The organism is Pannonibacter sp. CBAS1226, from assembly GCF_055685825.1.
This window is the reverse complement of the sequence record NZ_JBVOUO010000001.1, coordinates 1-56809: the sequence shown is the minus strand read 5'-3', so window position 1 is coordinate 56809 and position 56809 is coordinate 1. Positions and strand designations below refer to the sequence as shown.

General features: G+C 63.1%; 51 protein-coding genes and 1 pseudogene (1 of these 52 cut by a window edge). 24 read left to right on the top strand and 28 right to left on the bottom strand.

What is annotated here, in order from left to right:
* The 4 genes and pseudogenes from AC0CMF_RS00260 to AC0CMF_RS00245 all read right to left on the bottom strand — a co-directional run.
* On the bottom strand, positions 1-461 hold the 5' portion of the coding sequence (locus AC0CMF_RS00260) for a CDP-alcohol phosphatidyltransferase family protein (protein WP_374628966.1). Its footprint begins 460 nt before the window's first position; only the first 461 of its 921 coding nucleotides appear in the window; it begins with the start codon at positions 459-461; the stop codon falls past the left edge of the window.
* Positions 462-472: 11 nt separating this feature from the next.
* Positions 473-1186: pseudogene (locus tag AC0CMF_RS00255) on the bottom strand (phosphatidylserine decarboxylase); the annotation flags it as partial.
* A gap of 93 nt (positions 1187-1279) precedes the next feature.
* Positions 1280-2203: a LysR family transcriptional regulator gene (locus AC0CMF_RS00250; protein WP_050472628.1), complete on the bottom strand. Its 924-nt coding sequence runs from the start codon at positions 2201-2203 to the stop codon at positions 1280-1282.
* A gap of 255 nt (positions 2204-2458) precedes the next feature.
* Positions 2459-2899, bottom strand: a complete 441-nt coding sequence (locus AC0CMF_RS00245) for an Lrp/AsnC family transcriptional regulator (RefSeq protein WP_094462075.1) — start codon at positions 2897-2899, stop codon at positions 2459-2461.
* 121 nt (positions 2900-3020) lie between these two features.
* Between AC0CMF_RS00245 and AC0CMF_RS00240 the strand changes: the two genes are divergently transcribed.
* Positions 3021-4121, top strand: a complete 1101-nt coding sequence (locus AC0CMF_RS00240) for a saccharopine dehydrogenase family protein (protein WP_374628967.1) — start codon at positions 3021-3023, stop codon at positions 4119-4121.
* A 150-nt stretch (positions 4122-4271) separates the two neighbouring features.
* Here the strand turns inward: AC0CMF_RS00240 and AC0CMF_RS00235 are convergent, their stop codons facing one another.
* Both AC0CMF_RS00235 and AC0CMF_RS00230 read right to left on the bottom strand, forming a co-directional pair.
* On the bottom strand, positions 4272-6119 hold the full coding sequence (locus AC0CMF_RS00235; protein ID WP_374629050.1) for an ABCB family ABC transporter ATP-binding protein/permease: 1848 nt from the start codon (positions 6117-6119) through the stop codon (positions 4272-4274).
* Positions 6120-6205: 86 nt separating this feature from the next.
* The gene (locus tag AC0CMF_RS00230; protein WP_374628968.1) at positions 6206-6535 is read right to left on the bottom strand and encodes an ArsR/SmtB family transcription factor; all 330 of its coding nucleotides are present in this window, start codon (positions 6533-6535) and stop codon (positions 6206-6208) included.
* Positions 6536-6979: 444 nt separating this feature from the next.
* On the opposite strand from AC0CMF_RS00230, the gene AC0CMF_RS00225 reads away from it, so the two are divergent.
* On the top strand, positions 6980-9211 hold the full coding sequence (locus AC0CMF_RS00225; protein WP_374628969.1) for an NADP-dependent isocitrate dehydrogenase: 2232 nt from the start codon (positions 6980-6982) through the stop codon (positions 9209-9211).
* A gap of 224 nt (positions 9212-9435) precedes the next feature.
* On the opposite strand, the gene AC0CMF_RS00220 is transcribed toward AC0CMF_RS00225, so the two are convergent.
* The gene (locus AC0CMF_RS00220; protein WP_374628970.1) at positions 9436-10308 is read right to left on the bottom strand and encodes a bifunctional helix-turn-helix transcriptional regulator/GNAT family N-acetyltransferase; all 873 of its coding nucleotides are present in this window, start codon (positions 10306-10308) and stop codon (positions 9436-9438) included.
* A 263-nt stretch (positions 10309-10571) separates the two neighbouring features.
* On the opposite strand from AC0CMF_RS00220, the gene AC0CMF_RS00215 reads away from it, so the two are divergent.
* On the top strand, positions 10572-10808 hold the full coding sequence (locus AC0CMF_RS00215; RefSeq protein ID WP_094461986.1) for a DUF2798 domain-containing protein: 237 nt from the start codon (positions 10572-10574) through the stop codon (positions 10806-10808).
* A gap of 17 nt (positions 10809-10825) precedes the next feature.
* Here the strand turns inward: AC0CMF_RS00215 and AC0CMF_RS00210 are convergent, their stop codons facing one another.
* The 3 genes from AC0CMF_RS00210 to cutA are packed head-to-tail and all read right to left on the bottom strand — an operon-like array spanning position 10826 to position 11720.
* Positions 10826-11095: a Txe/YoeB family addiction module toxin gene (locus AC0CMF_RS00210; RefSeq protein ID WP_019964589.1), complete on the bottom strand. Its 270-nt coding sequence runs from the start codon at positions 11093-11095 to the stop codon at positions 10826-10828.
* On the bottom strand, positions 11092-11343 hold the full coding sequence (locus tag AC0CMF_RS00205) for a type II toxin-antitoxin system Phd/YefM family antitoxin (protein ID WP_050472621.1): 252 nt from the start codon (positions 11341-11343) through the stop codon (positions 11092-11094). The genes AC0CMF_RS00210 and AC0CMF_RS00205 overlap by 4 nt, the downstream gene beginning before the upstream one ends.
* Before the next feature lie 59 nt (positions 11344-11402).
* Positions 11403-11720 carry a divalent-cation tolerance protein CutA gene (cutA, locus tag AC0CMF_RS00200; RefSeq protein ID WP_050472620.1) on the bottom strand — a complete coding sequence of 106 codons (318 nt, stop codon included), beginning with the start codon at positions 11718-11720 and terminating at the stop codon, positions 11403-11405.
* Between the two features lie 133 nt (positions 11721-11853).
* Here cutA and AC0CMF_RS00195 point away from each other — a divergent pair, with 133 nt between their 5' ends.
* The 3 genes from AC0CMF_RS00195 to AC0CMF_RS00185 all read left to right on the top strand — a co-directional run bounded on the left by AC0CMF_RS00195 (position 11854) and on the right by AC0CMF_RS00185 (position 16403).
* Positions 11854-13068 carry an NADP-dependent isocitrate dehydrogenase gene (locus AC0CMF_RS00195; protein WP_058899443.1) on the top strand — a complete coding sequence of 405 codons (1215 nt, stop codon included), beginning with the start codon at positions 11854-11856 and terminating at the stop codon, positions 13066-13068.
* A 355-nt stretch (positions 13069-13423) separates the two neighbouring features.
* Entirely contained in the window at positions 13424-13924 is a 501-nt protein-coding gene (locus AC0CMF_RS00190) for a hypothetical protein (RefSeq protein ID WP_374628971.1), read from the top strand.
* A gap of 385 nt (positions 13925-14309) precedes the next feature.
* Positions 14310-16403 carry a putative bifunctional diguanylate cyclase/phosphodiesterase gene (locus tag AC0CMF_RS00185; protein WP_374628972.1) on the top strand — a complete coding sequence of 698 codons (2094 nt, stop codon included), beginning with the start codon at positions 14310-14312 and terminating at the stop codon, positions 16401-16403.
* Positions 16404-16436: 33 nt separating this feature from the next.
* On the opposite strand, the gene AC0CMF_RS00180 is transcribed toward AC0CMF_RS00185, so the two are convergent.
* From AC0CMF_RS00180 to recA, 3 genes are all read right to left on the bottom strand, one after another.
* Positions 16437-17663, bottom strand: a complete 1227-nt coding sequence (locus AC0CMF_RS00180) for a GGDEF domain-containing protein (protein ID WP_374628973.1) — start codon at positions 17661-17663, stop codon at positions 16437-16439.
* A 266-nt stretch (positions 17664-17929) separates the two neighbouring features.
* A complete protein-coding gene (gene alaS, locus AC0CMF_RS00175; RefSeq protein WP_472480707.1) occupies positions 17930-20587 on the bottom strand; it encodes an alanine--tRNA ligase in 2658 nt (885 codons plus the stop codon).
* A 286-nt stretch (positions 20588-20873) separates the two neighbouring features.
* On the bottom strand, positions 20874-21944 hold the full coding sequence (gene recA / locus AC0CMF_RS00170; RefSeq protein WP_050472614.1) for a recombinase RecA: 1071 nt from the start codon (positions 21942-21944) through the stop codon (positions 20874-20876).
* A 318-nt stretch (positions 21945-22262) separates the two neighbouring features.
* On the opposite strand from recA, the gene AC0CMF_RS00165 reads away from it, so the two are divergent.
* From AC0CMF_RS00165 to AC0CMF_RS00140, 6 genes are all read left to right on the top strand, one after another.
* Positions 22263-23201 carry a PfkB family carbohydrate kinase gene (locus AC0CMF_RS00165; protein ID WP_374628974.1) on the top strand — a complete coding sequence of 313 codons (939 nt, stop codon included), beginning with the start codon at positions 22263-22265 and terminating at the stop codon, positions 23199-23201.
* A 137-nt stretch (positions 23202-23338) separates the two neighbouring features.
* Complete coding sequence (locus AC0CMF_RS00160; protein ID WP_058899437.1) at positions 23339-24277, top strand: pseudouridine-5'-phosphate glycosidase; 939 nt, start codon at positions 23339-23341, stop codon at positions 24275-24277.
* Between the two features lie 174 nt (positions 24278-24451).
* Positions 24452-25624 carry a cell surface protein gene (locus AC0CMF_RS00155; protein WP_374628975.1) on the top strand — a complete coding sequence of 391 codons (1173 nt, stop codon included), beginning with the start codon at positions 24452-24454 and terminating at the stop codon, positions 25622-25624.
* A gap of 76 nt (positions 25625-25700) precedes the next feature.
* Positions 25701-26639: a DUF6384 family protein gene (locus AC0CMF_RS00150; protein ID WP_374628976.1), complete on the top strand. Its 939-nt coding sequence runs from the start codon at positions 25701-25703 to the stop codon at positions 26637-26639.
* A gap of 22 nt (positions 26640-26661) precedes the next feature.
* A complete protein-coding gene (locus tag AC0CMF_RS00145) occupies positions 26662-28101 on the top strand; it encodes a coiled-coil domain-containing protein (RefSeq protein WP_374628977.1) in 1440 nt (479 codons plus the stop codon).
* Positions 28102-28357: 256 nt separating this feature from the next.
* Complete coding sequence (locus AC0CMF_RS00140) at positions 28358-28888, top strand: hypothetical protein (protein WP_472480704.1); 531 nt, start codon at positions 28358-28360, stop codon at positions 28886-28888.
* A 47-nt stretch (positions 28889-28935) separates the two neighbouring features.
* Here AC0CMF_RS00140 and AC0CMF_RS00135 read toward each other — a convergent pair whose 3' ends face one another.
* The gene (locus AC0CMF_RS00135) at positions 28936-29361 is read right to left on the bottom strand and encodes a VOC family protein (protein ID WP_050472608.1); all 426 of its coding nucleotides are present in this window, start codon (positions 29359-29361) and stop codon (positions 28936-28938) included.
* A gap of 65 nt (positions 29362-29426) precedes the next feature.
* On the opposite strand from AC0CMF_RS00135, the gene AC0CMF_RS00130 reads away from it, so the two are divergent.
* A complete protein-coding gene (locus tag AC0CMF_RS00130) occupies positions 29427-30020 on the top strand; it encodes a TetR/AcrR family transcriptional regulator (protein ID WP_374628978.1) in 594 nt (197 codons plus the stop codon).
* 70 nt (positions 30021-30090) lie between these two features.
* Here the strand turns inward: AC0CMF_RS00130 and cckA are convergent, their stop codons facing one another.
* The 7 genes from cckA to flgB form a co-directional block, all read right to left on the bottom strand.
* A complete protein-coding gene (gene cckA / locus AC0CMF_RS00125) occupies positions 30091-32640 on the bottom strand; it encodes a cell cycle histidine kinase CckA (RefSeq protein WP_050472606.1) in 2550 nt (849 codons plus the stop codon).
* A gap of 85 nt (positions 32641-32725) precedes the next feature.
* Positions 32726-33805, bottom strand: coding sequence for a flagellar biosynthesis protein FlhB (gene flhB, locus AC0CMF_RS00120; protein WP_050472605.1), 1080 nt, complete (start codon positions 33803-33805; stop codon positions 32726-32728).
* Positions 33806-33915: 110 nt separating this feature from the next.
* A complete protein-coding gene (fliR, locus tag AC0CMF_RS00115; protein WP_050472604.1) occupies positions 33916-34689 on the bottom strand; it encodes a flagellar biosynthetic protein FliR in 774 nt (257 codons plus the stop codon).
* A 13-nt stretch (positions 34690-34702) separates the two neighbouring features.
* Complete coding sequence (fliQ, locus tag AC0CMF_RS00110; RefSeq protein ID WP_050472603.1) at positions 34703-34975, bottom strand: flagellar biosynthesis protein FliQ; 273 nt, start codon at positions 34973-34975, stop codon at positions 34703-34705.
* 36 nt (positions 34976-35011) lie between these two features.
* The gene (fliE, locus tag AC0CMF_RS00105; RefSeq protein WP_050472602.1) at positions 35012-35338 is read right to left on the bottom strand and encodes a flagellar hook-basal body complex protein FliE; all 327 of its coding nucleotides are present in this window, start codon (positions 35336-35338) and stop codon (positions 35012-35014) included.
* A gap of 40 nt (positions 35339-35378) precedes the next feature.
* Positions 35379-35789, bottom strand: coding sequence for a flagellar basal body rod protein FlgC (gene flgC, locus AC0CMF_RS00100; protein ID WP_050472601.1), 411 nt, complete (start codon positions 35787-35789; stop codon positions 35379-35381).
* Positions 35790-35822: 33 nt separating this feature from the next.
* Positions 35823-36227, bottom strand: coding sequence for a flagellar basal body rod protein FlgB (gene flgB, locus AC0CMF_RS00095; RefSeq protein WP_019964568.1), 405 nt, complete (start codon positions 36225-36227; stop codon positions 35823-35825).
* Between the two features lie 646 nt (positions 36228-36873).
* On the opposite strand from flgB, the gene AC0CMF_RS00090 reads away from it, so the two are divergent.
* Both AC0CMF_RS00090 and fliP read left to right on the top strand, forming a co-directional pair.
* Complete coding sequence (locus tag AC0CMF_RS00090; protein WP_374628979.1) at positions 36874-39003, top strand: hypothetical protein; 2130 nt, start codon at positions 36874-36876, stop codon at positions 39001-39003.
* Positions 39000-39776 carry a flagellar type III secretion system pore protein FliP gene (gene fliP / locus AC0CMF_RS00085; protein ID WP_050472598.1) on the top strand — a complete coding sequence of 259 codons (777 nt, stop codon included), beginning with the start codon at positions 39000-39002 and terminating at the stop codon, positions 39774-39776. Before AC0CMF_RS00090 ends, fliP begins: the two co-directional genes overlap by 4 nt.
* 274 nt (positions 39777-40050) lie before the next feature.
* Here the strand turns inward: fliP and AC0CMF_RS00080 are convergent, their stop codons facing one another.
* From AC0CMF_RS00080 to AC0CMF_RS00060, 5 genes are all read right to left on the bottom strand, one after another.
* Positions 40051-44055 (bottom strand): hypothetical protein, encoded by a 4005-nt coding sequence (locus AC0CMF_RS00080; protein WP_374628981.1) that lies wholly within the window; start codon positions 44053-44055, stop codon positions 40051-40053.
* Between the two features lie 224 nt (positions 44056-44279).
* Positions 44280-44978 (bottom strand): MotE family protein, encoded by a 699-nt coding sequence (locus tag AC0CMF_RS00075; RefSeq protein WP_374628982.1) that lies wholly within the window; start codon positions 44976-44978, stop codon positions 44280-44282.
* Positions 44975-45670: a DUF6468 domain-containing protein gene (locus tag AC0CMF_RS00070; protein ID WP_058899429.1), complete on the bottom strand. Its 696-nt coding sequence runs from the start codon at positions 45668-45670 to the stop codon at positions 44975-44977. Before AC0CMF_RS00070 ends, AC0CMF_RS00075 begins: the two co-directional genes overlap by 4 nt.
* On the bottom strand, positions 45667-46893 hold the full coding sequence (fliM, locus tag AC0CMF_RS00065; protein ID WP_472480698.1) for a flagellar motor switch protein FliM: 1227 nt from the start codon (positions 46891-46893) through the stop codon (positions 45667-45669). Before fliM ends, AC0CMF_RS00070 begins: the two co-directional genes overlap by 4 nt.
* A 9-nt stretch (positions 46894-46902) precedes the next feature.
* The gene (locus tag AC0CMF_RS00060) at positions 46903-47400 is read right to left on the bottom strand and encodes a flagellar basal body-associated FliL family protein (protein WP_374628986.1); all 498 of its coding nucleotides are present in this window, start codon (positions 47398-47400) and stop codon (positions 46903-46905) included.
* Positions 47401-47677: 277 nt separating this feature from the next.
* Here AC0CMF_RS00060 and flgF point away from each other — a divergent pair, with 277 nt between their 5' ends.
* From flgF to flgH, 4 genes are read left to right on the top strand one after another with little or no spacing between them, the layout of a single operon-like run.
* Positions 47678-48418, top strand: a complete 741-nt coding sequence (gene flgF / locus AC0CMF_RS00055; protein WP_374628987.1) for a flagellar basal-body rod protein FlgF — start codon at positions 47678-47680, stop codon at positions 48416-48418.
* A 20-nt stretch (positions 48419-48438) separates the two neighbouring features.
* A complete protein-coding gene (gene flgG / locus AC0CMF_RS00050; protein WP_050472593.1) occupies positions 48439-49218 on the top strand; it encodes a flagellar basal-body rod protein FlgG in 780 nt (259 codons plus the stop codon).
* A 13-nt stretch (positions 49219-49231) separates the two neighbouring features.
* Positions 49232-50263, top strand: coding sequence for a flagellar basal body P-ring formation chaperone FlgA (gene flgA / locus AC0CMF_RS00045; RefSeq protein WP_208991331.1), 1032 nt, complete (start codon positions 49232-49234; stop codon positions 50261-50263).
* Positions 50260-51006: a flagellar basal body L-ring protein FlgH gene (gene flgH / locus AC0CMF_RS00040; protein WP_058899427.1), complete on the top strand. Its 747-nt coding sequence runs from the start codon at positions 50260-50262 to the stop codon at positions 51004-51006. The genes flgA and flgH overlap by 4 nt, the downstream gene beginning before the upstream one ends.
* 317 nt (positions 51007-51323) lie before the next feature.
* Here the strand turns inward: flgH and dksA are convergent, their stop codons facing one another.
* Both dksA and AC0CMF_RS00030 read right to left on the bottom strand, forming a co-directional pair.
* A complete protein-coding gene (dksA, locus tag AC0CMF_RS00035; RefSeq protein WP_026355707.1) occupies positions 51324-51740 on the bottom strand; it encodes an RNA polymerase-binding protein DksA in 417 nt (138 codons plus the stop codon).
* Positions 51741-51900: 160 nt separating this feature from the next.
* A complete protein-coding gene (locus tag AC0CMF_RS00030) occupies positions 51901-52317 on the bottom strand; it encodes a flagellar assembly protein FliX (protein ID WP_050472590.1) in 417 nt (138 codons plus the stop codon).
* A 308-nt stretch (positions 52318-52625) separates the two neighbouring features.
* Between AC0CMF_RS00030 and AC0CMF_RS00025 the strand changes: the two genes are divergently transcribed.
* The 5 genes from AC0CMF_RS00025 to AC0CMF_RS00005 all read left to right on the top strand — a co-directional run bounded on the left by AC0CMF_RS00025 (position 52626) and on the right by AC0CMF_RS00005 (position 56569).
* Entirely contained in the window at positions 52626-53750 is a 1125-nt protein-coding gene (locus AC0CMF_RS00025) for a flagellar basal body P-ring protein FlgI (RefSeq protein WP_205630888.1), read from the top strand.
* A gap of 3 nt (positions 53751-53753) precedes the next feature.
* Positions 53754-54062 carry a rod-binding protein gene (locus AC0CMF_RS00020; protein ID WP_050472589.1) on the top strand — a complete coding sequence of 103 codons (309 nt, stop codon included), beginning with the start codon at positions 53754-53756 and terminating at the stop codon, positions 54060-54062.
* Complete coding sequence (locus AC0CMF_RS00015; RefSeq protein ID WP_208975477.1) at positions 54059-54550, top strand: hypothetical protein; 492 nt, start codon at positions 54059-54061, stop codon at positions 54548-54550. The genes AC0CMF_RS00020 and AC0CMF_RS00015 overlap by 4 nt, the downstream gene beginning before the upstream one ends.
* 130 nt (positions 54551-54680) lie before the next feature.
* Positions 54681-55073: a hypothetical protein gene (locus AC0CMF_RS00010; RefSeq protein ID WP_374628988.1), complete on the top strand. Its 393-nt coding sequence runs from the start codon at positions 54681-54683 to the stop codon at positions 55071-55073.
* Positions 55074-55405: 332 nt separating this feature from the next.
* The gene (locus AC0CMF_RS00005; protein WP_374628989.1) at positions 55406-56569 is read left to right on the top strand and encodes a flagellin N-terminal helical domain-containing protein; all 1164 of its coding nucleotides are present in this window, start codon (positions 55406-55408) and stop codon (positions 56567-56569) included.
* Positions 56570-56809 lie beyond the last annotated feature (240 nt).

The window sequence follows — 56809 nt, the reverse complement described above, 5'->3', positions numbered from 1 at the left end:
AAGAAATTCACCGCCCAGGCAGGCTTGTCCGGATCATCCAGCGCCGCATTGAACCGCGCCAGGCGCAGGGCCGCACAGATGGCAAAGGCGAGCGCGGCAATCCAGCCCAGAGATTTCACTTCCTGGAGCAGCCAGATGTAGAGCATCAGCGCCGGAGTGACGCCGAAATTGACGAAATCGGCCAGCGAATCCAGCTCTGCCCCGAACCGCGACGTGCCCTTGAGCATCCGCGCCACACGCCCGTCCACCGCATCCAGCACAGCCGCTATCAGCACCGCACCCACCGCAAAATCCCACCGGCCCTCGAAGGCCATGCGGATGCCGGTCAGGCCGGAGCAGAGCGCCAGAAGCGTGACGAGATTCGGCAGGATGAGGCGCAAGGGCACCTGGCGGAAACGCCCTGACCGGCGCGGCTTGCCGTCTTCGTGACCGGGTTCATAGCTGGCGAAAGGCGTCTCCAAAGGGCTTCTCCTCAGCTGACGCGGGTGATGTGCTGGACCGCCTGCGGGCCTTCGCGCAGATCCGCCAGCACGGTTTCACCGGCAATCATGATCTGGCCCATGGCAACTTTCGGCACGGTGCCCGCCGGCATGTAGATGTCGAGGCGCGAGCCGAAGCGGATCAGACCGAAACGCTCGCCTGCGCCGATGCTCTCCCCTTCGCGCACGAAACAGACGATGCGGCGGGCCACAAGACCTGCGATCTGAACGACGCCGATCTTCGTGCCGCCATTCTCGATGACGAGGCCATTGCGCTCGTTGAACTCGCTCGCCTTGTCCAGTTCCGCGTTGAGGAACTTGCCCGGCTTGTAGGCCACTCGGGCAATGCGGCCACCGACGGGAGCGCGGTTCACGTGGCAGTTGAACACGTTCATGAACACGGAAATCCGCATCATCGGCTCGGTGCCAAGGTCTGCCGCCAGTTCGGCAGGCGGCACGCAGAGGCCGAGCTGGTTGACGACGCCGTCAGCCGGCGAGATCACCAGCCCGTCGGTCACCGGCGTGACGCGGGCAGGATCGCGGAAGAAGTAGCAGACCCAGCCCGTGAGAAAGAGCCCGATATAAAACAGCGGGGTCAGGAACCAGCCAAGGATCAGCGTCGCCACCAAAGCGATGGCAATGAAAGGCCAGCCCTCCCGGTGAATGGGAACGAAGGTCTTGGTGATGGTATCGGCAAGCGACATGGGTTTTCCCGTTGATCTTGGGTCCGGAGCCGGAGATTGAAGTGGTCTGCCTCTCTCTTAGTGCCTTTGCCGCCGCAACTGAACCCCGAAAGTGCCTCAGCCCACCAATGCTCCGGCCTGCCGGTAGTCCGTTTCCCAGTAGGCAGGACTGCCATATTTTCCGGTCAGGAAGTCAGCCAGCACGCGGGCCTTTGGCATCATTGCGCGACCCGGCGGCGCGACGGCCCAGATGGCTCCGGTTCTCGTCACCGGAAAATCCGTCATGACCGCCACCAGCCGGCCATCGCGCAGATCCTCCCACACATGGGCAAGCGATTTCACCGCAAGCCCCAGCCCCAGCAGGGCGGCATCATAGGCAAAGTCCCCATTGTCGCCGCTGATCGCGGCATCGATGGGACAGGCTATCTCCCCCTGAGGCCCCTCGAAATACCAGACCGGCATGGACCGGAAGCTCAGGCAGTCATGCCGGGCAAGGTCTGAGGGCGTCTCCGGCATGCCCTTGCGCGCGAGATAAGCAGGCGAGGCACAGAGCACGCGGGGATTTCCGGCAAGGCGGCGCGCCCGCAGCGTGGAATCGGCGAGCGGCGCCCCCCGGATGGCAAGATCATAGCCCTCCGCCAGCAGATCGACGATACGGTCCGAGAAATCGAGCTGCAGCCGCAGCTCCGGATAGAGGTCGCGGAACTCGGCCAGATACGGCAGCACATGCTTGCGGCCAAAGAACATGTTGAGAGAGACACGCAGCGTGCCGCGCGGCCGGGCCGCCTCATCCTCCAGTTCGCGCAAGGTGCCGTCGAGCAGATCCAGCGCCTCGCCCGCCCGGCGCAGGAGCAGCTCCCCCGCATCGGTCAGCTGAAGACGGCGCGTTGTGCGGCTGACCAGTTGCACCCCTGCATCACGCTCCAGCGACGCCAGGCGGGAGCTGGCGGCCGAAGGCGACAGACCGGTCTCGCGCCCTGCGGCGGAGAGATTTCCGAGCGCTGCCGCCCGGACAAAAAAACGGAGATCCTCCAGCCGCATTATCCGAATCCTTGGGAAGGTTTATGCGATACTGGCCAGATTATCAGAAATCGACGGAGATGCGAAGGTGGCTGCAGATCCACTCCAACGGAGAAACAGCCATGATGCACACAGGCGGCTATTACGAGTACCGGGCCAGACAGGAACGCGCCCTGGCCTTGCGGCAAGCGTGGCACGGGTTGCGGCACTTGCTCCGCAGGCTCGTCCATCGCCCGCGTCCGGCAAACCACCGGCATGCGGAAACCGGGCGCCAGTTCAGCGCTGGATGCGCGTCGACAGGATGATGGACGAAAGCGTGCGGTCCACGCCGTCAAGTTCGCCGATCCGGTCGATCAGATGGTCGAGTTCGGCAACAGAGGCAGCCTCGACGATGGCGATGAGATCGTGGCTGCCGCTGACCGAATGAAGCTGGCGCACCTCGCGGATGCCGGACAGTTCCGCGCTCACCCGCGCCAGCGCCTTGGGCACCAGCGTGATCAGAACATGCGCCTTCACCTGCGCCGCCTCATAGGCCTGCGACAGGCGCAGGCCATAGCCGGTGATCACCCCCGCCTGCTCCAGCCGCTCGATGCGGGCCTGAACCGTGGTGCGCGACAGGCCAAGGCGGCGTGCCAGCTCGGCAACCGGCATGCGGGCGTTCTCAGACAGAAGGCCGATCAGGGCCCGGTCTGCTTCAGTGATGGTCAGAGTGTTCATCAGCTTCGTCACTTTGATCAAATCAGCACTTCATTCTGCCATATCCGCAGCTGTGAATCGACATCTCCTTCAGTCATTCTGAACCTCATAATGCCCGGAATGGGCCAGAGGGGTTCGACATATGAAGACGATTGCCATCATTGGTGCCGGCAAGATCGGCGCCACCATCGCCCGCCTCCTCACCGGCTCCGGCGACTACCGTGTCACCGTCATTGACCGCTCGCCCGCAGAACTGGCAGCCCTTGCAGGCGAACCTGCCGTCGAAACGCTGGCGCTGGACATCAGCGACAACGCGGCCCTGACGGCAGCCCTCACCGGCAAATACGCCGTGCTGAGCGCCGCGCCCTTCCACCTGACGATCGCCATCGCGGAAGCCGCTGCCAAGGCCGGCGTGCATTATCTTGATCTGACGGAAGATGTGGCCGCCACCCGCCGGGTGAAGGAGATCGCTGCGACGGCGCGCACCACCTTCATTCCCCAGTGCGGCCTTGCACCGGGCTTCATCTCCATCGTCGCCAATGATCTCGCCCGCCGCTTCGACAGCCTCGACACCTTGCGCATGCGCGTCGGCGCGCTGCCGCAGTACCCGTCCAACGCGCTCAACTACAATCTGACCTGGAGCACGGACGGGGTGATCAACGAATATATCGAGCCCTGCGAGGCCATTGTGGATGGCCACATGGCCGAGGTGCCCGCACTGGAAGAGCGCGAAGAGTTCGCCCTTGATGGCGTCACCTACGAGGCCTTCAACACCTCCGGCGGGCTCGGCACCCTGTGCGAGACGCTGAAGGGCAAGGTGCGGACGCTCAACTACAAGACCATCCGCTATCCCGGCCATGCCGCCATCATGAAGGCGCTGCTGAACGACCTTGGCCTGCGCCACCGGCGCGAGGTGCTGAAGGACATTCTGGAAAACGCCCTGCCCGCCACCCTGCAGGATGTGGTGATCATCTTCGTCACCGCCAGCGGACGCCAGAACGGCCGCCTCGTGCAGGAGACCTACGCCAGCAAGGTCTACAGCGGGCTCATCGGCGGGCGGCTCTACAGCGCCATCCAGATCACCACCGCCAGCGCCATCGCCGCCGTGCTGGACATGCTCGCGGCCGGCCAGCTGCCGCAGCAGGGCTTCCTCCGCCAGGAAGACATTCCCCTCCCCGCCTTCCTCGCCAACCGCTTCGGCCACGCCTATGCCCAGGACGCAGGGCACCGCATGGCGGGGTGAGGCGCGCTTACACGCCCCTGACGGGTCCCGGCACGGAGGCCGGGACGGCGTGGTGGGGAGGCTTCGGGCAAACCGAACAAGACCCACCTTCCGCGCCGCCCCGGCCTTGTGCCGGGGCCTGTGAGGAGAGCAACGTCCCGTCAGGCAAGCTTACACCCGCTCAGGCTCCCCTGCCTTCTGGCCGCGCACGATGACCCCGAGTTCGTCCGCTTCCCGGGCAGCGCGCAGGCGTTCTTCGGCTTCGTCGGCCTCGCGCTGGCGGCTCCACATGGAGGCGTAGAGGCCGCCCTTGGCGAGCAGCTCCGCATGGGTGCCGCGCTCGGCGATGACACCGGCCTGCAGCACGAGGATCTGGTCCGCATTGACCACGGTGGACAGGCGGTGGGCGATGACCACCGTCGTCCGGTTGCGGGAAACCTGATCCAGCGCCGACTGGATTTCCCGTTCCGTGTGGGTGTCGAGGGCAGAGGTTGCCTCGTCCAGAATGAGAATGGGCGGCGCCTTCAGGATGGTGCGGGCAATGGCAACGCGCTGCTTCTCGCCGCCGGAGAGCTTCAGTCCGCGCTCGCCCACCTCGCTGGCATAGCCCTTGGGCAGTGTCTCGATGAAACTGTCGATCTGTGCCATCCGGGCGGCAGCGCGCACATCCTCTTCGGAAGCATCCGGGCGGCCATAGCGGATGTTGTAGGCGATGGTGTCGTTGAACAGCACCGTATCCTGCGGCACCATGCCGATGGCCTGGCGCAGGCTTTCCTGCGTCACATCCCGCACATCCTGCCCATCGATGGTCACCCGCCCGCCGGTCACGTCATAGAAGCGGAACAGCAGCCGGGAAATGGTGGACTTGCCCGCCCCCGAAGGCCCGACGATGGCGACCGTGTTTCCGGCCGGCACCTCGAAGCTGATGCCCTTGAGGATCGGGCGGTCCGGGTCATAGTGGAACACCACATCCTCGAAGCGGATGGCGCCGGAGCCGATGGCAAGCGCCGGGGCGCCCGGCTTGTCCTCGATCTCTGCCGGGACGGCGAGGACGGCAAACATCGCCTCGATATCGGCAAGCCCCTGCCGGATCTCGCGGTAGATGAAGCCAACGAAATTGAGCGGAATGGCGATCTGCAGCAGCAGCGCGTTGATCAGCACGAAATCGCCGATGGTCTGCTCCCCCGCCATCACCGAGCGGGCGGAGAGGACCATGCAGGCTGCCGTGCCGATGCCCAGAATGAAGGACTGGCCGAAGTTGAGCCAGGCGAGCGAGGTCCAGGTGCGGGTCGCGGCGCGCTCATAGACCGCCATGGAGGCATCAAAGCGGGCGGCCTCCATCTTCTCGTTGCCGAAATATTTCACCGTCTCGAAGTTGAGCAGGCTGTCGATGGCCTTGGAATTGGCTTCCGTATCGCTCTCGTTCATCTCGCGGCGGATGGAAATGCGCCAGTTGGACGTCTGCACCGTGAACCAGACATAGGCAGCGATCATCAGCGCCACGATGATCACATAGGCAAAGCCGAACTGGTACCAGATGATGCCCGCCATGATGGCGAATTCCAGCAGGGTCGGAATGCCGTTGAGAATGGTGAAGCGGACGATCGCCTCGATGCCCTTGACGCCGCGTTCGATCACCCGGCTGAGCCCGCCCGTGCGGCGGGACAGGTGAAAGCGCAGCGACAGGCGGTGCAGGTGCGAGAAGGTGATGAAGGCAAGCTGACGCACCGCATGCTGGCCGACACGGGCAAACAGCGCATCGCGGAACTGGTTGAAAGCCACCGCCAGTACGCGGGCGGCATTATAGGCGATGACCAGCATCATCGGCGCCACCAGAAAGCCCGGCAGGCCCATGGTTTCGCCGGTCAGCGCGTCGGAGGCCCAGGCGAAGAAATAGGGCGAGACCACCGTAACGAGCTTGGCCACCACCAGCGCCAGTACCGCCCAGATCACGCGCAGCTTCAGATCCGCCCGTCCTTCCGGCCAGATATAGGGCCACAGGTTGGCCAGCGTGGTCATGGTCGAACCATCGTCGGCACTCACCTTTGCCGAAGCGGGGCCAGAATTGGGGCCAGAACTGGGGCTATGGGGATTTGCACGTCTTGTCATTCTTGTCTCTCCCGCGCCCTTGAAGAGGTTTGAGCGGCAGCTGTGATGTCATTGAAAAAGCTGGCAGCATTCGCCAGAAGCCGCAGACCAGCAGCGCCCTCGCCTGCCAGAAAGGCCTCGTTGATCCGGTAGGAACAGGTGCGCCCGCGGATGTCGCAGGTCAGAAGCCCGGCCTCTTTCAGCACCTGCAGGTGCTGGGACACGGTGGATTGGGCCAGCGGCAGGCAGCCGACAATCTCGCCGCAGCAGGCCTCCTGACGCTGGATGATTTCCTTGAGAATGCCGATGCGCACCGGATGGCCCAGCGCCCGGAACAGGTCAGCCAATGCCGCAGTATCCGCGTTCCGGCAGACTTTCTCCTTCGGGGCACAACAAGCCCCTCCGCCGCTGCCGTGATCCGGCCGTTCAGCGCCATGACTGGACATGATCTCTCCCTCTGCCTGCCAGCCTCACCGCCGCCCGCAGGTCAATTCATCGCCTAAATACGATGAATATACCGCCCCGCCAAGCCCGGAAAGGAATTTTATGCGGTAGAAGTCCCCGTTACCGGCACCTGTCTGCCTGGTATCCCGCATCATGGCCGCGTCAGGCCGCCCTCAGGGTTTTCGCTTGATTGCCTTTTCCCCCGCGTTTGTTAGAACTCCTTGCGGATTTCCGGCCGGGCAGGCGTCCGGAAATTGCGCACAACTGTATACGTGTCTATGGTGGCGCTCTCCGGAGCTGCCCCGGCACCTCCGCCTGACCGTTTCAAACTGTGGGAATGATTGAACATGGCCGACACCGGACGTCCCGACATCATCTACACCAAGGTCGACGAAGCGCCTGAACTGGCGAGCGCGTCCTTCCTGCCGATCATCAAGGCTTTTGCCAAACCGGCCGGGATCTCCATCGGCACCAGGGACATTTCGCTGGCAGGCCGCATCCTCGCCGCCTTCCCGCAGTATCTGACGGACGCACAGAAGCAGTCCGACGATCTGGCCGAGCTTGGCCGTCTGGTGATCGAGCCGGATGCCAATGTCATCAAGCTGCCGAACATCTCCGCCTCGCAGCCGCAGCTCAATGCCGCAATCAAGGAACTGCAGGCACAGGGCTATGCCATCCCCTCCTACCCGGACAATCCGGCAACGGACGAGGACAAGGCCGTGAAGGCAGCCTATGACGCGATCAAGGGTTCGGCCGTGAACCCGGTTCTGCGTGAAGGCAATTCCGACCGCCGCGCCCCGAATGCGGTGAAGGAATACGCCAAGAAGAACCCGCATTCGATGGGCGCCTGGCTGCCGACCTCCAAGACCCATGTTGCCACCATGGGCAAGGACGACTTTGCCGCCAACGAAAAGTCCGTGACGGTTGCCGCCGCTTCCGCCGGCACTGCGCGCATCGAGTTCGTGGCCACGGATGGTGCTGTCACCGTTCTGAAGAACAACCTGAAGCTCACCGAAGGCGATGTGCTGGACGCAACCTTCATGAGCGCCAAGGCCCTGACCGCTTTCCTCGAAAAGGAAATTCAGGACGCCAAGGACAAGGGCGTGCTCTTCTCCGTGCACCTCAAGGCAACGATGATGAAGGTCTCCGACCCGATCATCTTCGGCCATGTGGTCAAGACCTTCCTGAAGGACCTCTTCGCCAAGCACGCAGCCACCTTCGCTGAAATCGGCGTCAACCCGGACCTCGGCATCGGCGATCTGGAAGCCAAGATTGCCACGCTGCCTGCTGACAAGGCGGCAGAGATCAAGGCCGATCTCAAGGCTGCGCTGGACAATGGCCCGGCCATGTACATGGTGAACTCCGACAAGGGCATCACCAACCTGCATGTCTCGTCCGACGTCATCATCGACGCCTCCATGCCTGCCCTCATCCGCGCCGGCGGCAAGGGCTGGGGCCCGGATGGCAAGGAAAACGACGCCAAGTGCGTGATCCCGGACTCGTCCTATGCCGGCGTCTATGACGCGGTGATCGAGTTCTGCAAGAAGAACGGCGCGCTGGACCCGTCCAAGATGGGCACCGTCCCGAACGTCGGCCTGATGGCCCAGAAGGCCGAGGAATACGGCTCGCATCCGCAGACCTTCAAGGCTCAGGCTGATGGCACCATCCGTATCGTTGATGCTGCTGGCACCACGCTGCTGGAGCATGCGGTTGAAGGCGGCGACATCTGGCGCGCCTGCCTCACCAAGGACGCCCCGATCCGTGACTGGGTGAAGCTCGGCGTCAGCCGCGCCCGCCTCTCCGGCATGCCGGGCGTGTTCTGGCTGGACAAGAACCGCGCCCATGATGCCGAGCTGATCAAGAAGGTGGAAGCCTATCTGCCGGAGCATGACACGTCGGGCCTCGACCTGCAGATCATGTCGCCGAGCGATGCCGCACGCTACTCGACGGAGCGGATTGTCAAGGGCCTCGACACCATCTCCATCACCGGCAACGTGCTGCGCGACTACCTGACGGACCTCTATCCGATCCTGGAAGTCGGCACCTCGGCCAAGATGCTGTCCATTGTGCCGCTGATGAACGGCGGCGGCCTGTTTGAAACGGGCGCCGGCGGCTCTGCCCCCAAGCACGTGCAGCAGCTGGTGGAAGAAAACTACCTGCGCTGGGATTCGCTCGGCGAATTCTGCGCCCTCGGCGCCTCGCTGGAGCATCTGGCGCAGGTCAAGTCCAACGCCAAGGCGCAGGTTTTGGCCGACGCACTGGACAAGGCCATCGAGAAGCTGCTGGACAACGACAAGTCCCCGCAGCGCAAGGTCGGCCAGCTCGACAACCGCGGCAGCCACTTCTACATCGCGCTCTACTGGGCACAGGGCCTTGCCGCACAGGACAAGGACGCGGAGCTGAAGGCATATTTCGCCCCGGTCGCCGAAGCCCTGACGGCCAATGAAGCGAAGATCGTGGTGGAACTCAACGGCGTGCAGGGCAAGGCGGCCGATCTCGGCGGCTACTACCACGCCCCGGCGGACAAGGTTGCCGCTGTCATGCGCCCGAGCGCCACGCTGAACGCCATCATCGGCTGAGGCTGCTCAGCGCTTTGAATGCAGAAGGGGCGGTCCACCGGGCCGCCCCTTTTTTCGTTTCAATTTACGGCCACTCGGGTCATCCCGGTTTGCCGCGCAGCGGCAAGACCGGGAACCAGTAGCCCCGGCTGAGCAGATGGCAAAGCAGGGGTTACTGGATCCTCGCCTGCGCGAGGATGACAACGGAGAGGGTGACTACAGGATCAAGCGGGCGCTTGATCCTCTCAAAGCCGCTTTTCGAAGAAGAAATCCGGATAGGGATCGTCGTTGAAGCGGCCGATTTCGGTCCAGCCTTCCTTGCGGTAGAAGTTGACCGCCTCAGGCAAAGCCTTGTTCGTATCAAGGCGCAGCAGGCTGATGCCGAGTTCGCGTGCGGCCTCTTCGGTCTTCGCCATCAGTTTGCGGGCAAGGCCGAGGCCACGGGCGGCGGGCGACACCCACAGGCGCTTGATTTCCGCATAGCCCTTGTCCGTGCCCTTGAGCCCGGCACAGCCCAAAGGCATGCCGTCCGAGAGAGTGACAAAGAACGCCCCCTTGGGCCGCATCATGCTTTGCGCGTCCGGGTCGGCAGACAGCGACACCTGAAAGCCGCCCTCGAAGCGCCGGTCCAGCTCGGCATAATATTGCTCAAGGCAGTGGCGTGCGGTTTCAGAGCGCGGGTCCACTTCCTCGAAGCTCCAGCGCTCACGTCCCAGCGCCGAGGCAATCAGATCCATCGCCTCCAGCAGCGCCTGAGGGTGAGCATGGCTTTGCAGCAGCTGCTCTGCCCGCTCATCGGACAGGTTCTCGTAGATCTCGAATTCCCCCTGCCCTGCGGCGGTCAGGTGAGCGCGGCGCTTGCGGGCATCCTCCGGATCGGGGGCCACCTCGATCATGCCCTCCTCCTCCAGGGAGCGGAGAAGACGGCTCATCAGGCCGGAGTCGAGCCCGAGATAGGAGCGGATGGCCGTCACATCCGTGCGGCCATGCCCGATGGCGTTAAGAACACGGGCAGCCCCCAGCGGGCGGCCACGGCCAAGAAACGACGTATCCAGCGCGCCCACCTCGGTGGTGACGGCACGGCTGAAACGGCGGAAACGGGAGATATCGCTCAACATGATTTACCTGACTTAAGTCAGATAAAATGCTTTGTCAAACAGCAAGCAAGAGCGCACCCCTGCGGCGGGAGACGCTTGACCGCATGCCCATGGATCATCATTATATGCTTGCCGAAAAAGGAATGGCTGGTCCGGTTATCCCAGCCCTCGTTTGCACGAGAATTAGTCGGTGCCTGTGCACCGAACCCGCGGCATCCCCATGGAACAAAGGGGGTGCTGTGCGCATGTGAAAGCCAGCTCCCTCTCTTGAAGGACGAGCAGGCATGCAAACACAATTCCGGCTGATCATCATTGCCCAGATTTTCATTTCCGGCATCATGGCTTTCCTGATGAGCGGCATTTTCACGCATCTGGAATTCGGCCCTACGGTGCAATGGCTCCAAATATGGGCGAAAGGCTTTGCAATGGCCTGGCCGGTCGCCTTCGTGCTGTCGATGGCCGTGGGCCCGGCGGGTTTCCGGATCGCCCGCTTCCTTCTGCGCCAGTTCGAGAGGGAGTAAGGGCGCAGGCGCAGGCCTCAATAGTGATAGCGCAACTGCGCGATTTCGAGGCTCTGCGCCCCGGCTTTGCCGGACACACGATAGACGAAGCGATGGTCATCGGCGATCCGGCGGGACCACCATCCTGTCAGGTCGCCCTTGAGTGGCTCAGGCTTGCCTATTCCGCCAAAGGGCTGCCGCCTGGCTTCCTTGATCAGTGAATTGACGCGCTCAAGCCCCTTTTCCCGGCCCGGCTGCTGCCACCAGAGATAATCCTCCCAGGCGTGATCCGAGAATACGAGCTTCACAGATCGACCTCACGCTCCTCGCCTTCGCCCGCCGTCAGCTGCGCAATCGAGGCCTGCAGCCGCCGGGCATTTTCCGGGCTCTTCTGCAGATGCAGCGTCTCCTGAATGGAATTGAACTCCTCCAAAGACATGATCACGACGGCTTCCCGCTTCTTGCGGGTCACGATCACCTCCACCCGGTCATGGATCACCCGGTCCATCACGTCTTTGAGGGACGAACGCGCATCGGTATAGGTCATCACGTCCATGGAAATGCTCCTTGCTTACGCCGTACATACGCACAGAATCCTGTACAATACAATGAGCATCACTCCCAGACCGCCACCTGCTCCCGCACCCATTCCATATAGGCCGCGCTGCCCTTCACCACCTCGAAGGCATAGACCGCAGGCAGATCGTAAGTGTGGAGGCGCTGGATGAGGGCTTCGAGAGCGGGATAGGCCTCCGCTGCCGTCTTCATCGTCAGGCGCACCTCCCCGCCCTCATGGACCTTGCCGTCCCACATGTAGAGGCTGGTGATCTCCTCCATGTGCACACAGGCTGCCAGCCCCGCCTCCACGGCGGTACGGGCGATTGTCTGCGCTTCCTCTTTCGTCTCCGTTGTCGTGCAAACAGCAAGAAGCATGGCTATGGTTCCTTCAGATATCCGCCGGCAAGTGGCAGGATCAGCGGGAAATCGCCGCTTGCCTGACCGGCGTCAAAATCGTATACACGCGAACACAATCCAGTTTCCGCAACCCAGACGAGGCCCAGAACCCATGGCAAAGATCAAGGTAGCGAACCCGGTCGTCGATATCGACGGCGACGAGATGACCCGCATCATCTGGCAGTTCATCAAGGACAAGCTCATCTTCCCCTATCTGGAGATCGATCTCGACTATTACGACCTGTCGATCCAGAAGCGCGATGAAACCGGTGACCAGATCACCATCGATGCGGCCAATGCCATCAAGAAGCACGGCGTTGGCGTCAAATGCGCGACGATCACCCCCGATGAAGCCCGCGTCGAGGAATTCAGCCTGAAGAAGATGTGGAAGTCGCCGAACGGCACCATCCGCAACATTCTGGGCGGCGTCATCTTCCGCGAGCCGATCATCATCCGCAACGTGCCGCGCCTGGTGCCGGGCTGGACCCAGCCGATCATCGTTGGCCGTCACGCCTTCGGCGACCAGTACCGCGCCACCGACTTCCGCTTCCCCGGCAAGGGCAAGCTGACAATCACCTTCAAGGGCGAGGACGGCAGCGTCATCGAGCACGAGGTCTATGACGCCCCCTCCGCCGGTGTTGCCATGGCCATGTACAATCTCGATGAAAGCATCATCGATTTTGCCCGCGCCTCCTTCAACTACGCCCTGCAGCGCGGCGTGCCCTGCTATCTCTCCACCAAGAACACGATCCTGAAGGCCTATGACGGCCGCTTCAAGGACCTGTTCCAGGAGATCTTCGACAAGGAGTTCAAGGACGCCTATGCCGAAAAGAAGATCTGGTACGAGCACCGCCTGATCGATGACATGGTGGCTTCGGCGCTGAAGTGGTCGGGCGGCTATGTCTGGGCCTGCAAGAACTACGACGGCGACGTCCAGTCGGACATCGTGGCACAGGGCTTCGGCTCGCTGGGCCTGATGACCTCCGTGCTGATGACGCCGGATGGCAAGACGGTGGAGGCAGAAGCCGCCCACGGCACCGTCACCCGCCACTTCCGCCAGCACCAGCGCGGCGAGCAGACCTCGACCAACCCGATCGCCTCGATCTTCGCCTGGACCCGCGGCCTCGCCCACCGGGCCAAGCTGGACGGCAATGCGGATCTGGCCAGGTTTGCGCAGACGCTGGAGAAGGTCTGCATCGAGACGGTGGAAGCAGGCTTCATGACCAAGGACCTCGCCCTGCTCGTTGGCCCGGACCAGAACTGGCTGACCACCACCGGCTTCCTCGACAAGATCGAGAGCAACCTGCAGAAGGCCATGGCGGCCTGAACGCCTCCCTGTCAGGACAAGATGAGGAACGGCCCGGAGCTTGATCCGGGCCGTGAGGTCGCTGACAAAGCAAGTGCTCTTCTCTTTCGTCATGGCCGGGCTTGTCCCGGCCATCTGCAAGCCATTGATTTGGTTAGATCCTCGGCACAAGGCCGAGGATGACGATGGAGAGGGAGAAGGTTTGTCAGCAGTCTGAAGGCCCGGAGTATTATCCGGGCCGTTTGCGTTTGAGCAGACGCAAAGGCAACACGGGCCTGCACCGGGCACTGGAAATTTCCGTGCCGATCGGGCACGGATACTGCCGGCCCTGCCAGAGTGGTGGGGTCATGCATTCCGTTTGCAGAGAGTTTTTTCGATGCGATCCTTTCAGAGCCCCGGCGCGAAGCTGCGGCACCTTCTGGCAGCCACCCTGTTTCAGGCGGTCCTGCCCCTTTGCCTCGCCATCGGCGCCATGCTTCCCACCATGATGACGGCCCCCGCCATGGCGGAAAAGGCCTATGAACCCGGGCGCGGCAGCGAGGAGCGCACGGCCATTCTGGACTCTGCCCGCCCGATCATGGAGGTGCGCCTTGGCGCGCCGGTCGAGTTTTCCGTCCGTCATATGCGCGTTGCCGATGGCTGGGCCTTCGCCATCCTCGACCCGCAGCGCCCCGGCGGCAAGCCGATTGATCTCAGCAAGACGCTGATTGCCGAAGAGATGGAATACCGCGACGGCCCCGGGCTTTTCGTCCTGCAGCGCGAGGTCGACGGCTACTGGTACGTGGTCGACTTTGCCATCGGGCCGACGGATGTCTTCTGGCTGGGTCAGCCGCTCTACGATCAACTGCCGAAGGGCCTTCTGCCTGTCATCAATTGAGAGGCCGCGCGAAACGCCAAGACCTCTCTCAGCCGGAGCCAATCAGGCTCCGGCTGAGAGAGCAAGATCAGCTGCATGCCTGATCTGAGAAGATATTCCGGACCTCTGTAATTTTTCCCAATTGCGGCTTCAGATGGCCCTATCATCCAGACAGGAGGAAACAGACACCAGCCAACACCCCTGAAATCGGCATATATGAAGGGAATATAGATCATAAATGAGCATAGTATATCCGGATTTAGTCCGGAAAATTTCAGATAATAAAGGAAAATTACTCAATTTTTCTGGCACTTCATGAAATAGCTATTCATCGGTTTAACGAAACGTTTCCAAAGCGGACGCATGCTGTTTCCGGCACCTCACCAAGGCGGCGCGAGAGCAAGACATGCATGTCATGGATTTCGATACGGCTGGTATAGACCTGTGTGAGCTTCTCGAGGCTTTGCCGTATGGTGCCTGGATCCTGAATGTCCAGGGCGTCTATGTCTTTCAGAACAGCGTAGATATTGCGGCCTTCGGCGATCTGGCCGGCAAAAGGGCCGTGGAAACATGGGTGCCCGAAGACCAGGCTGCCGACTGGCATCAGCATCACGAGCGCGCGCTCAAGGGAGAGCGTGTCCGCTACAGCCGCCACGTCACGACGCGTGATGGAAGCCAGTACATAGAGACTGTTCTCGTCCCGCTGATGAAAGAGGGACAGGTGACCGGGGCCGTTGGACTGGCAGTCAACAACACCCCCTGGATGACGGCTCAGAACGAGGCCGATCAGGCCCGGGCGCTGTTGGATGATGTGCTCGAATCCATTCCCGATGCGCTTGCGGCCTATAACAGCGAAGACCGGCTCATCCTCTTCAACGCCGCCTACAAGGATCTCTACAGCTATTCGGCTCCGGCCATCCGGCTTGGCGAGAAATTCGAGACCATCCTGCGCTACGGGCTGGAGGCCGGACAGTATCTGGATGCCGGTACGGCGCCGGAGGAGAAGGAAAAGTGGCTGCGCACACGCCTTGCCAACCACCGCAACCCGCCGGGCAAGGCCCTGATCCAGAAGCTGCCGAACGGGCGCTGGCTGCACGTGCGCGAGCGCAAGTCCGCCTCCGGCAACATTGTCGGCGTCAGGACCGACGTGACCGCCCTGAAAGCCGCAGAGGTGGCCGTGCGCCAGACCGCCGAGACGGATTCCCTCACCGGCATTGCCAACCGCAGCGTCCTCATCACCGCGCTTCAGCGCACACTCAAGGGCTCCCGGTCCTCGGACCGCATGGGCGCTCTCATTCTGCTGGATGTCGACCACTTCAAGTCCATCAACGACACCCTTGGCCATGATGCCGGAGATCTGGTGCTCAAGACGGTGGCCAAGCGCCTGCGCCAGACCCTGCGCGGCGAAGATACCCTTGCCCGGCTTGGCGGGGATGAATTCGCGGTGCTTGTCACCGGTTTCGAGCGCGAAGAGGCCTGTGAGGTGGTCGCCAACACGCTGCACAAGGCTCTGACGAAGGAAATGCCGGCTGGAAACCGGATGCTCCGGCCGGGCATCTCGATGGGCATTGCTCTCTTCCCCCGCGATGGCACCACGGTGGACGAGCTGTTCAAGAACGCCGACAGTGCCCTCTACAAGACCAAGGAAAACGGCCGCAACGGCTGGACCCTGTTCGATGAGCAGCTCGGCCGCAGGCTGCACCGGGTGGCCGAGGTCAAGACCGCCCTTTCCGAAGCCCTTCTGGCCGGCAGCATCACCGTGGCCCTGCAGCCCATCGTCAACATCGCGACCGGCCGCCACCATGGTTTTGAAAGCCTTGCCCGCTGGAACCGGCAAGGCGAAGACATGCCGCCCTTCGAATTTGTCGCCATAGCGGAAGATGCCGGAATGGGGCTGGCACTCGGGCAGGAGCTTTTCGAAAAAAGCTGCCAGAGCTTTGCCGCTCTCGAACGCGCCGGTTTTGGCGCGGGCACGCTGTCGGTCAATCTGGGTCTCGCCCAACTGAAATGCGACAACCTGCCTGCCATGCTGCGCGAGAGCCTTGTCCGGCATGGCCTGACGCCGGACCGGCTGGTGCTCGAAATCACGGAAACCGTGCTGATCGACCGCTCTGCCTGTCAGATCGGCAGGACCCTTGAGCGCCTGCATGACCTGGGCTTCCAGCTGTCACTTGACGATTTCGGCACCGGCTTTGCCTCACTGACGCATCTGCGTCAGTTTCCGGTCACCGGCGTGAAGATCGACCGGTCTTTCACCACACGTGTCACCACCTCGCATCAGGATGCTGTGATTGTGGACACCATGATCCATCTGGCGAAGGGCCTCGGGATCAGCATCGTGGCCGAGGGGGTTGAGGATGAGAGGCAGCTGGCCTTCCTGAAAGACGCAGGCTGCACCTATGCGCAGGGTTACTTTCTGGCCCCGCCCTTGCGCGATGCCGCCAGCCAGCGCGTCTGGCTCGGAGCCAGACCGGCAAAAGTGAAAGCTGCACGGAATTGACCTGCGTCCCGGCCTGAACGTCCCGCCTCGAATTCAGGCGAGCTGGCGCTTTCCATCGCCCTTCTCTCCGCTCTCCCCCGCACCGGCCTCATGCACCAGGCGGATCTGCGGCAGGCGGCGGAAGCAGTTCCGGCCCGAGCGTTTGGCGAGATAGAGCGCCCGGTCCGCCTCGGCAAACAGCTGTTCGTAGGACGCGTTGGAGCCAGAGGTATCGGCCACACCCGTGCTGATCGTGACCGGAATAACCTTGCCGGCATGCTCCATCTGCAACACGGCGGCTGCGCGGCAAAGCTGGGCAGCCAGCAAATCCAGATGCGGGCCGGTCAGACCGGGCAGAAAAATGCCGAACTCCTCACCGCCGATGCGGGCCGCAAACAGCCGCTCTCCGGCAAGCTGTTCCAGCATGGCCGCAAAATTCTTCAGCACCGCATCACCGCACTGGTGGCCATGGCGGTCATTGATCTGCTTGAAATGATCGACGTCAGCGATCAGCAGCGTGCCGCCGCTCCCCGTTGCCAGCGACTGCTCGACCTGGCGCAGGAAGGCGCGCCGGTTCGGCAGGCCTGTCAGTTCATCCGTGTCCGCCAGATGACGCATGGCTTTTGCCATACGCTCGTTCGACAGGACAATGCCCAGAAACACCGCCGCAACAGTGTGCATCAACGACAGGAAGATCAACCCGAACAGCCAGTCGGAGCTGGGGATGAGGCCGTCAAACCGGACGGGGAAGAGGAACGGCAGCGGCAGGGCCGCAAGGTGAACGAAGGAAAGGCTGGTATAGACCCCAGCAGCCGCCCGCGCCGAGGGCAGGCCCTCTTCACGGATGCTGCGCCGCAGCTCAGACGCCGTCAAAAGGTAGAAGAGACCTGCGATTGCAAGGGCATAGACCAGGCGCCAGAGCGCTGCCAGATCCTGACTTTCATCAAGGGCATGGCTGAGCGGGACAACACCAAGGGCAGCCATGACGGGCAGAAGATAAGGCACATGCCGGCCGAAGAAGGACCGCATGCCGAGCCAGACAAAGCCCAGAGCGATGATGAAGAGGCCAAAGCCAACGTCATCGCTCACGGCAAGCGGCACAGTGCCCCGCAACGCGATGCAGGTACTGCCAGCCGATGCCAGCAGGAAAACAGCAAACCAGAGGCGCAGATATGTGGAGCCGGGATAGCGCACGACAGCTGCCGCCAGCGTCAGCGTAAACACCGCATAGACGCCGGAAAGACCAAGCAGTATCGCAGGCACAGAAAAAAGCAGCTCCAACGGCACCTCCAGAAACGCAACCCGGCACATCCAACACGCAATGAACACGGCCCAATGCGCGTTGACCAAGCCCGCGTGGCGCCTGAGCAATTTCAAGGCATGATGCGCCGGCACCGAAAGCCTTGGGACAGAAGCCCGGCAAAGCTACAGGCAAAAAATCAATTATTTCAAAACAAACGGGCACCGGCAGTGCGGCGGGGGCCTCTGAGGAGGCACTTTGCCGCACTGCCGGGTTCCAACTCATCCCGGCGGGTTGAAACCGCCGGTCAGCCTGCGATGGCAGCCTCGATGGCCGCCAGGGCTTCCGCAGCCTTGCTGCCATCCGGGCCACCGGCCTGCGCCATGTCCGGACGGCCGCCGCCGCCCTTGCCGCCAAGAGCTTCAGAGGCGACGCGCACCAGATCCACCGCGCTGAAGCGGGAGGTCAGGTCTTCGCTGACGCCAACCACGGCACTGCCCTTGCCGTCTTCGGAAACCGAGATCAGCACAACGATGCCGGAGCCGAGCGCGGTGCGGCTTTCGTCCACCATGCCCTTCAGGTCCTTGGCCGGAATGCCATCCAGCGCGCGGCCGAGGAACTTGACACCGTTGATTTCACGCGGCTGGTCTGCGCCACCGGAAGCGCCCCCGCCCATGGTGAGCTTCTTGCGCGCTTCGGAGAGTTCCTTCTCCATGCGCTTGCGCTCGTCCAGCAGCTGGGCAACGCGGGCCGTGATCTCGCCCGCGCCAACCTTCAGGATGGACGCGATCTCGCGGACGCGGGTGTCCTGCTCGTCGAGATAGGCACGGGCCGCTTCGCCGGTCAGCGCTTCCAGACGGCGCACGCCGGCGGCCACTGCACCTTCCGAGACGAGGCGCACGAGGCCGATGTCACCGGTGCGCTTCACATGCGTGCCGCCGCAAAGCTCGACCGAATAGGTCTTGCCGGCCTTCGGCCCATGCAGCGCCGTGCCCATGGACACCACACGCACCTCTTCGCCGTATTTCTCGCCGAAGAGCGCCATGGCACCGCTTTCGATCGCCTCGTCCACCGCCATCAGGCGGGTGTCGACCGGGGCGTTCTGCAGGATGATCTCGTTGGCAATCGCCTCGACCTGCTTCAGCTCCGCATCGTCAATCGGCTTGGGATGGGAGAAGTCGAAGCGCAGGCGGTCCGGCGTCACCAGCGAGCCCTTCTGCGCCACATGCGAGCCCAGCACTTCGCGCAGGGCCTCGTGCAGCAGATGGGTGGCCGAGTGGTTGGAGCGGATGTGGCTGCGGCGGGAATGGTCCACCACCAGCTCGACACCAAGGCCAACCGTCACCGTGCCCTCTTCAACCGTCACCGCGTGGATGAAGAGGCCATCGGCCTTCTTCTGCGTTTCGGTGACCTTGAGACGCACGCCGGCAGCCTTCATGACGCCGGTGTCGCCAACCTGACCACCGGATTCGCCATAGAAGGGCGTCTGGTTGAGGATGACGAAGCCCGTCTGTCCGGCCGTCAGCTTGTCCGTTTCCTTGCCATCGGCGACCAGCGCCAGAACGGCGCCTTCCGCCTGCTCCGTCTCGTAGCCCAGGAACTCGGTCGCGCCGCACTTTTCCTTGAGCGCGAACCACACCGTGTCCGTGGCGCTTTCGCCGGACCCCGCCCAGGCCGCACGGGCCTCGGCCTTCTGCCGCTCCATGGCGGTTGCAAAACCATCCGTGTCCACGGTGATGCCGCGGGCGCGCAGGGCGTCCTGTGTCAGGTCGAGCGGGAAGCCATAGGTGTCGTAGAGCTTGAAGGCCGTCTCGCCATCCAGCTCACCGCCCTTGGAGAGATCGGCGGTCGCCGTGTCGAGGAGACCAAGGCCGCGTTCCAGCGTCTTGCGGAAGCGGGTTTCTTCGAGGCGCAGCGTCTCGGTGATCAGGGCCTCGGCACGCACCAGTTCCGGATAGGCACGGCCCATCTCGCGGATGAGCGCGGGCACCAGCTTCCACATCAGCGGCTCGCGCGCGCCCAGCAGATGCGCATGGCGCATGCCACGGCGCATGATGCGGCGCAGGACATAGCCACGGCCTTCGTTCGACGGCAGCACGCCATCGGCAATCAGGAAGCAGGAGGAGCGCAGGTGGTCGGCAATGACGCGGTGGCTCGACCGGGCAGCCCCATCCGCTTCAACGCCGGTCGCATTGACCGAGGCCGAAATCAGGGCGCGGAACAGGTCGATGTCGTAGTTGTCATGGACGCCCTGCAGCACGGCGGCCACGCGCTCCAGTCCCATGCCAGTGTCGATCGACGGACGCGGCAGGTTGAAGCGGCCTTCCGGCGTCTGCTCATACTGCATGAACACGAGATTCCAGATCTCGATGAAGCGGTCGCCATCCTCCTCGGCCGAGCCCGGAGGGCCACCCCAGATATGGTCGCCGTGATCGTAGAAGATTTCGGAGCACGGGCCGCAGGGGCCGGTGTCGCCCATGGTCCAGAAGTTGTCCGAGGTCGGGATGCGGATGATCTTGCTGTCCGAAAGACCGGCGACCTTCTTCCACAGGGCGTGCGCCTCGTCGTCTTCCGAATAGACGGTGACGATCAGGCGCTCCTTTGGCAGGCCGTATTCCTTGGTGATCAGGTTCCAGGCCAGTTCGATGGCCCGCTCCTTGAAATAGTCACCGAAGGAGAAGTTGCCCAGCATCTCGAAGAAGGTGTGATGGCGGGCAGTGTAGCCCACATTGTCGAGATCGTTGTGTTTGCCGCCGGCACGCACCACCTTCTGCGCGGTCACGGCGCGGTCGTAGTCGCGCTTTTCCAGGCCGGTGAACACATTCTTGAACTGGTTCATGCCCGCATTGGTGAACATGAGCGTCGGGTCGTTGCGCGGCACCAGGGGGCTCGATTCCACGACCTGATGGCCATTCTTGGCAAAATATTCCAGAAACGCTGATCTGATCTCGTTTACGCCGCTCATCTAGGTCTCGCTCTCGATCCATCGGCAGCGCGGGATATCTCCGGCGGGGACACTCTCCTGCCCCCTGCCCCGGCCTTTCCCGCGCAAGCAGTTCAAAGCCTTTTATCTTTCACCCTTCGGCCTGTCCAGAAGCGAGGCGGCTGCATTTGGCGCTTGCCTTCAAGGGGCAGAAGACCAGCCCTCGCGGCAATCGTGCTCCAGACAGCAGAAGACCCGCAAAACGCGGGTCTTCAAAACAATCAGACGTAAGGGGTATCCCACCGGCAGCCTGTACCGGCAGGGGATATCAATCGTCAGCGTCTTCGCTGTCGCTGTCACCGGTGGTGATGGCTTCAGCCAGAAGACCGGCGTTCTGGCGGATGGCCAGCTCGATCTCGTCGGCAATGGCCGGATTGTCGCGCAGGAACTGCTTGGCGTTCTCGCGGCCCTGACCGAGGCGCTGGCTGTTGTAGGAGAACCAGGCACCGGACTTCTCGACGATGTTCGCCTTGACGCCCAGATCGACCAGCTCACCCGACTTGGATACGCCTTCACCGTAGATGATGTCGAATTCGACCTGACGGAACGGAGGCGCCAGCTTGTTCTTCACCACCTTGACGCGGGTCTGGTTGCCGACAACCTCTTCCCTGTCCTTGATGGAGCCGATGCGGCGGATGTCAAGGCGGACGGAGGCATAGAACTTCAGCGCGTTACCGCCCGTCGTGGTTTCGGGCGAACCGAACATGACGCCGATCTTCATGCGGATCTGGTTGATGAAGATCACCATGCAGTTCGACTTGGAGATGGAGGCCGTGAGCTTGCGCAGCGCCTGGCTCATCAGGCGGGCCTGCATGCCCGGCAGGCTGTCGCCCATTTCGCCTTCCAGTTCGGCCTTCGGCGTCAGGGCAGCCACCGAGTCCACCACCAGAATGTCGATAGCGCCGGAGCGCACCAGCGTGTCGGCGATTTCCAGCGCCTGCTCGCCGGCATCGGGCTGGGAGATCAGCAGATCATCCAGATTGACGCCCAGCTTGCGGGCATAGATCGGATCGAGCGCATGCTCGGCATCAATGAAGGCGCAGATGCCGCCGGACTTCTGAGCCTCGGCAATGGTGTGCAGGGCCAGCGTCGTCTTGCCCGAGGATTCCGGGCCATAGATCTCGACGATACGGCCCTTCGGCAATCCGCCGATGCCCAGCGCAATATCGAGGCCGAGGGAGCCGGTGGAGACCGTCTGGACCTCAACCACCTGCCCCTGGCCCATGCGCATGATGGAGCCCTTACCGAAGGCCCGTTCGATCTGCGAGAGCGCTGCATCCAGCGCTTTGGTCTTGTCCATCTGGCTGCTCTCTACAAGGCGAAGTGAACTCTGAGACATGTGCGAGGCTCCTTATTCCACGATGGACCCGCCGTTTCAAACTCAGCTTTTGTACCCTCTTTGTTCCAATTTGCCAAGATCTTTTACAAGATTGTTTTTTATCGTTTTTCGTCAATTAGTTCCGTGTATGTTCACGCCTGCGTGCTCTTCCGCAAGCCCGTTCTTTTCACGTAGCTTCGCAAGCAGGCTGGCAGGTTAGCAGAATCGCTGGCATATGGTTCGCGCCCTGCACAGCCGCAGCGGTGCCCCTTTGAGGCGGCCGGCAGACGCGCGCCTTCCCTCATTCCACCGGAACGGGCCTTGCAAGGAGACACGGCAATGAACGGAACAGTCCAGACAGCGGCCCCGGCGGCCTGCTTCGGCGCCATTCATCTCGACCTGATCGCCCATGCGAAGGAGCCCATCCACCGCGAAACCTCCACCCCGTCCAACATGCGGGGCATGCCCGGCGGCGTTGCCACCAATGTGGCGCGGGGGCTGGCGAAGCTCGGCGTGCCGGTGGCCCTCAGCGGAGCGCTGGGAGATGACGGAGACGGCGCTGCGCTGCGCAGCCTTCTGGGGCGCGAGGGCCTCAACCTCTTTGGTGTCCGCACCCTGCCCTTGCCAACCGGCCGTTACGTGGCCCTGCATGACCCGGATGGCTCGCTTGCCGCCGCTGTGGTCGATACGGATATAACAGAAAGCCTTGATGCGTCGCTCGCAGGTGATCTGTCACCGGCAGCACGGGCAGCCGGCCTCTGGTTCATCGAGGCAAACCTGCCCCAGACCGTGCTCGAAGCGCTGGCTCAAGCTTCTGGTGACAAGCTGCTGGCGGCCGATGCGGTGTCGAATGCCAAGGCGGCACGCCTTCGCCCCATCCTGCCGCGGCTTGATATCCTCTTCGTCAACCGGGGTGAGGCCGCACACCTTGCCGGGCTCAGCTCCGATACCCCGCAGGAAGAACTCGGCGCCGCCCTTCGGGCCCTTGGCCCGGGGGCCGTGGTGATCAGTGCGGGCGCAAAGCCGCTCTTCTGGTCCAAGGGTGAGGCTCATGGCTTCCTGACCCCGCCTCCCGCCATGGTCCATGACGTGACCGGTGCGGGCGACGCGCTGATGGCCGGAACGCTTGCGGGCATCGCCCGCAACCTGCCCCTCTCCGAGAGCCTAGAGAAAGGGCTTGCCGCAGCCGCCATGACGCTTGCCGTCACCGGCGCAGTGGCGGCAGGCCTGAGCTGGGCGGCGCTTGAGGCACTGCCTTCAGCCTCTGCCCCACGTTGAACCTGCAGCACCCGCAGGTCTATAAGAACACCAACCGGCCGGCACGCCCTTAAGGCGTGGCCAAAGCCATCCCCCCTTTCAGCGCCGTGCCGCCCCGCAATGGTCCGGCACGGGCCGCAAGCCTTGAGGAAAGAACCATGTCCACCTCCCTGCCCGCCAGCCTTGCGGATCTTCTCGTCTATTCCGCCGAGGTTCAGGCCGCCCGCGCTGCCGGCAAGCCCATCGTGGCGCTGGAATCGACCATCATCACCCACGGCATGCCCTTCCCGCAGAATGTGGAGACGGCACGCCAGGTGGAAGCCGACATCCGCGCGGCGGGTGCCGTGCCGGCCACCATCGCCGTGCTCGACGGGCGCATCCGCATCGGCCTTGATGCCGCTGACCTTGACCGGCTGGGCCAGGAAAAGAACGTGATGAAGTGCTCGCGCGCCGATCTGGCCATTGCAGTGGCGACGGGCCGTCCCGGTTCCACCACGGTGGCGGCAACCATGATGGCGGCAGAAGCTGCCGGAATCAGCGTCTTTGCCACGGGCGGCATCGGCGGCGTGCACAAGGGGGCTGAAACCAGCTTCGATATCTCCGCCGATCTGGACGAACTCTCCCGCACGCCGGTCTGCGTTGTCTGCGCCGGGGCCAAGGCCCTGCTCGATATCCCGAAGACGCTGGAAGTGCTGGAAACGCGCGGCGTGCCGGTTATCGCTTATGGCACGGACGAAGTGCCCGCCTTCTGGTCGCGCGAGAGCGGCCTGCCCGCCCCGTACCGCATGGACAGCGCCGGGGAGATCGCCCGCCTGATCGAGGCGCGCAAGCTGTTCGGCGGCCATGGCGGCGTGCTGATCGCCAATCCGGTTCCGGCAGAGAGCGAGATCAGCCGCGGCGAGATGGGCCAGTATATTGACGCGGCCATTGCCGAGGCCGCCCGGCGCGACGTGCGGGGCAAGGCCGTCACGCCCTTCGTGCTGGGCCACATCTTCGAGCTGACGAAGGGCCGCAGCCTCGTCACCAACATCGCGCTCGTGCGCAACAATGCCCGCCTTGCTGCCGCCATTGCCGTGGCTCTGGCGGCGGCAAAGTAACGAGGCGTCACATGCCCCCGCCCGCCCTGTCGCCTTCATGTGACAGGGCGGGCGGATTATCATGGCCCCGCAGGTCTTTGCGTTGACTTGCTGTCATCAGCCTGACCTATTTGGTTGCAACAAGCGGAAGGCCTGCCGGATCCTCCGGCGGGGCGCAGATGCAGGAGGAAGACGATGACCGAGGCACAGAGCAAGAGCCCGCTGCAGTATCTCGACCGGGCCGTCGGCGCTCTCAGGGATCTGGGCCTCATGCCCGAAACGCAAGCCGATGCGCCGATCAACGCGCTTCTGGAGCAGATTTCCGATCTCTCGCCGGACAAGATTGCCGTCATCACCCGCACGCTGGGTCAGGCCTCCACCTTCAACGAGATCGTCCGCACCCAGATCGCCGCCATGACCATCGGCGAGCGCTACGAGGCGATCACGGATGCCTTCAACTCGATCCGCGACGACGCCAAGGCCATGGTCGACCAGCTGGCCGACGGCAAGATTTCCTTCATGGAAGGCCTGTCCAACCGCTGGCGCGACATGCGCCGCGGCACCATTTCCAACCGCTTCGACGATATCCGCAAGACCTATCTGGAGGTCGCAAAGGACACGAAGGAGCAGATCCAGCGTGAGCAGACCATCCTCAACGCCTACCGTGACTATCGCGGCGCGCTGAAACAGGCCGAGGTTCTGGCGCTGGAAGTGCTGAACACCGCCACCGCCAAGCTGAACGCCGCCAAGGCGTCGCTGGAAGCAGCGTCGGCCGAAGTCACGGCCTTCAGCGGCGAGGATCTTGCGGCCAAGGCAAGGCTGGAACTCACCCGCGACGAGCGCATGCGCGAGATGCAGGACGAGGAAAAGCGCTATCAGGTCGCCAAGGATCTCTCCGACAACCTGACCATCGGCTACAACACGTCCGAAGTCATCATGGCGCGCCTGATGCAGACGACCAACGCCAAGGAGCGGGTCTATGCCCAGTCGGTCAGCTTCTTCTCCACCAATGAATCGGTGCTGACGGCGCTCAACGCCTCCTTCACCGGCCTGCAGGGCCTGCATGAATCGACCGCGACGCTGAATGCCATGAAGGACGGCGTCAACAAGAGCCTCGAGACGCTGGCCGAAATCGGCGATGCCGTGCAGGAGGCCGCGCTGAAAGCCGGTTACGGCCCCACCGTGCAGGCGGCGTCGGTCAAGAAGCTGGTGGACAGCGTGGTCAACTTCCAGGTCAATTCGCGCAATATCATCAACGAGATGCGCGAGATGTCGACGAAAAACTCCGAAGAAATCCGCCTTGCCGTCGAAGATGGCAAGCGCCGTCTGGCAAAGCTTGCTGCCGGTGAGGCCCTGATCAAGGGCTGAGCCCATCCGGCCGGCTTGACAGGCCGGCCGGCGCACACGACTTGATGAACCAGCCCCAGCGGGCCGGAGGATTGGAATGGCCGCAACACAGAAGGCCGCAGGACAGCCGCTCGACGAGCTGATGATGGCGATGGATGTGGTCGACACATTGCGCCATGACGAGGCCCTTGTTCAGCGCGAGCTGAGCGGAACTGACCGTGATGCGCAGCTGATCGCCCGCCTGCGGGACATCTATGCCTCACAGGGCATTGACGTGCCCGATCACATCCTGCTGCAGGGTGTTGCCAGCCTCAAGGAAGACCGTTTCGTCTATGCCCCGCCCAAAGCCGGGCTGCAACGGTTTCTGGCCCTGCTTTACATCCGGCGCATGAGCTATGCCCGCGTGGCGGCGATCGCGCTGGCGGCACTCGTGATTTCCTTGTCCGCCTGGCATTTCCTCGTCACGGCCCCGCGTGAAAGGGCTGCGGAGGCTCTCCAGGCCGAGATCAGCCAGACTTTGCCTCAGGACATTGCGCGGCTGACCGCGGCCATCAATGCCGCATCCCTGGACGATGCGGTCAAGGTGCAGGCCGCAGGGCTTGCGGCTGACGGTGAACGGGCTCTGGCGCGCGGTGATGCGGCCGATGCACGGCGGGTGCGCGACCAGCTGGCCGCACTCGACAGCGAGCTGGCCACCACCTTCACCGTTCGCATTGTCTCCCGCCCGGATGTGCCCACGGGAGTGACACGCATTCCCGATGTGAATCAGTCGGCCGAGAACTTTTATCTGGTGGTGGAGGCGATCGGTGCCGATGGCAAGCCTCTGCCACGGCGGATCGTCTCGGAGGAAGACGGCAGGGAAAAGACCGTGACCATCTGGGCGCAGCGGGTACCGGTCAGCGTTTTCAATGCGGTACGCGACGACAAGGCGAAGGATGGCATCGTCCAGGATGCCGAACTGGGCGTGAAGCTGCGCGGCAAGCTCGGCATCGAGTGGAGCAAGCCGGTGGAACAGGGGGCCATTACCGAATGGTGACACCGGAACGGGGGCTTGAGCCATGCTGAGCGGACGTCAGACACTCTCGGCCATCGAACAGGCCCTTGCGGATCTGCGCCGCGAGGAGACCGAGCTTGCCCACCGTATCGAACGGGCAACGCGGGCCATTTCGGCGCTATCGGAGAAGATGAGCGAGGGCTTCCGGGACCTTGCAAAATTCCGCATGGAGACAGAGGAAGCCGAGCATCTTGGCGCCGATCTGGAAGGCGCGGCACGGACAGCGCGGCAGCTGCTGGAGCGGCGCAACGCCGATCTGGCACGCCTTGCCGAAGAGGTCCGCCTCAAGGAAAGCCAGCGGGCAGAGCATATGCGCGAGCGGGACAGGCTTTCCGCCGCCCGGTCCGCCATTCTTGAGCAGATCGAGGCACTGGAAGGGCCTCTTGTCCAGGCCCTTGCCGCAGATGAGACCCACAAGGGGCTGAAGGCTGCGGCAGAACAGGCCGCCCGCACCGCCACCGCCGCTTCGGAAAAGGCCCTCCAGGCAGAAGCGGACCGGGAGGAAAAGGGCAAGGCCTACGAAAACGACCCGCTGTTCATGTATCTGTGGCAGCGCGGCTTCGGCACCACGGGCTACAGCCACTCAGGCCTGGTGCGTTCGCTCGACCGCTGGGTCGCCGGTCTGATCCGGTTTGATGCGGCCCGGCCGAACTATGCCATGCTGACCGAGATCCCTCCGCGCCTCACGGCCCATGCGGCCCGCTGCAATGAGCTGGCCAGTGAGGCGGCGGATGCGGTTGCCGCGTCCGAACGCCAGACGCTGACACGGCTTGCCGGGCGGGACCTTGAGGGAGAGGCCATCGGGCTGCAGGACGCCCTCCTGCAATTGGACAGCCAGCTTGAGGTGCAGGAGGCGGAGCTTTCCGCCCTGCAGGCCCGGCTCCAGACCTTCACCGATGGTGAGGACGAAGGCTATCAGGCCGCAGCCGCAGAGCTCGCCAAGGCCCTGCAGCGGGAGGATCTGCACACGCTTCTGCGCAAGGCCATCGACACCCCCTCGCGCGAGGATGATGCCATCGTGCGTGAACTGCAGAATGTCGAGGCGCAGATCGAGGATCTGACCCGCGAGATCCGCCAGGACAAGGAATTGCAGCGCGACATTTCCCGCCGCCGCGAGGAACTGACCAAGGTGACCCAGCAGTTCCGGCAGAACGGCTATGACGATTACGGTTCCTCGTTCAAGGACGACAACCTGACCACCATCCTGCTGGGCGAACTCGTCAAGGGCGCCATCAGCGGCGCTGATTACTGGGCCCGCGCCCGCAAGGCACATGTGCGCCAGAACACCAGCAGCCGCGGCACCAGCCGCAGCTCGTTTGGCGGCGGCTTTTCGGGTCAGGGGCTTGGCGGCGGCAGCTCGCGCGGAAGCGGTGGCTTCAGAACCGGCTCTTCCGGAAGCACCATGGGCACGGGCGGCGGCTTCCGCACGGGAAAGACATTCTGATGCCACCGCATCCGGGATGCGGGAGGCATCACGCCATGAGAGGCGCAAGCGCCACGCGAGCCTGACCTGCCCCCGGCGGGCCGGGCTCATCGCGAACTGGCATGAGAAAAAAGCCAGGGAAGCGGCAAATTTCCGCGTGGATTGTGACGTAGCCAGCTTTCAAAGCCTCCTTTCCGATCTATGAGTGACGGAACCAGATGTGTTCTAACTTTGTTAACCGGACTGGTGGCCTGTTTAGGCTTGCCGGAGCCTGAACATGATTACCTTGAGGATCGCAACCATGCGCCAGATGATCATCGTCCCTGCCCTCGCCGCGGCACTTGCGGCCTGCCAGTCGAGCGGCCCCCAGCGGCCTGTGCAGACCACACTTGCCCCACAGCCGCAGCTGACGGTGCCGCAGGGTGCGCAGTCCCTGTCGATTGCCGGCAGCCCGGAGCAGGTGCGCATGGCCCTGATCGCCAGCGCCACCGAGCGCGGCACGCCCGTTGTGCAGGATGAAGCCAACATGGTGGTGATCGAGCGCAAGATGACGGAGGCCAACCCGGCGCTTGACGCCGAATTCGGCCCCTCGGACAACGGCGACCGCCTGATCCGCGTGCGTGTGCGCTTCACCGGCGAAGCCTGCCGCACGCTGGCGGTTCAGGACGTCGCCATCGTCAACAATGCCCGCACCGCCCTTGCCCAGAGTTTCGTGCTGCCGGGCAACCCGAACACCATGCAGAGCCTGCAGGGGCTGAAGACCCGCGTTGAGCGGACCTCCGGCTGCCCGGCCCTGCCTGTCAGCTGACGGCACGCCAGAGGGGCTGAAGGCTTCAGGCACCGCCCTCCCCGCCGTCAGCGGGGAACGGATTGCGGTGCATATTGATCCAGAAATTCAGCCGCCGGTGGAATGGGCGTGATCACGTCGATCAATACGCCCTGCGGACCGGCGGCAATGAAATGACGCTGGCCGAAGGGTTCATCGCGCAGCGGCAGCAGGATCGTCAGCCCTTCGTCACGCAGCCTTGCATATTCCCCGGCCGCATCCTCAACTTCGAAATTGAGAAGCAATCCTGCCGCGTGTCCCCGGCCGGAGGGCGGGATCGTTGCGTGATCCGCAGCGACAATGGCGAGATTGACCTCCGGGTTATCCTTCTGCTGCAGGTGCACATACCAGTCCGCAGTGAACAGCGGCACGAAGCCGAAGTGCCTCTGAAAGAAGGCAGATGCCCCGGCGGGATCCTCGCACATCAGAACCGGATAGTACTGGGTGATTTTCATGCGACAGCCCTCCTGAAAAAACATACACTATGCATGTCTCTTCAATTAACATACAGGCTGCATGTATGCAATCACTTCCAACCCGCCGGACCAATGCCGAGCGCCGCCAGGAAACCCGCGCAGCTTTGATCGCCGCCGCCCGCGCGCTCTTCATCACCCGCGGTTACGCGGAGACCGGAACGCCCGACATCGTGGCTGCGGCCAATGTGACGCGCGGCGCGCTGTATCATCACTTTGCCGACAAGGCCGCCTTGATGCGGGCCGTTGTGGAAGGTGAACTTGCGGCCGTTGCGGAGGCCATACGGCAGGCTTCACCGGAAGATCTGTCCTTGCAACTGGCCTTCCGCGGCGGTGCCCAGGCCTATCTGGATGCCATGGCAGAGCCGGGCCGCGCCCGCCTGCTGCTGCTGGAGGGGCCGGCCGTTCTGGGCATGCAGGAGATGGCGTGTCTGGACAAGGAGCAGGGAGAGGCAACGCTTCGGGAGGCCATCGCAGCGATTCCTGCGATCACCGGGCTGCCGGAAGACGAGAGGCATGCCCTTGCCGCCATGCTCGGCGCCGCCTTCGAGCGCGCAGCGCTGGCAATTGCCGGCGGGGCTGAGCGGGATGCTTACCTTGATGCGCTCGAAAGGCTCTATTGCGGTCTTTGCAAACCGTAATCAGGCAGGAAGGAGGCCCCTCAGGGCCAGCTGTGCCAGCACGGCCGGCACAGCATCCCTCATCTTCGCCTCAGCTCGACAGCACGTCCTTCACGGTTGTCGCCAGCTGCTTGAGGGTGAAGGGCTTGGGCAGGAAGAAGAAGGTCTCGCCTTCCGGCAGGTTCTCCTCGAAAGCGTCTTCCGCATAGCCCGAAACGAAGATGATCTTGAGATCGGGCCGTGTCTTGCGCAATTCGCGCAAGAGCGAGGGGCCGTCCATTTCCGGCATGACCACATCTGACACCACCAGATCGATGCTGCCGCCGGTTTCCTCCATCACCTCCAGCGCTTCCGTGCCGGACCCTGCTTCGTGGACGGTGTAACCGCGTGAGGCAAGCGCACGGGCGGCAAAGGCGCGCACGGCCTCCTCGTCTTCCACCAGCAGGATCGAGGCCGAGCCGGTGAGGTCCTTCACCTTGTCGCTGTCCTCGATGATCTTCTTCTCGATGACCGGCTGCTCCTTGGGGATGTGCCGCGGGAAGAAGATGCGGAAGACCGTGCCCACGCCCACCTCGGACGAGCAGAAGATGTAGCCGCCGGTCTGCTTGACGATGCCGTACACGGTGGAGAGGCCAAGACCGGTGCCCTTGCCCACCTCCTTGGTGGAGAAGAAAGGTTCGAAGATCTTTTCCATGATCTCCGGCGTCATGCCGTGCCCGGTGTCTTCCACCTCGATCAGCGTATATTCGCCCGGCGGCATGCCGCGCGTGTTGTCGAAGCGGATCGAGTCCTCTTCCGTCACGTTTGAGGTGCGGATGGTCAGGCGGCCGCCGTCGGACATGGCGTCGCCCGCATTGACCGCGAGGTTGACGATCACCTGCTCCAGCTGGTTCACGTCCGCCATCACCGGCCACAGGTCTCGGCCATGGACCACCTTCAGCTCCACCTTTTCACCGAGCAGGCGGTCCAGCAGGTTGGCGAGATCGGCCAGCACATCATTGAGCGCCAGCTGCTGCGGGCGCAGGGTCTGGCGGCGCGAGAAGGCCAGCAGCTGGCGGACAAGGCCCGCCGCGCGGTTGGCATTCTGCTTGATGTTCATGATGTCCTGGAAGGACGGATCGGTCGGCCGGTGGCTCGCCAGCAGAAGATCGGAGAAGCCGATGATGGCGGTGAGCACGTTGTTGAAGTCATGCGCCACGCCGCCCGCCAGCTGGCCGATGGCCTGCATCTTCTGGCTCTGGGCGAACTGGGCCTCCAGCGCCCGCTGTTGCGTTGTCTCCAGCGCGTAGACGATGGCCATCTCGCCATCCCCTTCCCCGTCCTGCACGGCAGAGACATAGAAGGTGGCGGAGCGCCCGTCAGAGGCATTGGCCAGCGGCAGGTCAACCGGCGCGATCTCGCCGATGCCCTTGGCGGCGGCAGAGAGCGCCCGCGACAGTTCCTCCCGGCCATGCTCAGCGACGAAATCCTGCATGCGGGTGCCGGAGCCGGAAATATCGACCGGGCCAAACAGACGCAGGAACGGCGCGTTGGTGCGCAGGACCCGGCCCTCGGCGTCCAGCGAGGCGATGGCAATCGGCGTGTTGTTGAAGAAGCGCGCAAAGCGCACTTCGGCCGCCCGCAGCGCCTCGGCCACCTCTTCCCCGCGCGAACGGTTCAGCACCAGCGTGCGGCTGTCGCCGGGAACGCCTTCGGCGCCAAAGGGAACCCGGTGCAGCAGACGCACCGGCAGGCCCCGGCCATTGCGGGTGACGAGATCAAGATCGAAGGTTTCGCTCTTCACCTCACCGGCAGAACCGCGCACAGACCGCACGAGCTCCGCACCATCCCCCCGGATGATGTCAGCCAGCAGCACTTCACCAGCCTGGAACTGGGCCAGATCATAGCCCAGCCAGTCGGCCAGCGTGGCGTTGAGATAGACGATCCGTCCGCGCGCATCACAGGAGAAGAAGCCAGCCGGGGCATGATCAAGGAAATTGATGACGCGCTGCAGCTCCTGGAAGGAGCTTTCCTGATCACTGCGGTCGCGGGTGATGTCGGCAAGCTGCCAGACCATCAGGGGACGGCCGGAGCCGCCTTCCTTGCGCGGGATCTGCAAGGGCCGCACGGACACCCTGTACCAGCGGGCGCCGCTGTCATCGCCGTCCAGTGCGGTGGGAAGCCGCACTTCCTCCTGCGCCTTGCGCCCGTCGCGCATGGCCTGGGACAGGCGGAACATCACATCGGCCGCATCCGGATCGCTGGAGAATACCCGTTCGATGGTGCGCACCTCAGCGGGGGTTTCAGCGCCCGTCAGCACGGCATAGGCCTGGTTCGCGTAGATCAGACGGCCTTCAACGTCGGTGACAACCGCCCCCTCCTCCAATGTGTCGAGAAAGGCTCCGCCCAGCGGACTGGCACGGCCGCGCGTGGAAAAGCGCAACAGGCCGATGGCTGCCGCGAACAGTGAAAAAACCCCGACCACAGCCAGAATGCCAAGCAGGGCAAGGACATAGGGCTCTGCAGCCTCGCGGCCCATGACCGCAAAGGCCGTGGCCGCGCCCAGAAGGGCCAAGGCCAGAAGCAGCAGCGCGGCAATGCTTCCCGACCGCTCCGCACGGTCGACAACCGGCTCTGCCATGTGTGAGTCCCTGTCGCTCATTACCACTCTTCTCCCTCCCGCCCGGCGGGATTCGGTCTTTCATGCAGCATTCTGCCCCGCGCAGCTAAATTCAACCGATCTGGTGTCAATTATCGCGCCAGCTCCGGGTTTTCCGCATTCTGTAGACAAAGCCGATGACCTCGGCCGCTGCCTTGAAGTGTTCTTCGGGGATGAACTGATCGATTTCCGTCGCCGCGTAGAGCGCACGGGCCAGCGGCGGGTTCTCGACGATGGGCACCTTGTTCTCTTTCGCAATTTCCCGAATGCGCAAGGCGACTGCGTCGACACCCTTGGCGACCACCTGAGGCGCCCCCATCCCGTCCTCATATTTGAGTGCAACAGAGTAGTGCGTCGGGTTGGTGACAACCACCGTCGCCTGGGGCACGGCGCTCATCATGCGGCGGCGGCTGCGCTCCATGCGCAGCTGTCGGATCTTGCCCTTGACCGCCGGATCACCTTCCGTCTGCTTGTATTCTTCCTTGATTTCCCGGAGGCTCATCTTCTGCTTCTTGAACCATTTCGTCTTCTGCCAAAGGAAATCCAGGGCAGCAACGATGGTCATGACGGCGAGAATGGCACCGATAAGCTTCAGGGCAAGAATACGGGTCTCCTCCATCACCATCAGCTCGTCCATGAACATGACGGCTTCCGCCATGTCCCGCTCCGGCCAGAGCACGGCGACCATCAGCGTGGAAACGATGACGATCTTGACGAGGCCCTTGAGAAAATTCATCAGGCTGTCGGCCGAGAACAGCCGCTTGAAGCCCGACATTGGCGAGACCTTGGAGAGTTTCGGCTTCAGCGATTCCGCCGAGAAGACCAGTTCATGCTGCACCATGTTGCCGATGACAGCCATGATCATCATGGTCAGCATGGGCAGAGCGACCGCGGCAGCCACCACCAGCCCGGTGTTGCTCCATAGCGCAACAAGCCCGCCGCCATCTGCGGGAATAGCATCGGCGTGCTCCACGTACCATTTCAGCTTGCCGCCGAGGCTGGAAAACACTCCGGGCGCCAGAAATGCAATGATCATCGCGGTTCCGGCGAGCGTGAACCACGTGCTGACTTCCTGAGATTTTGCGACATCCCCTCGCTCCAACGCTTCTTTCAAGCGTTTTTGCGTGGGGTCCTCGGTTTTCTCCGAATCGTCGGTCTGGTCAGACATTGTTTCCCCTGAAGCCACCGTCCGCCGAAGCGCGAACGGAATGCCCGGACGTGTTGAATGGGATCAGCCAGCCGCCGCCCCCACCCGCAGGCGGGATGCGGCAGGCCGGCCTATCCCCCTGTGAACTTGCCGATCGCCTCGGTGAAATGCGCCAGGTACTTGTTCATGATGGCGATCAGAAGCGCGTAAAGAAGCAGGATGCCGATGGCAATGCCAACAGGTGCCGAGATGAAGAAGATCTGCATCTGTGGCATCAGCTTGTTGAGAAGGCCAAGGCCGAAATAGAAGACAAGCCCCACCACGATGAAGGGGGCGCTGATACGCATGGCGATGGAAAACACCCCGGAGACCGTCTCCTGCGCCATCCGGGCAAAGTCTCCCACCGGCAGCACGACGCCCGGCGGAAACAGGCTGAAGCTGTCATGCAGCGCCGCGATCATCAGATAATGGGTATCCGTGGTGAAGATCAGGGTGACGGCAAGAATGGACAGGTAGTTGCCGATCAATGCGCCTTGCTGGCCGGCATTGGTCACGTCCGACCCAAGCGCGAAGGACAGGCCCGTCTGGTTGGCGATGATGACGCCGGCGGTCGTCAGGGCCGCGGTGATCATGCGTCCGCACAGGCCAACGGCAAATCCAATGATGAACTCCCCCGCCAGCATCACCCCGAAACGGTTGATGTTTTCGGTCAGGCCCACCGGGTAAAGCCGGGACGCCATGGGATAAAGCAGCAAGGTGAGCGCCAGGGCCAGAGTCAGGCGCAGCCGCATGGGGATAGACTGCTCGCTGAAGGACGGCAGCAGCATCATCAGCGTGCCCAGCCGGGCAAACATCAGCATGAAGACAGCCGCCATTTCAGGCAGGAAAGAGAGCTGGATGGTCACATCCCCCTCCCGTCTAGCCCGGACCGGTCGTCAGGATCATCTCGGAAATACGCATCATGAAGGCGTTCAGCATGCTGCCCATGAAGGGAAAGGCGATGATCATGGTCACGAAGATCGCCAGGATCTTCGGAACGAACACCAGCGTCATTTCCTGGATCTGGGTCAGCGCCTGAAACAGCGCGACAAGAACGCCGACGACGAGGCCAACGATCATCACCGGAGCCGCGACCAGCACCAGGGTCCAGATGCCCTCGCGGGCGATATCCATGACCTCAGGTCCGGTCATCTGGCTGTCAGCCCCTTGTCCCGCCGCGATCTGGCATCAGATCGACATGCGCATGATTTCCTCGTAAGCCGCAATCACGCGGTCCCGCACGGAGACCATGGTCTCCAGCGCGACTTCCGTTTCTGCGATGGCCGTCACCACATCAACCACATCTGCCTTGCCCTGGACAAGGCCAAGGGCCATGCCCTCGGACTTCTGCCCCGCGTCGGAGACGGAGCTGACAGCGTCGCGCACCATGCCGCCGAAATCCGGGGTCTGGGTAAAGGCACCGGCAGCCCCTTCGCCGCCGCCAAGCCCCTGCCCCTGTTGTCCGAGGCGGGCCATCGTCTGATAGGCATTCGCGGCAACGGATGGAATAGCCATGATGGATTATCCTCTGGGTTCAGATGCGTCAGCCGAAGGCTCAGCCGCGCAGGATGTCGATGGTCCGCTGCAGCATGCTGCGGGTTGTCTCGATGACGTTCAGGTTCGCTTCGTAAGAGCGCTGCGCCTCGCGCATGTCGACGCTTTCCACCAGCGAATTCACGTTGGGCATGCGCACATTGCCTTCCGCATCGGCGGCCGGATGGCCGGGCTCGTAGCGGGTGGGAAACTGCGACTGGTCTTCCTGGATCCGGCCCAGAGCGACGACTTCCGCATTCAGCGCCTTCTCGAACCGGTTCGTGAAGGTCGGAATCTTGCGGCGGTAAGGATCTTCCTGCGGCGTGCGGCCCGTGGAATCCGCATTGGCAATGTTCTCCGCGATCACGCGGATGCGGCCCGTCTGCGCCTTGAGCCCGGAAGCCGAAACGAACAGCGTCTTGGTCAGATCCATGGCACTCTCCTTTGCAAGTGTTCAAAGCCCGCCTCAGGCAGACTTGCCGATGGCAGTCTTGAGAAGCTTCATGCTGCGGCTGTAGAGCGTCGCCGCCGCCTGGAACTCCATCTGGTTCTGCGTGACCTTCATCATCTGCTCTTCGAGAACCACATTGTTACCATCCGGCGTCGTCTCGAAGGTGCTGGGCGAAATCTGACCGCCGCCGGAGGACGCACGCATCACGCCCGACAGATGCCCCGCCTGGGTGCGCACCGTCTCAAGCCCCGGCTTGGCGAGTTTCAGATCCTCGTCCACCTTGAAGGCCTTGAGCTCTCTCGCCCGGTATCCCGGCGTATCCGCATTGGCGACATTTTCGGCAAGCACACCCTGCCGGGCCTGATGCCACTGCATTTTGGACTTGATCGCCCGGAACATCGGCAGGTCGGTCAGAGACATGCGAGTCACCATTTGTTAACACTTCGGCAAACACTGCCGCTCAAAGGGTTAACGGAAAGTTAATGGCGCGTTAATGATTTTCGCAGCAAGGTCGCGGTTTTCCGTGGAAACTCGTAAACAACCCGCTCAAGCACGGCCGCAAACAACAAAACTACCCGGCATTTTTTGCCTGCCCCTGTTAATATTTAGAGGGTTCAGCCGATTCGACGAACCGGCGAGACAAGCTCATGGCATTTGTCCAGTCAGAATCATGCAGGGAGCAACTGGGCGGCGCAAGCTTCCGCCGCTACATTCCCCCACCATGGATGAGGGAATGGAGTGCCAGCACGGCGCAGGAGCACCGGCCCAAGAAGTTGGCCAGCAACCTGGCTAGCAACTGGGCCAGCAACTGGGCAGAGCCGGAGGCAGACGCGGCGATGGTTGCGCATTGCGCCGGCTTGCAAGTCTGGGAAGGCGCAAGTGAAGCGCTGCAACAGGCTGACGGGTAACTGGGAGGTATACCTCGGCGCCCGCAGATGCTATTTGCAGCTCTGATCTATCACGCAGGCGGGGCAGAAGTCTGCTCCGCGGCTGAATGCAAGGGAGATCTGGCGCCTGACCCGGCAAGGAGGCGGCCGCCAGTCCGGCGCAGAGTAATGAGGTTGGTATGTACGAGTGGATCGCGGATACTTTCGGCGTCGGAGACGGCATCGCACGGGCGATGTCTTTCATCATTGCGCTGGCCATCGTCTTCGCATTGATCGGCCTGATGGTCTATTTTCTGCGGCAATTCACCGGCAACCGCATCAACGCAGGCCGCAACCGCCAGCCGCGCATCGCGGTCATGGATGCCATGAACATTGATGCCCGCCGCCGCCTGCTGCTAGTGCGCCGCGACAATGTGGAGCATCTCATTCTCGTCGGCGGACCGACCGATGTGGTGGTTGAACAGACGATCATTCGCGGCACTCCGGTCGCCGCAAATTACCAGCGCCAGCTGGCAGGCTATGGTGCGCCGGACTATGACACCGGCGACAGCCCCGTCCCCGCCCCTGCTGCGGCTCCCGTAGCGGTCATGACGGCTCCGTCTGCCCCCTCGCTCGCTGCGGCCGCCCCGTCCTCTGCTCCTGCGCCTTCTGCCCCCCCGCCGTTGCGTGCCCAGCCCTCCGCAGCTGAAAAGCCGCAGACCGCCGCCTCCGGCCCGCAGCGCCTTGCCGCAAATCTTGCCGCCCGCGCAGCAGCGGCAGCCGGCAGCCTCGCCGCCAGCGCCCGCGCGCGCGGACAAAACGAGCCGCAGCTCGATTCCGCACCGGCACCGCAGGCAACAGCTCCTTCCGCCCCGCGCCCGCATGCTCCGGCAGCTGAAGCGCCTGCAGCCAAGGCCCTGGCACCCCAGACGCCTCAGGCACCCCAGACATCCATGCCTCACGCCGCCCAGGCGCCCTCCGTCCAGGTGGCTGGCAGCGCAGGTTCAGAGCTCAAGCCGGTGACATCGCCGCTCGACACGATCAAGACCCTGCGCGCCCGCGCAGCGGAAGCCATGTCGGCCGGGACATCCGCAGCCCCGGCAACGGCGGCCCCGTCAGTACCGGCACCTGCCGCTCCGGTCAGCCCTGCCCTGCGGGCGTCCGAACCGGCCCTGCGCGCGCCGGAAGTTTCCGCTCCGGCCATCAGAAGCGCTGTCCAGTCTGCTTCCCAGCCCGCCCCGAGGGATCCCGCCGCTGGCGGCACAGTCCAGTCGGCAACCTCTGCTCTCACCCAGAAGGCGGGTGCCTCGGTCGCTGCGGCAGGCGCTGCCGTTGCGGGGCTCGCACGCACCTTCTCCCGGCCAACGTCATCCGACGTTCAGGCTCCGGCCCCCGAGCCCGAGCCGCGCCGTCAGGTCACGCCTCCCTCTTCGGGTCCCGCGGCCCGCGCACGCACCGTTTTCCAGAATCCGCTTGCTGCCGGCCAGAGCCCGGTGCCGGGCGAGGCTACGGCGGCAGACACCGTCCGGGCGCAGCCTGCTGCCGCTCAGAGTGCCACCGCATCTGCAGGCGCCTCACCTTCCGCCACAGCAGCAGCAGAAGTTCGCAGCCCTGCAGAACGCAGCGGCGAAGGCCTGGGCTCGCTGGCCACCAACCCGTATCTGCGGCTGGACCCAGCCCGCGCGGCGAGCTATCGCGGCGGCGCCGGCGCTCCCGGCGGCACACAGGCGGGCACACAGGCGGGCACCCCGGCGAACACGGCAGGCGCGGCAGTGGCCGCAGCCCCCACCGACACCGCAGCCGCTGGTGAAGCACGCAGCGAAGCTGCAGCAGAGGTTCCGCCGGCTCCGGTGAAGACTGAAAGCGCCGCGGCTCCGCAGGAAGACACCACACCGGCGCCCCAGCAGGCCGAAAGCCCGGCAAGCTCAGCCCAGCCCGAAGAAAAAAGCACCGCCACCCCGGATGCTGCCGCAGACGAAGAAGACCTGTTCGCGCCTCTCGCCCCGGCACGCCCCTCCGCAGAACCGGCAAGCGCAGCGCAGGGCGATATGGCAGACGATCTGCTGGCCGATGCCCTGGCTGATGTTCTCGATGGTCATCTGCAGAGCAAGTCCTCGGCATCCGCACCGGCTGTAGCCCAGGCAGCAGAGGCCGAAGCCCCCAAAGCCGCTGCACCGGAGCCTGACGCATCACAGGACAGCGAGGCAGAGCAGCCGGGTGCGGCTCCGGAGATCAAGGTTCAGACCGCCCGCGACAATCCCGGCGTGACCGCCATTGAAGAAGAGATGGCACGCCTCCTGTCCGAAATCGGCACGCAAGAGCGCAAATGAACGGTCGCAAGGGCGCAACCAGATCCGCCAGATATGTGCGCCTGACGGCATTTGCTCTGGCCGGGGCAGCAGCGGTGCTGCTCGCCGCCCCGGCACTGGCGCAGGACATTTCCATCGGCTTTGGCGAAGGCACGGGCGTGACGCAGCGCGCCCTGCAGCTCGTGGCCCTGCTGACAATTCTCAGCCTGGCCCCGTCGATCCTCGTGATGGTGACGAGCTTCACTCGCATTGTCGTGGTTCTGTCGCTGCTGCGTTCGGCCATCGGCCTGCAGACGGCGCCGCCCAATACGGTGATGGTGTCGCTGGCCCTCTTCCTGACGGCCTTCATCATGGCCCCCACCCTGCAGACAGCCTATAACGAGGGCATCCAGCCGCTGGTGGAAGGAACCATCGAATTCGATCAGGCCTTTGAACGGGCTTCCGAGCCTTTTCATGCCTTCATGCTGACCCAGGTGCGGGAGAAGGATCTTGCCCTGTTTCAGGAGCTCTCCGGTCAGGCCCCGCCGGAAACACCACAGGACCTGAGCTTTCAGGTCCTGATCCCGGCCTTCATGATCAGCGAGCTGCGCCGCGCCTTCGAGATCGGCTTCCTGCTCTATTTGCCGTTCCTGATCATCGATCTGGTGATTGCCTCCATCCTCATGTCCATGGGCATGATGATGCTGCCGCCAGTGGTCATCTCCCTGCCCTTCAAGCTGATCTTCTTCGTGCTTGTCGATGGCTGGTATCTCGTGGCCGGGAGTCTGGTGAGAAGCTTCGGCGCCGCCGGGTAGCGCTCCAAAAAAACATATAAATCAAATGATTAAAGCGAATTCCGGAATCAATTCCGGCAGTTCTTGAATCAATCTCTTCAAGAGCTGAATCAGTTTCTCCGGAAGCTTCAGCAGAGGTTCAAGCCGCTGCGGTCCGTATGCGGCAAGAGCCCCGGGCGCCGGATATGGTGTCATACCGGCGCTCGATGAGATTGACTCATCGAGCGCCGGTTAAGCCCGTGCGGCGCCTGAGCATTTCCAAGGCGTGATGCGTCAGCATCTCAGAGCCTTGGTATCAGCCATTGGCCGGCATGGCATTGGCCAGTGAGCTGCTGCCACTGTCCGCAGAAGGCGACATGTACTGGCGCCGGTATTCCTGCAGGAAGGTGTCGAGCGTATCCGTTGCGGCAATACCTCTGACCACATCCAGGAACTCGACCCCCTGTGCCGCGATGGGCCGGGTGACCACTTCGAACGACGCAGCATGGGGACTGTCCGACATCTTCTTCGCATATTTGGTGCGCAGGCGGTCCAGGCTGAGCTGGTCACCGGCCAGCGAATAGCCGATCGCGGCCTTCAGGATGTCGTCCCGCTCGATCTGTTCCAGAGGAATATTGTCTGACCAGCGCGAGCCATACATGGCCTCCAGCTGCTCCCCCGCCTCACGCCAGCTCTGCGCCTTCCAGAACGTATCGGCACGCAACCGGTCCACATCGGCCCCGCGCATGTTGCGGACCAGTTCCAGCGCCAGATCCGGACGCCCGCTCTCCGTCATGGCGCGCGCCTCGACGATGTTGCGCTGCCGCTCCAGGGACGAAGGCAGGTTTGCCTGACGGGTGCGGTTGAGCACCGCCAGGGCCCGCTCCGGCTTGCGGTCCATCAGATAGATGGCTCCAAGGTCGGCCGCGATCTGCGCACGGGCGGCCCCCTTCAGGCGGTTGTCCACCTGATGCTGCAACAGGCCGGCAGCCTGATCGAGAAGGTCCACCTCAACCAGCCGCTTGGCGAGCTTGCGCACCATCTCGTCCCCCTGACGCCCCACCGGCATCAGTTCGCGGAAATCATAGAACAGCGCAAGAGACTTCACCGCCGGCATTTCGTCCGCCTTGCCATGCAGGAAGAGGCTGGAGAAAAGTGCGGACATCTCCTCCTGCAGCAGGCGGGTGGTCTCCGCGTCCGGCTGAGCCTGAAGCGCGGACTTCATCGCCTCGAACGCCTCGCGGTAATTGCCCTTTTCCGCCTGCAGCTGGGCGAGCAGCCGCAGCGTCTTCAGTTCCGTCTCGTCACCGCGCCAGGAGGCGGCAAGGCCGCCAAGCTCGTTGATCGCATTGTCGATGTTGACCTCTCCGTCCCGGTAACGGATACGCAGCGCCCGGTACTGGGCCTCGGCCGCACGCGGACGGTCAAAACTGCGGGCAACAAGATCAAAGGCGGTGAGCGCCTCCAGCGACCGGCCCGACGCATCGGCCACGCGGCCGCGCAGAAGGTCATAGCGGGTGGCCTGCTGCGGGGTGATGAGCGCCGGCTCGATCTCCGCAAGAATGGCATTGGCCATGCCGAAATCATTCAGTTCCACCATGGCCTGTGCGGCAGCCAGATTGAACTCGGCCTGAATGTTGACGGGGTAGTTGCCAATGACGGAACGGCCGCGCGCCAGTGCTGCGCGGGCCGGAGCCCACTGGCCAAGGGCGACTTCAACGATGGTCTGCCAGACGGCCGCGTCCGGATTGTTCTTGAGATCATGACGGCTCAGATGCGGCAGTGCCTCACGCGGCCGTCCGGCAAGCGTCTGGGCCGCGCCCATCATGAGATTGAACATCGGATCCTGCGCCAGGGCCGGCTCTTCCTCCAAAGCCAGTTCCATCAGGCCGAGCGATTCATGAGGGAACACATGCGCCAGATAGAACCGGGCCAGATCAAGCCTGGGGCCCTGCCGGCGCCCTTCAGGTGCCGCCGCCATGGCCGCTTCCAGCTCACTGCGGCGGCGGATGAAATCCTCAGGCGCCGAGGTCGTCAGATTCGAGAATTCGATGGAGGCAACACTGTCCGCAGCAACGAGGGAGGTGAAGGAACCCGATCCCTGCCGCAGGTGGCTGCTGGACAGGATCAGGCCATCGGTCTTCTCCAGGATGACGTCATCCCCCACCAGTTGCACGCGCACTCCGTCCGACTTTGGCACGACCGCAACACCATGTGCGGAAGACAGCGCATCCAGGTCGACAAAGCCCTGCGGCTTGAGCAGGCCCCGCGCAGGGCCAAAGCCGGTCACCGCATGAATTTCGTCGCCCACATCCGGATCGGTGAACCTGCGGACATAACGCGGGTTCTGGAATGACACCCGCAGCACCGATCCCCCGTCGATCCGCACCGTGCGCTCCAGCAGCAGCGGGCGCGAGGGTTCGACGATCATGTCGCCGATGACGAGATTCCAGGCGTTGCCATCGGCGCCGAGGGTCGCCAGCGTGGCAGAACTGACGTTCACCCGGAGCACCGAGTAGTCACCGTAGCTCTGGATATCGACCGCGCTGGCGATATCTCCGAGAGCAGAACGCATGCCGCGCACGTCGATCGCCGAGCTGGTATCGAACACCATCCAGACACTGTTGTTGCGCCGGAACAGCGCCGTGGAGACCTGTTCCCGGAAAGGAAACACGACACGCACCGAGTTGCCGATGCGCCGGGCTTCGGCCGCAACGAAATTAAGGGTTGCTTCCGCCGCATCGGGCGGCAGGCTTTCTGGCGAGCGGGCCGGTCCGCCAAAGATGCTCGGCGGCATGCTTTGCGCCTGCGTGCCCGCAGCATCATTGCCGCCAGTTGCCCGCCAGGCTTCATTGCTTTGCGGCTGCGTCGCCCCCGTCACATCAATGACAGGCGGCAAATCCGCAGGCACAGGCTCCTGAACAGCAGGCGCGGCAGAGCGGCGTGCAGGCACGGGCACCGGATCAAGAGGCACCACATCAATCAGCCTGTCACCAGCCTGCAGAGCAGGACCCTCCGCAACAGGAGTGGCTTGCGGAGCCTCCCCTTCAGGCTGTGCAGTCTCCGGCGCCGGTTCCTGGACAGGTGGAACGAAGGCAACCGAAGCCACCGTCTCCGGCTCGCCGGCCAGAGGCGGAATGACCACAGGTGCGCTCATCTGCGCAACATCCGTCACGGGGCCTTGCAAAGCCAGTTCCGTTGCGGAGACCGGCTTGGCCCGGGGAAGCGGAAAAGACGCTTCTCCGCTGCCGGGCTCAGCCAGAGCCACATCAACGGGAGCCTCAGCGGCTTCAAGGCCGGTTGCCGGAGTGCTCTGCGCAACCGGCGTTTCAGGCTCCACCCGCGGACCGATGGCCCCCGGTCTCGGACGGCTCACGCCACCGCCCTCAACCCCGTCGAACACCGGGTCCCGGCCCGGCTGCGGCATGCCGGAGGCAGGGGCACCTTCAGGCGTGCGGGGGGTATAGTCGCGGTTCCCCGGCGCAATGATCATGCCGGACGCCCCGGAAGGCGCTCCGGCCCCTATGGCGTCATTTATGGCAGCATTGGCCGGATCCGCCGGAACCCTTGCTTCCGGCGGACTGATGTCGACCACATAGGTCTGCTCTTCGCGGAAAGCCCGGATGTCGACACCCGGCTCAAGACGCATCAGAAACTTGAGCTTGCCCTCATCAATGAAGGCTGTCGCATCAACGACACCACGCGGCAGGCGGGCGCGCAGGTCGCCCACATCCAGCTGAGCGGGATGATTGAAGGTGATGCGGACGATGTCGTCTTCCCGCACAAAGGCCGTATCAAACTGGATGGACCAGTCGAAGACCAGACGCGTGAAGGTCGGGTGATCCCCGACATGGAGCGTGACCTTCGGCCCCTCCTGCGCCTTCAGACGCGCCTGTTCGAGGGCTCGCACCTGCCGCATGGCCTCCTCGGCGCGCCGCGCCAGTTCACGCACCACCTCATCCGGCAGGCCGGGCGGCAGGCCTTGCCAGTTGGAAGGCAGAATGTCGATGAACAGCTTCTCGCCCGCTTCAAGCGTGTTGATGCGGAATCTGTCTTTCAGGGCAAAGCGGATGGCGCTGCCATCAGGATCGCGGCGGGCGATGGCCACGTAGTTGCCCAGTTGCAGCGGGACATCATCCACGTTGATCTGGATCGGCGCCTCAAAGGCAACGCGGAGCACATTGTTTGTGACGGCGGCATCATAGTGCGGCAGCAGTGTCCTGTCCTTGAAGGTCAGGATCATCCGGCCGTAGCCCTCTTCGGCCCGCGCTTCCATGTCCACGGGCTCAGCCGTCTGGGCATGGGCCGGGGTCAAAGGCATCAGCGGCAAGGACACGGCAAGCAGAACGGCAAGGCTGCGGCACGAAACAGCCGCTCCCGGAATATACCGGAACGCTGCGTGGACCCTGGCCGAGGCCCACTGGCGTGCATGCCTCACAACATTCAACAAGGTCAGGGTTATCCTCTGGAACAAGCTCCGAAATGACTCTAGGGGACCGGCCTTAACACCCTGTTACGCCGCACCGCGAAACTCGGCGCTTTCCGTCAGTTTGAGCCGATTTTCGGAAGTGCAGCCGGGGCCAGGATGGAAGCCCCCTGAGGCTGGTTCGCATCGCCGCTGGCGATCGCCACGGTCAGCTTTTCAGCCGCCTCGGGCGACATGCGCGCCAGAATGTCAGCCATCTTGCGCGGCTTCATCTGGCGCACGACCTTCAGCAGGATATCAAGTTCAAGCCGGTCGAAGATGCGGGCTGCGTCCTTGGGCTTCATGTTTTCATACATGATCACCAGCGCTGCGATCTCGCCCTCTTCCTGCCGCTTCTTCTCTTCGACACCCTGCTGGATCTGCTGCTCGAGCGACTTGAGCTCGTCAACCCGCTGCTGCAGCCGCTCTTCGGTCGCCTGCAGCAGTTTCTCCCGCAGATCAAGCTGCCCTTCCTGATCCTGCAAGGCCCTGCGCCGCTCGCCAAGGCTCTCCAGAACGGCACGCTCCGCGCTTGACCCTCCAAGCTCCAGGGTGTCAGGCACGGCAGGAACCTCCGGAAGCGTCTCAGCGGTTGCGGGCGTTCCGGCAGACGGCGTTTCCTGCGGCTGGGCAGCCTGCTGCGGCGCGGGCTGGGCCTGCGCTCTTGCTTCCATGACCGGGCCCACGGCCGTGTGCTCACCGAGCACAAGGCCGAGCAGCTTCAGCGCCAGAAGGGCGCTGGCAGCTATGCCGACAACTGGAAGCAGGCGAAGGTTCAAGCAGCGGCCTCCCCTGACTTCTTGCGGAAGCGTTCAAGACGGGCGGTTGCTTCGGCCGCCGCAGCACGGATGTCCCGCGCGCTCACTGAAGGAGACGGAGCCGGTGCGGCAGGCGCGGGAGCGGACGGGCGGTAGGCGCCGGCATAGGGCGCTGCCGGGGGGGCCGGGCGCGGTGCTGGCTGCGGCGCGACATAGCCCTGAGGCGCCTGCTGGTAGGCAGGGGCAGCCGCCTGCTGGGCAGCTGCAAGGCGGCGGGCGTCGGCTTCAGCCTGGGCCTGGGCCTGAGCGTGGGCCTGAGCTTGCGCGCGCTGACGGGCCTCTTCCTCGGCAGCGCGGCGGGCATCCTCCGCCGTATGCGCGGTGCGGGCGGCTTCGGCAATCTGGCTGATGCGCGTCAGAACGGCTTCGCCCTCCCCCAGCTGTCCGGCCAGAAGCTTGGACAGATGCTCGGCCTGCGTTAGCCGGGTTCCAAGTGTCTTGTCCGCGTCATTTGCCGTGGCTTTCAGGCCGAGAATGGCACGCTCGGCAATCTCGGTGGCAGTGATCAGCTCCGAGATCGTCGCACGCAGGGTCTCTTCATCAGCACGCAGACGCTGCAGCCGGCGGTTCAGGATCCAGCAATAGCCGATGGTGACCAGCAGAAGGACAGCCACCAGAGCCTCGATCAACATTCCAAGCGGCAGGGACGTCATGACGTTTCCATTTCCTTCTGCATGGCCCGTTCAAATGCGGCCAGAGTCATCTTCGGCTTGCGCAATCCGCGGGTGACACGAATCGCGATCGAATCCTCGACCTTGCCGAGTGTACCCTCACTGAGCTCCACGTTGCCGCACTTGATTGTCACCGGATCATCAGGTTCCACGTCAAAAATCAGTGTCTGGCCCACATCGAGGCTCAGGACGCGGCTGAGCGGCAGGAAGGTCTCGTAAAGGACCGCATCCACCTCCACCATGGCAGCGTGAATCTCGCTCGCAAGATGCCCTTCCCAGATCGGGTCACGGCCAAATTTTTCGCCCATAAACATCTGCAGCAGCAGGTCACGGATGGGCTCCAGCGTGGCATAGGGCATCATGATCTCGATGGTGCCGCCACGGTCCTCCATGTCGATGCGCAGCTCGACAAGGATGGCCGCATTGGCCGGGCGCGAGATCGCCGCAAAACGCGGGTTGGTTTCCATGCGCTCCAGGCTGAAATGCACCGGGGAAAGCGGCGCAAAAGCCTGCTCCGCATCCGCCAGGATGATTTCCAGCATGCGCCGGACGAGATTGGTCTCGATGGTGGTATAGGGCCGGCCTTCGACGCGGATACCCGTCGTGCCGCGACCGCCGCCCAAAAGCACATCGATGATCGAGTAGATCAGGCTCGATTCCACCGTGACAAGTCCGAAACCGTCCCATTCCTCGGCCTTGAACACGCCCAGAATGGCCGGCAGGGGAATGGAGTTCAGGTAGTCACCGAAGCGGACGGAGCTGATCGAATCCAGAGACACTTCCACGTTGTCGGACGTGAAATTGCGCAAGGATGTCGTGGTCAGGCGGACAAGCCGGTCGAACACGATTTCCAGCATCGGCAGGCGTTCATAGGACACCATGGCCGAGTTGATCAGCGCACGGATGCCGCTCTGATCGCGCGAGATCGTGTCCTCGATATTGAAACCGAGGAGGTTGTCGATTTCTTCCTGGTTCAGGACGCGGTCAGCACCGCGCGAGGCATTCTCAAGCTCCGGCTCGCTGTCATCGATCATCGCCGCCCATTGGGCCGCCATGTCGTCCGCGTTGCCGACGCCCTGCTCTTCCAGCGCCGCACCCCAGGCAGCGGCCAGATCATCGTCGTCGTCGCCAGCCCCCTGCTCGGCGAGCGCGGCACCCCAGGCATCAGCCAGGTCGGCATCACTCAGATCGTCGTCGTCAACCATGTATCACCGTCACTGAATCAGGATTTCCTTGAACAGCACTCCATCAACCCTTGCCGGATGAACCGCCAGATTGATGCGCCGGAGCAGCTCTTCCTTGAGCCTGAACAAACCGGCCGACCCTTCGAGGTCAGCGGGACGCAACTCACGCAGGTAAATCTGGAACGCATCCAGAATACGCGGCAGATACGGACTGATCCGGTCCACCATGGCCTGATCGGACACTTCGAGCGCAATGCGCACCCTGAGGTAGGTCGCCCGCCCTTCGGTGGACAGATTCACGGTCATTTCCGGCAGGTCGTAAAAGACAACCGGCCTCTGCTGCACGACGGGCGGAGCCGTTGGGTCTACCGGCTCTCCGCCCCCTGACAGGAACAGGAACCAGACCGCCCCGCCAATGACGAGCAGTGCAACAAGCCCGGCTGCTCCGAAGAGGATCAGCTTCTTCTTGCCGCCCTTCTTCGCACCGCCTTCTTCGCCGTTTTCGGCGTCGGTATCCGTATCGGCCATTGCCGCCCCGCCAGCTTGCCGCACATGCCTGCGCGTGAATAGTTTCTAAAGGGTTAATCGTTAACGAGTGGTTACCAACTCCTTAACCCATCACCCGGCAACTGTTGCCCACTGGTTCATTTTTTCCTCACCTATTTGCACCCCGCACCGTGACGAAAAGAAAAATTCCCAATGATTTCAACAAAATAAAAACTGGCACGCTCCCTGCTACAAGGGTGGCGGCACGCTGACCTGGGGAGGCTGGCGTGCCCTCGGGGAGCAAAAAGGAATCGTTAACATGGAGAATGCGCAGCTCATTAACCTGTCCCGGCAGGTTGCCTTGCGCAGGCAGCTGGATGTGACCGCCAACAATCTGGCGAACATGACCACGTCTGGCTACAAGGCCAAGCACATGAAATTCGAGGAATATCTGATGCCGGTGGCGCAGGCGACGGCCTTCAACCGCGGCGACAGAACCCTCTCCTACGTGCAGGACGCCAGGACCTTCACGGACTTTCAGGCCGGTGGAATCATCATGACCGGTAATCCGCTCGATCTGGCTGTCGATGGCGACGGCTGGTTTGCGGTGCAGATGGAAGATGGAAGCGAAGCCTATACGCGCAACGGATCGTTCCATCTCGACAGCACCGGCCAGCTGGTCACGCCGGACGGCCGCCCGGTCCTGACAGAAGGCGGCCCGATCACCTTCACCACGCAGGACGGGCAGATCGACATTGCCGCTGACGGGACGATCTCTTCGGAGCTCGGCGTGCGCGGGCGCATCCGTCTTGTCGCCTTCCAGGAGCCGCGCAACGCGGTTTCCATCGGCAACAACCTGATGACCTACACGGATCCGCAGCCCGTCGCCCGCACACGGGTGATCCAGGGCGCCGTCGAGCAGTCGAACGTCCATGGCATCACGGCAGTAACAGAGCTGATCGAAATCACCCGCAAGTACGAGAGCGTGACCAAGCTGATGAAGGACACCTACGACCTGTCCCGCTCAGCGGTTGAGCGCCTCGGCAAGTCGCAGGCCTGAGACGGACAGGAGAGACCACCATGAAAGCACTCCATATCGCCGCCACAGGCATGAAGGCGCAGGAACTCAACGTTGAAGTCATTTCGAACAACGTTGCCAACATGCGCACCACCGGCTTCAAGCGCCAGCGGGCCGATTTTCAGGATCTGCTCTACCAGAACCTGCGCCGCATGGGCACGGACACATCGAACGCGGGCACCATCGTGCCGACGGGCGTGCAGATCGGTTCGGGTGTGAAGACCGCGTCCACCACACGCATCATGAGCCAGGGCAACCTGGAACAGACCAACAAGGAAACCGACGTCGCCATCCGCGGTGAAGGTTTCTTCCAGATCCAGATGCCCGATGGCACCACCGCCTATTCGCGGGATGGCTCCTTTGAGCGCGATGCCAACGGCACGCTGGTCACCGTCGACGGTTTCACCATCGAGCCCGGCATCGTCATCCCGGACAATGGCCGCGACCTGACGATCTCGTCCGACGGCACGGTGCAGGTGACCGTCGATGGCGCCAGCGTCAACCTCGGCCAGATCCAGCTCGCCCGCTTCGTCAACAAGGCGGGGCTCGAAGCCATTGGCGACAACCTCTTCCTCCAGACCGACGCCAGCGGCGCCGCACAGGTCGGCAATCCCGGCGAGAACAGCTTCGGCAACTTGCAGCAGAACTTCCTCGAGATGGCGAATGTCGATGCCGTGACGGAGATTGCGGATCTCATTTCCGCCCAGCGTGCCTACGAGATGAATTCCCGGATCATCAAGGCCGCTGACGACATGTACTCGACCACGACCAACCTGCGGTAAAAGGAGGCTGGTGATGAGACCCCTGTTCCTTGCGCTTCTTGGAGCCGCCCTCGCAGGCCTGATGCCCGGCGCCGCAAGTCTTGCGGCAGGCAGCAGCCAGCCGGTCTGGCAGCGCGGCAGCGAAGCTCCCGTTCTGCGGCCGGAGGTCGTGACCTCCTCGGACATCGTCACCATCGGCGATTTCTACCTCAACGCAGGCGCTGCCGGCTTTGAACCGCTGTTCCGCTCGCCGGATCTGGGCACTTCGGGCAATGTGAGCGCGGCACTTGTTGCCGAGCGCGCCCGTGCGGCAGGCCTCAAGTCTGCAGGCACCGATGGACTTGCAGAAGTCATTGTCCGCCGTGACTCGATTTCCTTCGATGCACAGCGCCTCTCCGGCATCATCGCAGAGCGGCTGGCACGGCAGGAGGGCCAGATTTCCGCAGACGACCTCGAAATCGTCTTCGCCCGCACACCGCAGATCATTCACGCCGATCCGCGCTCTGCCGATCCCCTGCGGATCGAACAGGCCCTCTGGTCACGCGCGGACGGCCGGTTCGACATCGTGATGTCCTACGCAGGTGAAAACGGCTACCGCCGTGTCAGCCTCACCGGCATTGCGCGGGAAATGACGGCCATCGTCGCACTCGCAAGCCCGCTGGACAGGGGGGCGATTGTCCGGGAGCAGGACCTGATAACCATGCGTCTGCCGCGTGAGCGGGTGCAGGGCCGGGCCGTGACAGATCCGCAGGAGATCCTCGGACTGGCCGCACGCATCCAGCAGCGCCCGGGCCGTCAACTCAGCAAGGCGGACTTCGAACGCCCGATGCTGATCCAGCGCGGCGACAAGGTCACGCTGATCTATGAAATCTCGGGAATGAAACTGACCACGCAAGGCCAGGCTGCAACCGCAGGCGCAGATGGAGACATGATCGACGTGATCAATCTGCAGTCCCGCCGCACCGTCAGGGGTACCGTGAGCGCCCGCGGAGAAGTCCGCCTCGGCGGCACTCCCCGCACACTTGCCGCCAACACCAGCCTGCCTGCCCAGGAGAGCGCACAATGATCCGTCCGATTCACAAGGCTGTTGCCCTGACCCTTCTGGCCCTGCCCCTGGCTGCCTGCGGCTCTGCGGACCGCCTTGCGCAGGTCGGCAAGGCCCCGGCCCTCAATGCCATTCAGGACCCGACCACCATGCCCGGCTACCGTCCGGTGCAGATGCCCATGCCGACACCCCAGCCCGTGCATTACAATGCCAACTCGCTGTGGAAGTCCGGCAACCGCGCCTTCTTCGAGGACCAGCGCGCCAAGCAGGTCGGCGATCTGATGACCATTCTGGTGACGATCTCCGACCGTGCCCAGTTTGACAACGAGACAGAGCGCAGCCGCAGCGGCACCGACCGGTCCGGCGTCAGCGGTGCACTGGGCACAGCCATCGACAAGTATGTTCTCCCAGGCAACGCAAGCGCCGATGCTCTCGCAACCGTCAACGCCAATTCCACCTTCAAGGGGTCGGGCTCGGTCGACCGCAAGGAGACCCTGCGCACCTCTGTCGCCGCCGTGGTGACCCAGGTGCTGCCAAACGGCAATCTGGTTGTCGAGGGCCGGCAGGAAGTCCGTGTCAACTTCGAGGTTCGCGAGTTGATCGTTGCCGGTATCGTGCGGCCGCAGGATATCCGGTCGGACAACACCATCCTGAGCGAGAAGATCGCCGAGGCCCGTATCGGCTATGGCGGACGCGGCCAGATCACCGACGTCCAGCAGCCGCGCTATGGCCAGCAGGTGCTGGATATCGTTCTGCCCTTCTGATGTGACCTCACAGACGGCTGACCGGCTGCACTCCCCAGCCGCCGGTCAGCCCACTCCCCCTGCGCCCTTTAGCGGGCCTATTCCTTCTGCAACCCGAATTGATCCCCCTGCCAGCCCGGTGTTCCGGACGCCGGACTGGCTGAATGACGGGCACGGCGTCTCGCTCCCCGAGCGCCGTGCCCGTTTCTCCTCAGCCCCTGCCTCCCCATAAAGACAGGGCTGATTGCGAACTGGTCGGAAACAGGCGGCCCGGACAAACAAAAGCCCCCGGCAGCGCGGCTGACGGGGGCTGAAAATTTTACCGAGGAACCGGGATCTCAGTCGTCCCTGTACACCTTTTCGCGGCGCTCATGCGCTTCCTGAGCCTCGATGGACAGGGTCGCAATCGGGCGGGCCTCCAGGCGCTTGACGGAGATCGGTTCGCCGGTCTCTTCGCAATAGCCGTAACTGCCGTCTTCAATCCGCTCCAGCGCCGCATCGATCTTTGAGATCAGCTTGCGCTGCCGGTCACGTGCACGCAGTTCAATGGAACGGTCCGTTTCCGACGAAGCTCTGTCAGCGAAGTCAGGGTGATTGGTGCTTTCTTCCTGCAGGTTCGCCAGCGTCTCGCGGCTTTCACGCAGGATGTCCTCTTTCCAGGCGAGCAGCTTGTTGCGGAAGTACTCGCGCTGCCGTTCATTCATGAACGGCTCGTCCTCGGAAGGTCGATAGTCAGACTCAAGTTCAACCGTCATCGGAAACTCCGGTTACCGTTAGGACGGGGGGAATATATAGTCACTGGAGGTCAGCGACAACGGGCAAACCCGAAAAAAATGTTGAACTTTATTCCTTCCATTTCAATGGGTTACCCATTGCGCCCGAAGTTTGCGCAGCCGCGCAGCCAGCCAGCATGCATCAACTTGTAAACCGGCCCTGCTTAGCCAGCTCAACCTTCACGCGCAATTCGATCTCGTCGATGACCGATTCCAGCCCCGGATCGCTGCTGACGGGGCGGTCCGCCAGAGCGCTCATCATCTCCTCCAGCCGGGTGGGTTCAATCATCCCAGCCAGAAGGTCTGCCTTCAGCGCATCCAGCAAATCCAGCATGGAATGCCCGCGCGCAGTGGCAGCATCGCGGTCATCCGGCTGGACCTGCATCTCCTGCAGCGAAAGCAGGGCGTCGATGCCCGAGAGTGACGACGAGGAGGACGTCGACACGGCAGCATGTGCCTCGCCATCGCCCCCGATCAGGAAACCACCGCCGCCACCGGCTTTCTTCTTGCTGCCCTTGCCCTGAACAGAGGAAACGGGCGTGTTGTTGGTGATGCGCATTGTGGCCTCGCTTCCCGTTTCTCATGAGCCAGCCCTGCACCGGCCAATCCTGTACCCGGATGGCCGGTCTGACCTTGCCGGGCTCCCGGTCAGATTCTTCCATCCCCGAAGGTAGGGAAATCCGGTCCTCCCGGCAAGAATTGCCCGGCACAGTCCCGGCAGAACATGATCAAAACACCGGGAACACGGCAAGATCCTGGATTTATATATTTATTTTCAATATCTTATATCAAAACCGGGAAACGTGGATAATCTGGCATGGACTTCGCATAAGCAGGTGCAAACCACTCATGCGCCGGGTCCCTCCCATGCCATTTGCACGTCTGCTCCGTTCCAGTCTCCTCTTCGCGGCCATAGCTGTCCTCCTGACAGCTCTTGCGCCTGCGGCGGTGGCCGCCTCGCGGATCAAGGATATCTCAGACTTCGAGGGCATCCGTGAGAACCAGCTGATCGGATATGGCCTTGTCGTCGGCCTGAAAGGCACAGGCGACGGCCTGCGCAATTCACCCTTCACCCGGCAAAGTCTGCAGGCCATGCTGGAGCGCCTGGGCGTCAACACGACAGCCGCGGACCTCAATACAAACAATGTGGCGGCAGTCATGGTGACGGCCAACCTGCCCCCCTTCGCCACACAGGGCACGCGCATCGATGTCTCCGTCAGCGCTCTCGGCAATGCGGAAAGCCTGCAGGGCGGGACGCTGCTGGTCACGCCGCTGATGGGTGCCGATGGCGAGACCTATGCCATTGCACAGGGCGCCGTAGCCATCTCCGGATTTGCAGCACAAGGCGATGCAGCCTCGGTGATACGCGGCGTGCCGACCTCCGGCCGCATCGCAAATGGTGCTCTGGTCGAGCGGGAAGTCGGCTTCAAGCTGGCCAGCATGACCACCGTGCGCATCGCCTTGCGCAACCCGGACCTGACCACCTCGCGCCGCGTTGCCCTCGCCATCAACGAACTGATCGGCTTCCCCACCGCCGAGCCTCTGGATCCCGGCACAGTGCAGCTCACCGTGCCGCGTGATTACAACGGCAACGTGGTGGACCTGCTCACCGACATCGAGCAGCTGATCATCGAGCCGGATCAGCCGGCCCGCGTCGTGATCGATGAAAGCGCCGGCATCATCGTGATGGGCCAGAACGTGAGGGTTTCGACCGTGGCGGTCGCCCAGGGGAACCTCACCGTCACCATCGCGGAAAACCCGCAGGTCTCCCAGCCCCTGCCCTTCGCCAATGGCCAGACCGCGGTCACGCCCCAGTCTGACGTTTCCGTCAGTGAAAGCGGCAGCAAGCTGGCGATCGTCAGCGAGAGCGTGACCCTGCAGCAGCTGGTTGACGGGCTGAATACGCTCGGCATCGGCCCGCGCGACATGATTTCCATCCTTCAGGCCATCAAGGCAGCCGGTGCGCTGCAGGCCGAAATCGAGGCCCTGTAAGCCATGACGCCATCAGATCTCACCCTCACCAGCGCTGCAGCCCTGCCCCGCCTGGGAGGCGGCCGCATCATCGCTCCCGACTCGATCCGCAAGCAGGCCGAGAATTTCGAGGCCGTTTTCCTCAACACCATGATGCAGTCGATGTTCACCGGCCTTGAGGAAGGCGGAGCCTGGGGCGGCGGGCAGGGCTCCGACACCTGGCAGAAAATGCTGATCGACGAAATGTCCAAAACCATCGCTTCGGCCGGAGGAATCGGCCTGGCCAACACGATCGAGCGCGAATTGCTCGCCCTTCAGGAGGCAAACCAGTGAACGCCCACACCCCGGAAACAGCGGCCCTGCCCTTTTCCACCGCAAGGCCAACCAGCAGATCCGAGGCAGAGAGCTTTTGCCTTGCCGTCTGCCACACCATGGAAAAGCTTCTCGAACTGATCGAGAAGGAAACGGATATGGTTCGGGAAGGCCAGTTGCGCGCCGCAGGCGAGCTGCAGCCGGAAAAGGCCGTGCTGGTACACCACTACACACAGGGTGTTCTCTTCGCCAAGGAGCACTCCGTGGCTCTAGGCAATCTGGCTCCGGCTGCGGTACAATCCCTGCGGCGGCAGCATGCGGAATTCCAGCCTGTCCTGCGCATCAATCTGGCGGTTCTGTCCACGGCGCGGGAAGTGGCATCGACCGTGGTGACGACGGTCGCGCAGGCCGTGGGCGCCCGGCAGAGGACCACGACCTACGGCCCGGGCGGCGCTTCACCGCAGGCGCCCCGGATCGCGGAAGGGATCGCTATCAACAGATCGCTTTGACGCAGCGGCGCGAATCACTTGCCAGCACCCGCGAAAAGTCTAACCTTTTCGTTAACGGAGGATTCATATCCCCGTTGTATTTTGTGGGTGATACCATCGGGTCAAGGAGTGTTACCCGAAGGAGGCAGGCATGGATACAGGAGCAATCCGGCCGTCACTGACCGCCTATGCGGCAGTAACCCCGGCTACGCGGGCTCCGGAACAGAACGAGCCCGCAGCTAAAACTGAATTGCCGGGTTCCCAGACGGTGAGACCGTCGGGGAACTCTGAAGGACAGCGCCAGCTTGCCGAGAACGGCAATCAGCAGAGCGCGGCGACGCCGCTTGTCTCGCGGGACATCGTGCGCAAGAACACGCTCGACCCGGAAAGCCAGTCATTCATCTATGTCGCCATGGACCGGGAAACCGGCGAGGTGGTGCAGCAGGTCCCGAGCGAGACATTGCGCAAACTGCGGGCCTACGCCAAGGCAGGCGATGAGCCGGTAGTTCCCCAGTCCTCCGCCACGGTTCAGCGCACCGCCTGAAAAAATCAAGATCCGGCACGCCAGTGCAGCCCCATGACCCAGGTCATGGGGCTTTTTCCGTTTGTCCGCCAGCAAGAATGTGCAGCCGAGCCATCCCCCGCCCCTCACCCGCAATACCCTGTCCGAGCACCGCGCCCCGCGCCGGGCACATTGCAAGCCTTTGATCTGAAATTAAAATCAAATTAACCATAAAGTACAATTCATCATGCGTTAAGGTTAAAATCCGATAACCATATAACTTAACTTGTCATTACGCTTTAGAGCTGACTTTGTTGCTTGCGGGATCCAGAACGGATCCATGTATTGTGTTTTCCCAGGAAGGAAAAACCGTAATGTCTAGCAACGTTAGTCTGTCCAGCGCCGTTCGCGCTAACCTCAACGCCCTTCAGTCAACCGCTCAGATGATGAGCTCGGTTCAGGAGAAGCTCTCCACCGGCAAGAAGGTCAACTCGGCTCTCGACAATCCGAACTCCTTCTTCACCGCCAAGGGCCTTGAGAACCGCGCAAGCGATCTGAGCTCCCTGCTCGACGACATGGGCCAGTCGGTCCAGACCCTGAAGGCAGCAGACAAGGGCATCACCTCGATCTCCGGCCTCGTCGACGCCGCCAAGGCCAAGGTGAACCAAGCTGCGCAGACCACCAATCAGGTCGAGCGCACCAAATACGTCAAGGAGTACAATGAACTCCTGACGCAGATCCAGGACATCGCCAAGGACTCCGGCTACAAGGGCAAGAACCTGCTCGGCGGCCAGGGCAACGACCTGAAGGTGACCTTCAACGAGAACGGCAAGTCTTCCCTGTCGATCTCGTCCGTTGACTACACGAATGTTTCCAGCTCAACCGGCCTCAACCTGTCGCGCCTGGCCACCGGCACCAGCGGCACGTCAACGATTACCCTGACCAACGGCACGGCTACAGCCGCCCTGACCGCAGGCAGCCTGCTTTCCGCAGACGACGAGTTCAATGTCGGCGACGTCATCACCCTGACCGACACCAATGGCTCCGAACTCGGCAAGCTGGAAATCAAGGCCGGCACCACGGTCGGAGATCTGCAGAAGTTCCTCGGGGATGTCGACGGCGTGTCAACGGATCTCACCGGCGGCACACTGACGGTCACGTCCGACTTCAAGCTGAACCTGTCGTCTAGCAGTGAGGCTGCAGGCTCCTTCGCCGACCGCTCGACAAACAACTCGGCAGAGTCAGGCTTTGCCTTGGACAGCGGCATTGACGACGTTCTGAACTCTCTGAAGAAGGCTCAGGACACGCTGCGGTCGCAGGCATCGACCTTCGGTACCAACCTGTCGATCGTGCAGAACCGTCAGGACTTCACCAAGTCCATGGTCAACACGCTGCAGGAAGGCGCAGGCCGCCTGACCCTGGCCGACACCAACCAGGAAGGTGCCAACCTTCTGGCCCTGCAGACCCAGCAGTCCCTCGCCTCCACTGCCCTCTCGCTGGCAGCACAGGCGGACCAGAACGTGCTGCGTCTGTTCTAAGTCAAGAATACCCCCGCGAAACAAGGCGGCAGGCTCAGGCTTGCCGCCTTTTTTTGCGCTTTCAACTGTGAAGTCTGCGCCTTGCCGGAGCACTCGCAAAGGCAAGAAACCATTAACCTTAAAATGCCGCGGAGTTAACCAAGCATTAGGGTTACCAAATCATGATCAGGCCATCCCGCTCAGGAAGAGCGGTAAAAATGCTGGACCCAGGAAAGGGACACATAGATGGCTGATATTACC

Coding starts and splice junctions, on each gene's coding strand:
- AC0CMF_RS00160 (WP_058899437.1), top strand. CDS start 23,339: ATGTCCACCTCCCTGCCCGCCAGCCTTGCGGATCTTCTCGTCTATTCC.
- AC0CMF_RS00070 (WP_058899429.1), bottom strand. CDS start 45,670: ATGACGTCCCTGCCGCTTGGAATGTTGATCGAGGCTCTGGTGGCTGTC.
- AC0CMF_RS00150 (WP_374628976.1), top strand. CDS start 25,701: ATGGCCGCAACACAGAAGGCCGCAGGACAGCCGCTCGACGAGCTGATG.
- alaS (WP_472480707.1), bottom strand. CDS start 20,587: ATGAGCGGCGTAAACGAGATCAGATCAGCGTTTCTGGAATATTTTGCC.
- flgC (WP_050472601.1), bottom strand. CDS start 35,789: ATGGATCTGACCAAGACGCTGTTCGTTTCGGCTTCCGGGCTCAAGGCG.
- flgG (WP_050472593.1), top strand. CDS start 48,439: ATGAAAGCACTCCATATCGCCGCCACAGGCATGAAGGCGCAGGAACTC.
- AC0CMF_RS00010 (WP_374628988.1), top strand. CDS start 54,681: ATGGATACAGGAGCAATCCGGCCGTCACTGACCGCCTATGCGGCAGTA.
- AC0CMF_RS00220 (WP_374628970.1), bottom strand. CDS start 10,308: ATGTTGAGCGATATCTCCCGTTTCCGCCGTTTCAGCCGTGCCGTCACC.
- AC0CMF_RS00250 (WP_050472628.1), bottom strand. CDS start 2,203: ATGCGGCTGGAGGATCTCCGTTTTTTTGTCCGGGCGGCAGCGCTCGGA.
- AC0CMF_RS00205 (WP_050472621.1), bottom strand. CDS start 11,343: ATGGACGTGATGACCTATACCGATGCGCGTTCGTCCCTCAAAGACGTG.
- AC0CMF_RS00235 (WP_374629050.1), bottom strand. CDS start 6,119: ATGACCACGCTGGCCAACCTGTGGCCCTATATCTGGCCGGAAGGACGG.
- AC0CMF_RS00165 (WP_374628974.1), top strand. CDS start 22,263: ATGAACGGAACAGTCCAGACAGCGGCCCCGGCGGCCTGCTTCGGCGCC.
- AC0CMF_RS00060 (WP_374628986.1), bottom strand. CDS start 47,400: ATGGCCGATACGGATACCGACGCCGAAAACGGCGAAGAAGGCGGTGCG.
- AC0CMF_RS00245 (WP_094462075.1), bottom strand. CDS start 2,899: ATGAACACTCTGACCATCACTGAAGCAGACCGGGCCCTGATCGGCCTT.
- AC0CMF_RS00005 (WP_374628989.1), top strand. CDS start 55,406: ATGTCTAGCAACGTTAGTCTGTCCAGCGCCGTTCGCGCTAACCTCAAC.
- fliP (WP_050472598.1), top strand. CDS start 39,000: ATGAACGGTCGCAAGGGCGCAACCAGATCCGCCAGATATGTGCGCCTG.
- AC0CMF_RS00195 (WP_058899443.1), top strand. CDS start 11,854: ATGGCAAAGATCAAGGTAGCGAACCCGGTCGTCGATATCGACGGCGAC.
- AC0CMF_RS00135 (WP_050472608.1), bottom strand. CDS start 29,361: ATGAAAATCACCCAGTACTATCCGGTTCTGATGTGCGAGGATCCCGCC.
- cckA (WP_050472606.1), bottom strand. CDS start 32,640: ATGAGCGACAGGGACTCACACATGGCAGAGCCGGTTGTCGACCGTGCG.
- flgA (WP_208991331.1), top strand. CDS start 49,232: ATGAGACCCCTGTTCCTTGCGCTTCTTGGAGCCGCCCTCGCAGGCCTG.
- AC0CMF_RS00020 (WP_050472589.1), top strand. CDS start 53,754: ATGACGCCATCAGATCTCACCCTCACCAGCGCTGCAGCCCTGCCCCGC.
- AC0CMF_RS00215 (WP_094461986.1), top strand. CDS start 10,572: ATGCAAACACAATTCCGGCTGATCATCATTGCCCAGATTTTCATTTCC.
- dksA (WP_026355707.1), bottom strand. CDS start 51,740: ATGACGGTTGAACTTGAGTCTGACTATCGACCTTCCGAGGACGAGCCG.
- AC0CMF_RS00030 (WP_050472590.1), bottom strand. CDS start 52,317: ATGCGCATCACCAACAACACGCCCGTTTCCTCTGTTCAGGGCAAGGGC.
- fliE (WP_050472602.1), bottom strand. CDS start 35,338: ATGGCTATTCCATCCGTTGCCGCGAATGCCTATCAGACGATGGCCCGC.
- AC0CMF_RS00155 (WP_374628975.1), top strand. CDS start 24,452: ATGACCGAGGCACAGAGCAAGAGCCCGCTGCAGTATCTCGACCGGGCC.
- fliQ (WP_050472603.1), bottom strand. CDS start 34,975: ATGACCGGACCTGAGGTCATGGATATCGCCCGCGAGGGCATCTGGACC.
- AC0CMF_RS00130 (WP_374628978.1), top strand. CDS start 29,427: ATGCAATCACTTCCAACCCGCCGGACCAATGCCGAGCGCCGCCAGGAA.
- AC0CMF_RS00080 (WP_374628981.1), bottom strand. CDS start 44,055: ATGCCTTTGACCCCGGCCCATGCCCAGACGGCTGAGCCCGTGGACATG.
- AC0CMF_RS00185 (WP_374628972.1), top strand. CDS start 14,310: ATGCATGTCATGGATTTCGATACGGCTGGTATAGACCTGTGTGAGCTT.
- recA (WP_050472614.1), bottom strand. CDS start 21,944: ATGTCTCAGAGTTCACTTCGCCTTGTAGAGAGCAGCCAGATGGACAAG.
- AC0CMF_RS00090 (WP_374628979.1), top strand. CDS start 36,874: ATGTACGAGTGGATCGCGGATACTTTCGGCGTCGGAGACGGCATCGCA.
- AC0CMF_RS00240 (WP_374628967.1), top strand. CDS start 3,021: ATGAAGACGATTGCCATCATTGGTGCCGGCAAGATCGGCGCCACCATC.
- flhB (WP_050472605.1), bottom strand. CDS start 33,805: ATGTCTGACCAGACCGACGATTCGGAGAAAACCGAGGACCCCACGCAA.
- AC0CMF_RS00190 (WP_374628971.1), top strand. CDS start 13,424: ATGCGATCCTTTCAGAGCCCCGGCGCGAAGCTGCGGCACCTTCTGGCA.
- AC0CMF_RS00140 (WP_472480704.1), top strand. CDS start 28,358: ATGATTACCTTGAGGATCGCAACCATGCGCCAGATGATCATCGTCCCT.
- flgF (WP_374628987.1), top strand. CDS start 47,678: ATGGAGAATGCGCAGCTCATTAACCTGTCCCGGCAGGTTGCCTTGCGC.
- cutA (WP_050472620.1), bottom strand. CDS start 11,720: ATGCTTCTTGCTGTTTGCACGACAACGGAGACGAAAGAGGAAGCGCAG.
- AC0CMF_RS00145 (WP_374628977.1), top strand. CDS start 26,662: ATGCTGAGCGGACGTCAGACACTCTCGGCCATCGAACAGGCCCTTGCG.
- flgH (WP_058899427.1), top strand. CDS start 50,260: ATGATCCGTCCGATTCACAAGGCTGTTGCCCTGACCCTTCTGGCCCTG.
- flgB (WP_019964568.1), bottom strand. CDS start 36,227: ATGTCTCTGACCGACCTGCCGATGTTCCGGGCGATCAAGTCCAAAATG.
- fliM (WP_472480698.1), bottom strand. CDS start 46,893: ATGGTTGACGACGACGATCTGAGTGATGCCGACCTGGCTGATGCCTGG.
- AC0CMF_RS00025 (WP_205630888.1), top strand. CDS start 52,626: ATGCCATTTGCACGTCTGCTCCGTTCCAGTCTCCTCTTCGCGGCCATA.
- AC0CMF_RS00225 (WP_374628969.1), top strand. CDS start 6,980: ATGGCCGACACCGGACGTCCCGACATCATCTACACCAAGGTCGACGAA.